The following is a 47,245-nucleotide window of genomic DNA, read 5'->3' as shown; positions in this document are numbered from 1 at the left end:
GGCGAAGACAATGGCAGGATCATTGACCAGCGCCCGAGCAATGGCCACCCGCTGCCTTTGTCCTCCCGATATTTCGTTGGGATGATGCCGGAGCCGCTCACCAAGACCCACCATCTCCAGCATCCGGCGGGCCCGCTCCCGGCGCTCCGCCGCCGACACCCCGGCATACAGCAGGGGCAGCTCGACATTTTCCAACAGCGTCATTCCGGGAAGCAGGTTAAAGCTTTGAAAGACAAAGCCTATTTCAGAATTCCGCAGCTCCGCCAATTCGTCGTCGGACAGGGAACGGACATCTCGATTCCGCAGATAGTAGGAGCCGGAGGTGGGCCGGTCTAGACACCCGATAATATGCATCAAGGTAGACTTGCCGGAGCCCGAGGGTCCCATAATCGCGACATACTCCCCCTGATACACCTCAAAGGAGACGCCCCGGAGGGCATAGACCACCGAGTCCCCCATGGGATACTCCTTGGTCAGGTTTTCTACCCGAAACAAAGGGGTGCGCTCCTTCATCGGCGAACACCGCCCACTACCACGGGGCCGCCCCTACCCATGGAGCCGGGCCTTGCCACCGCCCGATAATTATTGGCCAAGATTTTATCGCCGGCCTTAAGACCGCTGACAATTTCCACAAATATCCCATCGGAAATGCCCGTTTCCACGGGAGTAGGGACATTACCGGAGTCGGTGACCACCGTCACCATCGATTGACCATCCACTTGGGCCACGGCATCCACGGGAACGGCCAGGGCCCCATCGACCCGGTCGACAACGATTCTTCCCTCGGCGCTCATTCCCGGCTTGACCCTGGGATCCACCTCATCCAATTCAATCTTCACTGGAAACAGCACTAGGTCACTGCTGCCCCGGGGCACAATCCCGATTTCCACCACTGACCCCGTGAGGGTCAAGTTGGGGTAGGCATCAACGATGATGGTCACCGGTTGACCTAGCTCCACGTGGCGAATATCCACTTCATCGACATTAACCTCTAGATACATCCGGCTTAGATCCAACAGCCGCAAAGCCTGGGTAGTAGTGGAAACCATTTCACCGACGTCGATATTGACCTCGGCCACTACCCCGGAAAAGGGCGCCTTCAGGGTGGTGGCTTCCAGCTCCGACTTGGCCACCTGATAGGCCAACTCCCTTTCCTTGACAATACTCGGGGGTGAATCGAATTGAGCCAATTCCCATTCCCGCTTAGCCGTTAGATAGGACAGCTCCTGATTAACACTGTTTAGCCGGGCCAAGATTGCTCCCTCGGCCACGGTATCCCCGGAACTGACCGCTACTTCCTGGACCTTGCCAGCCACATCAAAGGTCACCAGTAAGTCCCGTTGGGGGACAATCTGACCGGCGCTGGAGATGGTCTTAATCACCGAGCGCTCCTGCACCGTCATCACGCCCTGACCGGAAAGGGCTTCCGTCACCGCCTCCTGATTGTTCCCAGCGGAGAAGTACCACCGAACACCAGCGAGAATGACTGCAGCAACCACAAGCCAAAGGAAACGCTTGCGCCACTTACCAACTGAGCTCACCAACAGCACCTCCCTCAATTTGAGGAGTCTCTCCGATTAGTACCATGAATCCTAGTCTAGCTGCCTCGTATTCGATCGCTGCCGCTAAGCTGTCCAACCAAGCCAGCTGCAGGGCCCGCTCACTGGACTGTAGGGCCTCCGCCGTGATCAGGCCCCGTTCAGCCTGCCCTTGTCGGGCCTGGTACTCTCCTTGGGCCCTATGCCATTTTAGCTGGGCAATATTGACTTGGTCCTGAAGCCACTGCAGCTCCGATAATTCTTCCATCACTGCAGCTGCAATTTGTTCCTGTTCCAATTGCAGGTTACGCTCAGCCTTTTCCACGGCCAGTTCTGCCTCTTTAATTCCGAGGCTCTTGCGCCCACCATCGGCAAACTCATAGGACACCGACAAATAGGCGCCATAGGTGGGCTCTTCCCAGTGCTCTTCCTTGAAGTCCATAGTCCCCCTGACTCCCACCGCTAACCCCAGATCCTGCCGCAGCGCCTGCAAATTGCGCCGAGCAGCAGCCAGCGACTGCTCCAACCGAGCCACCTGAAGACTGTGGCTCTTGGCGGCGGCAACCGCTTCCCCTTCATCGATGGTAATGGACACACTGGGGATATCCTGGGGTAAGGGCTCCAACCGCCAATCGCCATCCCTTAAGCCTAAGCGCTGGGCCAGCTGTAGTTTGCGCTGCTCCAGCTGCCTCAAAGCCCGGCGGTACTCGGCCTGACTGCTGTCATGTTCAATTCTAGCGGCCAAGACATCGTTATCCGCGGCCAAGCCCTGGTCCCGTTTGTCCACCACTCGCTGTAGGCTCTGGGCCTTGGCCTCTACTTCTTGGGCCAATACCTCAGTGCGGGCGACCTCCACCTGCAGCAGCCGATACTCCCGGTAGGTGGTCAAAGCCGCGTCCAGCTGGGCCTGCTGGAACTTAGCAGCCGCGATATCAACGAGCTCTCGGGCGTTGCGTAAAGCCAAAGCCTGATCCCCTTGACTGGGTTTTGGCCACAGATCTAGATTCGCGGACAGGGAAAGCCCTGCTCCCTCATCCTCCCGAGTCCTTCTGCCGGGATAGGATTTCGAAGTCGCCGACAGAGTGAACCCATGGACCGGCTGCCAGCTTCCCTGCAGGGTTAGATCCCGACCAAACTCCCACTCCCCTGTCTCCGGCAATTTCCCAGAGAACTGTACGGGACGCAAGGATACCGACCCCTGGGGACGAAGTGCCACTTCGCCCTTGGCCTGGGTGAGTTGGGCCTCCTGCCATTCATCCTGGGCGGCAACCACCGCGGGGTCCCACTCCATCGCCCTTTCCATGGCCCCTTGTAGGGTAAGTACCTGGGGTTCTTCTGCACTAGCCAGGCTGCTGCAGACAAGACCCACCAACACCAGGGGGATGAGGATCAAGCCCCGGTAAAATTTAGTTGTTCGAATAGTGTCAAACCCACAGCCCATCAAAGTCCTCCCTCTAATCTTCTGGGGTCACCTCAGCCGGTGGCTGCACCAGGACACTGGCGCTCAAATCTCGATCCAAACTGCGCTCAAAGGCCAAGTAGGCTAGAACGTAGTCCTTCCTGGCAGAGAGCTCAGCGCTGGTAGCTTGCCACAGAGCAATCTGAGCCCGATCCAGTTCGTCCGCGGTCTTCAGTCCCGCCTCCAACTGTTGTTTCGTAATGGCAAAGGTCCTTGTCTCCAGCTCCAGGCTCTGCTGAGCGGAGCGATACCGCCGAGCCGCCTGATTGACGGAGTTATATGCTGAAGTAACCTCATTGGTAATTCGTTCCTTGGCCTGGGCCAACTGCAGCTGGGCCAATTTCACTTTGTTCCTGGCCTCCCTTAGCACCAAGGGAGCCGCCTGTTCCAGCTCCAACTGCTCCAGATCTAAGCTGACTAACTCCACATTCTCCTCGGCCTGCTTTACCGTCACACTTTCGGCGATTGCCCGCTGCAAAAGGTCATCAAGATCCACCGTCAGGGGAACAAAGGGCAAGTTCCCATCGGGCAGAGCCCTGTGCCCACCCAGGAGAAATTGGAAATTGCGCCGGGCTTGGGCTAAGTTATCATTGGCCTGTTGATAATTGGCTTCCGCCGTCGCCAAGGCTGACTCTGCTTCTAAAACGTCTAGTTCACTGGCGTTTTGCGTTGCTCGTTTTTGCCGGGTTAGCTCCAACTGCTTCTTGGCCAGAGCCAACTCCTTCTCCCGGATCTGGAGGGTTAAGTCTGCCTGGGCGAGATCGGCAAATTGGGTTACCGTCTCCACCACCACATCGGCCACCTTCCCCCGATACTCCGTGTCCGCCTGTTTCAAGGTGTATTCTGCCAACCGTGCGTTATAGGCCGAGCCCGTCAGCAGGTTGTCAGCCAGACTGCGCTCATAGGCCACCTTGGCGTTATCCCACTGCACCAAGGCAATTTGATGCCCAATATCCTCCTGCAAAGCCAAGGCCACTGCCTCGGGCAAGGAGATCTGCTGGGCAGCTGACACCTGTTGGGCTCCTGCTAAGCCCGTTGTCGCCAACACCATCAAGCCCACCAAAACCACTAGAAACCTTCTCAAACCACGGCACCTCCAGCTGTGAATGCTCAGCAAATTCCTCTTGCTGTCAGGGTAATTATACAAAGGACCTTTGAAGTTCTCTTGAAAAAACCTTCACTTTTTCTCCGGCTATTCCTCTGCTGGTTGGGGCACAGCCTTCCGGGAACCCTCCCGGGCCCCATCCACCGGCGGCTTACCCGTTACCGCCTTGGTTTGCCAGCGTCCCGTTCGGTAGTACAGGATGTGGGCTGCCAATCCAGCTAAGGGACTGGTCGCCATCGCGATCCAGACACCGGTAACTCCCAGGGTCGGCATCGCCGAGAGGATCCGGGCCAAGGGGACCCGGACAATCCACAGGGAAACCAAGGTCATCAACATCGTCGATACCGTATCCCCGCTTCCCCGCAGCAGTCCTCCCAGGGTAAACATCAAAGACATTGGCACATAACCAAAGGCCATATACCGCAGGTATAGTCCTCCCTGCTCCAAGACCGCGGCATCATCGGTAAACAGCGACATCAAGATGTCAGGACGAACTAAAGCTACGATGGACACGATAACGGTAATCCCTCCGGCCAGGAGCATACCCCACCGAACAGTTTCCCGTACCCGCTGGACTTTCCCTGCACCCAAATTCTGCCCCACCAGGGCAGAAACGGAGAAGGAAACGCTGTGGGCCGGCATGAAAGCGAACTGGTCCAATCGCCCGGCGGCGCCAAATCCCGCCACCACCGTAGCCCCAAAGAGATTGACCGTGGAGGAAACGATCAAGTGGGCCATGGACACCATGATTTGCTGTACACCCGCGGGGATCCCAATCCTGAAGGTGAGGCGAGTCAGCTCCCAATCGAACCTGAAGGTTCCCGGCTGGTAGCTAACAATTCCCGATCGGCGATACAAGTAATGCAAAGACAGCACTGCAGAGACCCCTTGGGCAATCACCGTGGCCCAGGCTACTCCGGCTACCCCTAACCTGGGGAAGGGTCCCACTCCAAAGATAAACATCGGGTCCAAAATAATGTTCAGTACCGTAGCAAAGGCCAAGAATTTCAGGGGAGTTTTGGAATCTCCCAGTCCCCGAAGAATAGCGGAGACGACATTGTACAGGAACATCCCCACCAAACCGGCCAAGTAAATCCCGAGGTAATCGGAGGCCAGCTCAAAGATCTCCGGCGGGGTATTAATCAACCGCAGCAAGGGTCGATGAAAAGCCACACCAATAATGGAGACAACGATGCCCATAACCACCAATAAAAGCAGGGAGTTGTTAATCACCCTGACTACTCGGTCCCCTTGGCCGGCGCCAAAATACTGGGACACCAAAATGGTGGTGGCCATCGTGATCCCCATCACTAAACCAATCAAAGCGAAGATAATGGGAAACCCCACGGAGACAGCCCCCAGGGCCTCGGGACCCAGGAATCTACCTACCCAGATACTGTCAACGGTGTTGTAAAGTGCTTGCAGCATGTTCCCCAAAAACATTGGAACAGCGAAGGTAATAAGGTGCTTGGGAATACTACCAGAGGTAAAATCTGTGATCTGCCTGTTTTCCACTGGACTTCTCCTCCCACTTTCCCGAAAAATTTACAGCCCGGCATCGGTCTGACGCCGAGCTGCATGGCACACTGATTCATCCAACCTGTCAAGCACGTTTGACAAACCTACTCCATCCACCGACGTCTGTCGGCAGTATCAGCATGGCCCAAATTCAGGCAACCGGTATTGGGCCCCTACCCTATTGACTGATCCGGCGATGGAGCAATAGGAAGACGGCGATAGCCAGCCCGGTAGCCCCCAGGGCCAGCAGGGGAAAGTACCACATAGCAGCGAGCTCAATCCGCCGCATCAGGTGAATAAGCACCGCTGCAGCCAGGCTGACAAGGCCCACCTGACCAACCCGCCGCAGGGTAGCTAAAAAGATCCGCCGCTGATCCCCTACTGAATCGACACCGGAGTATTTACGCCTGTGGTCCTGGGCCTTGCCCACCTTGGACCTCAGGCAACCGAAGTACGCCAGCTCCAAAAAGAGCAGCAGCAGGACACCAGCGCCCACGGCCACCAGCTCTGCACCCCGGGCCACCCGCTCCGCAAGGAGCCAGATATACTCTACAAACAGGGCCGAGGCAGCCAAGACAAACCAATTAAACTTGCCGCTGCGCCAACCCACAAGGAGCGATAACAGCACCACCGGCCCCACTGCGATAATGAAGGTGTCTTGATACACCAAGGCGGGAACTGCCACCAAGACACCGGCAATGATCCATACCCATCTCCAGGCCATCTAACCCTCTCCTCCCATCAACTAACCCGTCCCCGGCGAGACTCCGCAGCTGCCGCCAACACCGGTCCCAGGGAAGTGACCTCACCATCCCAGCGTACCACCGTCAATCCCGACCGGCGCAGTTCCCGCAGCTTCCGGGCCTGCTCGTACTCCCACCACCGCTGCACCAGCGGTTCCGGAGGAAATTGGGCCAGTTCTCCCTTTGCCAGCTGACAGGGGGACAGGTAGACCACAATGGGGCGGAATCCCCGCAGGGCCAGAGAGACCAACATCCGCATCGACCGCCGGTCCATCAGGGGAGTAAAGACAAAGAGTGTGGCCTCTGCGGGAAGGGCCTGCATCGGCAGGCTGTCCATTTCTCGAAAGGCATGACTGCCCGAGGGCACAAGCCGCGCCAGGCGATGGAGGATCCTGTAAGTATGGCGTTTGCCATAGGCCGGGCGCAGCCAAGACACCGTTCCCCCATACTCGATAAACCCAACTCGGTCCTTGCGCTCCAAAAAGCAGTTGGCCAGACTGGCCACGCCCCGGGCCGTCCGATCCAGATAGCTGTTGGGACGCCCGCCGATGTCCTGCATGGTATCGACAACAAACACCACGTCCGCGTTTTTCTCTTGCAGCCTGGCATTAACATGAAGACTCTGCCACTTCAAGGAGGCCTTCCAGTTGATGTGTTTGGTGGCATCTCCGGCCACATACCGGCGAATCTCCGCCAGCTCCGTCCCCTCTCCCGGCCGCTGGGACACGTAGTTGCCGGTGTAATGGCCCAGCTGGCGCATTCCCCCTGAGGGCAGCTGCACCTTAACCAGGCGGGGATAGGCGGCAACCACTCGGCCCCCTTCGGTGGGGTGCTTCGTCCACACCATATGCTCCGGATCTAAGCTCTGGAATTCAAAGTGATCCACCAGGTATTCCCCTCGGGCTTCGAGGTGGATCTCGCACTCCAGCTCCCGGGTTTCACCGGAGGCCAGGGACAGCAGCATCACCGTTACCTCCGGCCGACTGCCATCGGGATAGTGCAGGATATGGGTCACCTGCAGGCAAGGCAGCTCCGTTACCGCATGGATGGTCAGTTTCACCGACACCGTTTCCCCTTCAAAGGCGGTGCGGTGGGATACCTGGCTGGAGGCAGCCATCTGAGCGGTAAAGGGGCGAAGGAGGGGCAGCAGCGCCATAATTCCAAAGGGCAAACCCAGGAGGAGAATCCTGGTTTTGCCCAACACAATTCCCAAGAAAATGGCGGCACCGCAGAGCAGGTAATAGGTTTTGTGCTTTCTACTCAGCCAGCGAGACATATTGGCTTCCTCCGGCTTCCGGTGTCGGCACTTTGGTGAGGATGTCTGAGATAATCTGCTCACCGGTGATATGTTCCAGCCAAAACTCCGCCCGAAGCAAGAGGCGATGGGCCAGGGCCGGGATGGCCATCTGCTTGACATCCTCGGAGAGAACAAAGTCCCTTCCCATCAGCGCTGCCCGGGCTCGGGCCAGCCTAAAGAGGGCTAGGCTGCCCCGGGGGGAAGAGCCCAGCTGCACCCGGTTTTCTGCCCTGGTGGCAGCTACGATCTCCACGATATACCGCTGGACATCGGCAGATACATGGACTTCTTCGATGGCCCTTTGCATGGCCAAGAACTCCTCCCGGGTGACCACCTGGGGAAGCTTAGCCTCATCCTGCCTTCGCTCTGCTCGATCCGCTAGGATCTTCTGCTCCACCTGGGCATCGGGATACCCAATCTGCAGTCTCATGATAAACCGGTCCATTTGCGCTTCCGGCAGAGGATAAGTACCTTCAAACTCCACGGGGTTTTGGGTGGCCAAGACCAAGAAGGGTGGTTCCAAGGGAAAAACCCTTCCCTCAATGGTTACCTGCTTTTCCTGCATAGCCTCCACCAGGGCCGATTGGGTCTTGGGGGTACCCCGGTTAATTTCATCGGCCAGCACCAAATTGGCAAAGAGAGGCCCTTCCCGAAACTGCCACTGTGACTGACCGGGGTCGTAGATAAACCCACCGGTTAAGTCTCCGGGGAGCAAATCCGGCAGGAACTGAATCCGGCGAAACTCTAATCCCAATACCTGGGCAAACATACTGGCTGTTAAGGTCTTGGCTACTCCAGGAACGTCCTCCAGCAAAATGTGTCCATTGGCCAGCATCCCCGCGAGGATATTCTGGAGTACCTGCTCCTTACCTAGGACCACACTGCCCACTTGGGAAATGATCTCATCACACTTCTCCTGTACTTGCTTAATGTCCATTGCCATTACAGTTGTTCCTCCAATCGATGTAGGATTGCCGCTACATCTGCCTCTGTGATTTCCTCTTGATCCCCTCCGGTAAACTGGGCCAACAGCTCATCGTCAACGCCCAGGGAGCGCAGCATCCGGACCCGGTATTCCTTCGACCCCTTGATTAAGGTCAGTTTGCGACGAATCTCCTCATACTGGGGAATGTTGGTGGTAATCCCTCGGCGCCGCAGCCGAAGCCGCAACCGTGCCCAGAAGGAGGGGCCCCTCGGGGTTAGGGGCTGGGGTCCCCTTTCCACCCGAAACTGCAATAGCTGCCCTGCCTGACGGTAGATCACATAAAAAAAAGAGGCTGGAATGAGCCGCAGCAAAAAGGGCTGCAGCTGGGGACTCAGCCGGGGATAAAGCACTAACACCAGACCCGCCAAGAGCCCGAGGCCAATGGCAGTCACCAAAAAACTCCAGCGATTAGGTGTTGTAGCCATCTTGCTCCTCCTTTGCCCGGGACTCCTCTTCTGCTTCCGCCTGTTCCAGCGCGGCTTTACACTCCTTTAAAGCTCCAATGGCCTGAGCCTTATCCTCGACAGTCATGGGGTGCCGGCTGAAGCGAGCCAACTGGAAGATGTCAATCAAGGTCTGCAAGGCCCCCTCAGGCAAATCGAAATTGGCTAGAGCCGCATACAAGCTTTCCTCCGCGGTGTAGGAGGCCGGAAGCTGCAGTCCCTGCTCCTGCATCAGATGCAAAAACCCCCGATAGCAGGCGAGGATTGCCTTCCTGGGATCGGGCTCTGCTTCCAGTTGAGCTAAACTGACGGCAATGGTCTGCTGCAGGGCCTGGCGCTGTTCCTCATGGGTAGGGCCTTCCACCGGTTTGGGGGCAGGCCGTGACTTAATAATCCGGAACACAACGGCTGCCAGCATCAGTCCAGCCATAATGCCCAGGATCCACAGCAGGATCGCCGGCACTTGGTGGCTGACCATTTCCCCGGGAACCATCTCCTCCAGGTAACCACCTCGACCGCCGGGCAATCCTCCAGGAAATCCCGGACCCACGCCCGGAGGGCCCTGGGGAGGCACGGACTCCTCAGGGGCATTCTTTCGCAGCCAGGCAATCAGTGCGGCAAACCCGGCAAACATCACCCCCAAGAAGGCCACCACCTGCCAGGGCAGTCTTTTGGGGTCTTCGTACTTCTCATCCTCGTCTTCATAGATAGGTGAAGTCAAGATAATCCATAAAAAGCCCACATAGGCCAATAAAGCCAGTCCGATAAAAATCCATACTAAGATATTACTCCAAGCCAAGCCATCGCCTGCTTCTTCCGGATCCCACTCCGGAAGCTGTAAGGGCCCTTCCGTGGCATAACCCATTAGGAGAAACAGCACTAGGACCACCAGGACCCACAGCCTAGACCGCCGGCTCTTTGCCCTTACCAACCAAACCACTCCCAACTGGCCCTATCCTACGATAGAGCCCACAATGGCTCCTGGGTTAATCCCCCAGGAGACTAAGTAACACCCGACTTACCTTCTCAACTCGTCTTTCCGTCCAGTTGCCCCACAGGATCAAGTCTGCCTCTTGCTTCGTCGGCTCGATGCACTCCCAATGGCCGGGCTGGGCATCCTGGCGATACCAGGCAATCACCTGGTTGAGATCGGCGCCCGCGGCCACATTGCGCTCAATTCGGCGCATAATTCGCTCCTGGGGCTCCATATCGACGTAAATGGTCAGGTCGAAAAAGTCCTGTAGCTCCGGAATGGAGAGCACCAAATGCCCCTCAACGATAATCAAGGGCCGAGGCCGGTAGGTGACCTGCCTGCCTCGGCTGGTAAAACTGACGGTCTTTCCATCCCTTAAGGACGCCAAATCAGCCCTGGCTTTGTCGGCCTGGATGCACTCCGGCCGATTGTTAGTAGTGGCATCGGGGTAAAAATACCTATCTAGGGAAACAACCTCCAGCACATTGGAACCCAACTTGGCCTCCAGCAGCCGACACAAAGTGCTCTTGCCCGATCCGGAGCCGCCGCCGATGGCCACAAATACCGGTTTCATCCTCACTACCCCCTCTGACCTAGATTCTACCCCGTAGTTTCATCGCTTCGGCAATCCGATCTAGGGCCACCATATAGGCCGCGGTTCTCAAGTCCACCTGCTGCCTTTGACTCATTTCATAGACCCGGTGGAAGGCGGCAACCATCATCTCCTCCAATCGAGTGGCCACCTCGGCTTCATTCCAATAGAACTGCATGGTGTTTTGCACCCATTCGAAGTAGGAGACCGTTACCCCGCCGGCATTGGCTAAAATATCGGGGATCACCAACTTCCCTCGCTCAAAAAGAATCCCATCGGCCTCGGGAGTTGTCGGCCCGTTGGCCGCCTCGGCGATAATGGTGGCCTGAATTCCCCCGGCATTTTCCTTGGTGATCACGTTCTCCAAGGCCGCGGGGACTAGGATATCACAGGCAAGATTGAGAAACTCCTGGGCCGGTACCTCCTGGCTGCCGGGAAAACCCTTGACGCTGCCGGTGGCCCGTTTGTGGGCGGCCAGAGCCTTAGGATCTAGCCCTGCGGGATTGTAGGCATTACCGGTGGAATCACTGACTCCGATCACCTTCACGCCCATTTCATGGAGCAGATGGGCTGCCGTCCCACCGACATTGCCAAAGCCTTGAACCACCGCGGTGGCTTGGCTTAGGTCCATCTGGGCCAAAGCCGCGGCTTCCCTGATGGCATAGACACAGCCCTGGCCTGTGGCCGAAGGCCGACCGACGGAACCTCCCAAGATTAAGGGTTTGCCGGTAATAATCCCCGGGGTAGAGTAACCCCGGATACTGCTGAACTCATCCATCATCCAGGCCATCACCTGGGCGTTGGTATAGACATCGGGAGCCGGGATATCAATCTCTGGTCCCACAATGGGAGCAACGGCCCGAATATAACCTCGACTTAACCGCTCCAGCTCCCCGGGCGACAGCTCCTTGGGATGGCAGACCACTCCACCCTTACCGCCGCCATAGGGCAACCCCATCACTTGACACTTAAAGGTCATCCACATGGACAGGGCCTTGACTTCATCTAAGGTAACGTCGGGGTGAAAGCGCACTCCCCCTTTCGCCGGTCCCATCACATCGGTGTGCTGGGCCCGATAACCGATAAAGGTCTTAACTTCCCCGGAATCCATCTTAACGGGAATAGACACCACCATCACCCGGGCCGGCTCCTTCAAAAGCTCGTAAACGCCGGGATCGAGATTTAGCTGATCACAGGCTTGCTTAAGCTGTGCCTGGGCCACCTGCAGGGGATTAACGATATCAGACATTGCCCTTGCTCCTTCCCTCGTTGACTAACCAGTTCAGAAGGTGAATAGCAAACTAATTCGCCAGGAAAGCTTCTCGCCCTCCTGATTTTTTCCTCCGCTCCTTGGGCCCCATGGCCCCGCTATTGTCCCCGTGCTTGTTTTTGATTGGCCAAGAAGACCTCCACTTCTTCTTTACTGGGAAGGGAGGATTGGGCTCCCAACTTGGTCACTGTCAAGGCTCCCGCCGCAGCGGCAAACTCCATCACATTTTCGATGGGCCGGCTGCCGATGGTTGCCGCCAATCCGCCGACAAAGGCGTCGCCGGCCGCGGTGCTGTCTACGCTCTTCACGGGAAAGGCCGGGGTATCGATCCTCCGGTCTCCATCAAGATAAAGCGCCCCTTGACTGCCTAGGGTCACCACCACTTGCCCGACGCCCTTGGCCAAGAGGACTTGGGCCGCCTCGGTGGCGCTGTCGGCATCGGTCACCTCAATTCCAGCCAACAGCTGGGCTTCCGTCTCATTGACCACCAGCAAATCCACGTATTCCCATAGCTCCTTGGGCAGGGGCGCTGCCGGTGCTGGGTTAAGGATCGCCTGCATCCCCCGCTGACGGCCAATCCGGGCCGCGGTCACCACCGCTTCCATGGGAATCTCCAGCTGCAAAACCATTACGTCGGCCTCGGTCTCGGTCAGAGCCGCTGCGACATAGTCGGAATCACACCGGCCGTTGGCTCCCGGGACAACGACAATGGTGTTATCACCGGCGCTGTCCACGGTGATCAAAGCGGTCCCGGTGGGGGTTTGCGGCGCCCTGGCGATTTTACTGGTGTTAACTCCCGCCCCCTTTAAGCTGGCGATGAGCAGATCAGCAAAGGTGTCATCTCCCACCCTGCCGACATGGACCACCGCTGCTCCCAACTTGGCCGCCGCTACTGATTGATTGGCACCCTTCCCTCCGGGGAAAGTATGAAAATCATGACTGGCAATGGTCTCGCCCCGCTGGGGCAACCGCTGGGTCTTTGCCGTCAGATCGACATTCAAACTCCCCACCACTACTACCCGATTTCCCTGCACACTCCCTCTCCTCTCCCAGATCCTACCGGCTAATTTGCGTCCACCGAAGGAAGCCGGGGGACCCGCCAAATTCTCTCATTGTACTCATTGATCGTTCGGTCACTGGAAAACCTTCCTGCTTGGCTGATGTTGATAATCGCCTTGGCCCACCACTCCTCTGGTCGTCGGTACAAGGCATCGATCCGTTGATGAGCCTCACTGTATGAAGCAAAATCCTTGATCACAAAGTAGGGATCGGCCATTTGCCCAGGGTGTCCGTATTTTAGCCCATGGTAGATCTCCTGGAAAATATCGGGATGCTCCACCGGCAAGAAGCCGTTGACCAACTGATCGAGAACTTGGGCCAGCTCCGGATCAGACTCAATAATATCGATGGGATGATAGCCACCATAGCGATAGTAACGATCCACCTCATCGGCGGTCAAACCGAAGATAAACATATTCTCCTCGCCCACGGCTTCGGCAATTTCCACGTTGGCACCGTCTAAGGTACCGATGGTCAAGGCCCCGTTGAGCATAAATTTCATGTTCCCGGTACCAGAAGCCTCCTTACCCGCGGTGGAGATCTGCTCGCTGACATCGGCAGCGGGAATAATCAGCTCCGCCAAGGAAACGCGGTAGTTTTCCAGGAAGACGACCTTTAATTTGTCGTTAATCCGGGAATCATTATTGATGGCTTCCCCAACGCTGTGAATCAACTTGATGATTAGTTTCGCCATCCGATACCCTGGAGCCGCCTTGGCACCAAAGATGAAGGTTCTGGGGATCATATCGAAATCGGGATTGGCCAGCAGGCGATTGTACAAAGCCATAATGTGTAAGACGTTAAGCAGCTGCCGTTTGTACTCGTGCAACCGCTTTACCTGCACGTCAAAGATGGAATTGGGGTCCACTCTAATGCCGTTATGCTTTTCAATATAGGCCGCTAGTTTCAGTTTGTTGTGGCGGCGAATTTCCGCTAAAGCCCTTTGAACCTCGGGATCACGGCTGTACTCTGCAAAGGCCTCCAGCCGCTCAGACTCACGCACCCAGTCGGACCCGATGCGCTCGGTAATCAGATCCGCCAAGGTGGGATTGGCCTTCACCAGGAAGCGGCGGAAGGTGATTCCGTTGGTAATCCCGATGAACTTGTGGGGGTACAGCTGATAAAAGTCCCGGAAAACATTGTTTTTCAGGATCTCGGCGTGAAGCTGAGCCACCCCGTTCACCGAAAAGGATCCCACGATACAAAGATGGGCCATCTTCACTTGATTATCCGCGACAATTGCCAGGGAGGCGATGCGATCCCAATCGCCGGGGTATTTGTCCCACAGCTCCCTACAGAAGCGCTCGTTGATCTCATGGACAATGTCCCACAAGCGGGGAAGCAGCTCCCGAAAGAGGTCCGCGGGCCATTTCTCCAGGGCTTCCTCCATAATGGTGTGGTTGGTGTAGGCAAAGGTGGAGGTAGTAATCTCCCAGGCCTCGTCCCAGCCCAATCCCTCTTCATCGATGAGAATGCGCATCAGCTCGAGGATAGACAGTGCCGGATGGGTGTCATTGATCTGAATCACCGTCTTCTTGGCAAAATCCCTGATGTCATTGCCCCGAGCCTTGAAGTGGCTGACGATGTGTTGGATACTGGCGGAGACAAAGAAGTACTGCTGCTTTAACCGCAGGGCCTTACCCTCCCGGTGATTATCCTCCGGGTACAATACCTTGGAGATGACCTCGGCTAATTCCTTTTCCTCCACGGCACTCAAGTAGCGGCCCTGACCGAAAAGGTTGAAGTCCAGATGCTTCATCGCCCGGGCACCCCAGAAGATCAGGCTGTTGACCAGGGAAGATTGATACCCCATCACCGGTACTTCATAGGGGATCGCCTTCACCTGTTGGTATCCCTTGTGGACAAACACCATTCGCCCATCCCGGAACTCCGGTTCTACGTAACCCCCAAAGCGGACAATCTGCGCCTCCTCCGGCAGCGGGGTCTCCCAGAGGTTGCCGTCCTCCAACCAAGGGTCCACCAGCTCAATCTGGTAGCCGTCGACGATTTTCTGCTTAAAGAGCCCGTATTCGTAACGAATTCCATAGCCGTGGGCGGGAATGCCCACAGTGGCCATGGAATCGGCAAAACACGCGGCCAGCCGGCCCAAGCCGCCATTGCCCAGACCGGCATCGGATTCCAGTTCACAGATTTCCTCTAAGGTGACGCCAAACTCCTGGCAAACCTCCCGGGCCACTGACTCCATCCCTAGGACCAAGAGATTTCTTTCCAAGGACTGTCCCACCAGGAACTCCATGGAGAGATAATACACTTCCCGCTGGGTCTGGCGATGGAGTATCTCCCGGGAGTAGGCCCACCGCTCCATCACCAGATCCCGCACCACCATGGCCAATGCCTTATACAGTTGCGTCTTCGAAATCGTCTTCGGAGTGCGCCCGAACATCCATTGAGACTTCCGTTCCAGCGCCCGCATCAAGTCTTTTTTCGTTAGTTGATTCATCTTGCATCCCTCGCCCTCGACTCCCTTGGTTATGCTCCTCCTTGACCCCAGGCTCCTCCTTCAACCGCAGATACACCACCCCCAGGGGCGGAAGTTTTAGCATAATGCTGTAGGGTTGGTTGTGCCAGGGAAGATCCTCGGAAAACAGCTCTGCGTCATTAACCTGTCCTGAACCACCGTACTGAGCGGCATCACTGTTAAACACTTCAGTATATGTTCCCGGTGCCGGTACGCCCACGCGGTAATCATAGCGAACCACCGGGGTAAAGTTGCAAATGACGATCAGCTGCTCCTGATCGGTACTTCTGCGGATAAAGGAAACCACACTTTGACTGGAATCGTGGGGGTCAATCCACTGAAACCCCTCCCATCCCAGGTCCTCCTCCCACAGGGCCTTGTGGGCCAAGTAAAAATGATTCAGCTCCTTCACATACCGATGGAGCATCCGATGCATGGGATAATCCAATAAATGCCAGTCCAAACTCTCCCGGTACTTCCACTCGATGAACTGTCCAAACTCCCCGCCCATGAAGATCAACTTCTTGCCGGGATGGGCCATCATATAACCAAAGAGGGCCCGCAGGCCGGCAAACTTCTGCCAGTAATCTCCCGGCATCTTATCCAGCAGGGACTTCTTGCCGTGAACCACCTCATCATGGGAGAGGGGAAGGACAAAGTTTTCCGAGAAGGCGTACATCAAGGAGAAGGTGAGAAGGTCATGATGATACTGCCGGTAGATGGGATCCATCTCCATGTATTTGAGGACGTCGTTCATCCAGCCCATATTCCACTTATAGTTGAATCCCAGGCCCCCTAGGTAGGTGGGACGACTGACCAAGGGCCAGTCCGTGGACTCCTCGGCGATCATCAAGCAGTTAGGAAACTTCTCAAAGACTGCGGTATTAAGCTTCCGGAGAAAATCGATTCCTTCTAGGTTTTCTCGTCCACCGTAGCGATTGGGCCGCCACTGGCCCTGATCTCGGCCATAATCTAGATAAAGAATATTGGCTACGGCGTCCACCCGCAAGCCATCGATATGAAACTCCTCCAACCAGAAGTAGGCATTGGAGATGAGAAAGCTTTGCACCTCCGGTCGGCCCAGATCAAAGTTCGATGTTCCCCAGGCGGGGTTGTTCCGCTTTAAGGGCTCCTCGTATTCGTAGGTGGGGGTGCCGTCAAAGAGGCGTAAACCGTGGTCGTCTTTGCAAAAGTGGCTGGGCACCCAGTCCATAATCACTCCGATCCCCCGCTGGTGGGCCCGATCCACCAGATACATGAAATCCTTTGGGGTGCCGTAGCGACTGGTGACGGAAAAATACCCCGTAGCCTGGTACCCCCAGGACCCGTCAAAGGGGTGTTCCGCCAAGGGCAGGATCTCGATATGGGTATATCCCATCTCCACCACATAGTCGATGAGCTGTTCCGCCAGCTCTCGGTAAGTAAGAAACTCCTCCAAGGCCCTTTGACGCCAGGATCCCAGATGGACTTCATAAATCAGCATCGGTTCCCGATAGCCCGCGCTCTTCCTTTGCTGCCATTCATCATCCTGCCACTGGTACCCCTGCAGCTGATACACCACCGAGGCGGTGTTGGGCCTTACCTCGGCATAAAATCCGTAGGGATCCGCCTTCTGGCGAACTCTACTTCCCCGCTGAATCTCATACTTATACAGGGCACCCTCACCCAGTCCCGGTACAAAGAGAACCCAGATCCCTGAGTCCTCGATCCGGGTCATCTCATGGTTGGCGCCGTTCCAATTGTTGAAGTCCCCCACCACCCGGACAGAATCCGCCCGGGGTGCCCACACCGCAAAGCGAACCCCCGAAACGCCCTCCTCTGTCACCAAATGGGCTCCCAACATCCGATAGGCATACCGATGCTCTCCCCGATGAAACAAATAGCGGTCATAGTCGCTGTAGGGCGACGTCTCCCACAGACCCATAGGCTCTCCCCTCCCCTTCAAGCTCTATCCCTTTGGTTCCCCCTTCCCGCCGGTCCCAAGACTTTGCCGAAAGCTTGGCCCATCCACCAGCACCAAAGAGGTCCGAGGCGGAATTACCACCCGATTCGCCTGAATTTCCCCTAAGGAATCGGTACCGGCCCGCTCCTTGTTCACCACTATCACCCAGTCGGAGCCGGGAAGCTCCATCTCCTTGTCCTCGGAATTGGCGTTGAAGATCACAACAATGGTCTCCCAAGGATCCCCGTTGACATGGGGCTGCAGGGTATAGGCCACCATTCTGCTGTCGGGTACGGGCAAAAAGCGCAGGTGCTGCTGCACTCCCTCGGCGGTCTGCATCCGAAAGGCGGGATGGGTCCGGCGCAGTTTGATCAATCCTTGGTAATACTGAAACACCGAGTAGTACTGGTATTTGCGATCCCAGTCAATTTGGTTAATCCTATCGGGGGATCGATAGGAGTTGTAGTCTCCCTGTTTGGTGCGCAAAAAGTCCATTCCCCCGTGGAGCAGGGGAATTCCCTGGGAAGTCAGCACCACTGCCCCACACATTTTGTGCAGGTCAATTAACACCTCGTCGGTGGCCTGGGGTTGTACCGCCTTCAGCTTGTCCCACAGAGTTAGGTTATCGTGGGCTTCGGCATAGTTGATACTCTGCGCGGGTTCTCCCGCCCAGGGCCACCGGGAATGGAGCATCTGGCCGTAATCCACCTGGTCGTGGTGACAGGCTCCCACAATCCCACACTGGACGCTGGATTCCATCCCCACAGCCCCATTAACAAAACCGGGATGATCGGCAAAGAACACGTGACCCCGAAGCCCATCCCGAATATCGTCGTTAAAGGCCCCGGTGCCCGGCAGCTGCCGCATATTAATCTTCAGTCCTTTGAGGTGGTCCGGCAGCGGCGAATGACCCCCGGTCCAGCCCTCACCGTACATCATGATGCTGGTGTCCACGGCGTTAAGCACCATGCGAATCTCGTTGATGGTGGGAATATCCATCAACCCCATCAAATCAAAGCGAAACCCATCGATTTTGTATTCCTCGGCCCAATACTTGACGGAATCCACGATGAGCTTGCGCACCATGGACCGCTCGGAAGCCAACTCATTGCCACATCCCGAGCCGTTGGTGAAGTGTCCATGGGGATCCTGCCGGTAATAGTAACCTGGCACGATTTTGTTCAGGTTGGAGCTGTGGGTGTAGAAGGTGTGGTTGTAAACCACATCCATATTTACCCGAATCCCCGCGGTTTTAAGGGCCTGGATCATAGTCTTAAACTCCAAAATCCTTTGTGCCCCGTTGTAGGGGTCGCTGGAGTAGGAACCTTCAGGAACGTTGTAGTTTAAGGGATCATAGCCCCAATTGTACTCGGGGTCAGCTGAGGCTTCATCTACCGTGGCAAAGTCAAAGCAGGGTAGTAACTGGACATGGGTAATCCCCAGCTCCACCAAGTGGTCTAACCCCGTGGTCACTCCCAAGGAACTGCGGGTGCCTCGCTCCGTCAAGCCCAGGAATTTGCCCCGCTGGACAATTCCCGAAGAGGGGTGAATGGACATATCCCGGACATGAATTTCATAGATAATGGCATCGACGAAGCGTTCCAGAGGGGGCCGCATCAGCTCTTCCCAACCGGGAGGATTGGTGCGCCCCAGGTCCACCACCATCCCCCGCTGACCGTTGACCCCACAGGCCTTGGCATAGGGATCCACGGCTTCGTTGATTTGCCCGTTGACCAATACCCGGTAGTTGTAATACAACCCATGGTTATCCCCCTGGAGCCGAAACACCCAGGTACCATTGACGTCCCGCTCCATGGTATACTCCCGGCCTTCACCGTCATGGCCGTTGTCATAGGTGACCAGCCATACGTTGCTGGCAGTGGGTGCCCAGACCCGAAAGACAGTGTGGTCCCGTTGGTACAATGCGCCTAACTCTCCATCGTAGTGGAATCGGTCGACAAAATCCTGGCTAGAAAAATCTGGGTACGGCATAGAAAAACCTTTCCCTCATGGGCATTAATTTCTTACTGGGCCAAGTCCGCTGCATCACTTAAGCTTTCGTAGAGTTTGACATACTCCCGGGCCGATCGCTCCCAGGAGGAATCCGTCAACATCGCATTGCGGCGAATCCGAGTCCATACCGGCTTGTCCTGGAAAAAGCCCAATGCCCTCCGAATGGTGTAAAGCATATCGTGGGCGTTGTAGTTGGTGAAACTGAAGCCGTTGCCTTCCTTGGTTTCCTCGTTATAGGATTGGACGGTGTCCTTTAATCCCCCGGTTTCCCGAACAATGGGCAGGCACCCGTAACGCATGGCAATCAGCTGGGCCAGCCCACAGGGTTCAAAGAGCGAGGGCATCAAAAACAGATCCGCCCCGGCATAGATCCGATGGGCCAAGGGATTGTCAAAGCAGATATTCGCCGATAGTTTCTCGGGATACTGCTCCGCCTTAATCCGGAACATGTCCTCATAGTATTGGTCACCGGTGCCCAGGACCACCAACTGCACCGACTCCTGGAGGATCTCATCGAGGACGTGGCCCACCAGATCCAGTCCCTTTTGGCTGACCAAACGGGAAATCAAACCGATCATCGGGATTTTTCGGTCCACGGGCAATCCCAACTCCTGCTGCAGCTTCAGCTTATTCTCCACCCTATACCGCAGGGAATTGGGGCCAAAATGCTTGGCAAGATAGGGATCGGTCTCGGGATTGTACTCCTGGTAGTCAATTCCGTTGGTAATGCCCACCAGCCGCTGGCGCCGCTCCCTGAGGAATCCATCGAGCTTTTCCCCAAAGAAGGGATATTGAATTTCCTCGGCGTAGGTGGGGCTCACCGTAGTGACAAAATCGGAATAGGCAACTCCCGCCTTCAGGAAGTTCACATTGTCATAGAACTCCAGGCCATCGGCGGTGAAATAATCCCAACCCACTTCCAGCATATCCGGGAGGATCTCCTTGGGAAAAACCCCTTGGTACCTCAGGTTGTGGATGGTAAACACCGTCTTGACATCCCTATACCAGGGATCTTCGCCGTAATGGGCCTGGAGCAGTAAACTGATGATCGCCGTCTGCCAGTCGTGAAGATGGATCACATCGGGCTTACAATCCACCTGGGGCAGGGCCTGGAGGGCGGCACGGCAGAAGAAGACGTACCGCTCGGCATCATCATCGTATCCGTACATCCCACCCCGGCGAAAGTAATATTCATTGTCAAGCAGGTAGAACTGGACTCCTTGGTATTGTACCTCCTCGACGCCACAATATTGCCGCCGCCATCCCAAACCCACCTCAAAGGTGGTGCGCAGCTTAACCTCCGAAGCAAGCTCCTCGGGGACGTCCCCGTACTTGGGCAGCATCACCGCCACCGAAATCCCCTGCCGCTGCAGTTCCTTGGGCAGGGCTCCGACGACGTCGGCTAAGCCGCCGCTCTTGGAAAAGGGTACTCCCTCGGAGGCAATAAATACAACCTTCACTTGCAGTCCCTCCTACACAAAAAACCAGAGCCGCTAGGGCTAGAGGATGGTCCCCTTGCGAAGCACCAGGGGATAGTCGGGATCTCCCATTAGGTGTTTGCCGGGACTGATGGATACATCCTTATCCAAGATGACATGCTGGAGGTGACACTGCTCGCCAATGACGCTTTTTTGCATCAGAACGCTGTCCTTCACCACCGCTCCCTTGGCCACCTTGACCCCACGAAAGAGGACACTGTTTTCCACATGGCCTTCGATGACACAACCGTTGGCAATCAGGGAGTTGGTCACCTTAGCAGTATCGGTATACCGAGTGGGGGCTTCGTTTTTCACCTTGGTGTAAACCAATCCCGCCCGGAAGAACAATTCCCGACTCACCCCGGGCCGCAGCAGTTCCATCGTCGTCCGATAATAGCTTCTCAGGGAACAGACATTACCCAGGTACCCGGTAAAGGGATATCCGATAATCTTCAGCTGATCCAGGTTGGCGATGACACAATCTCGCACCCAATTCTTGCCGCCCCGGGCTAGGGCCTGATCCAAAACCTCCACCAAGAGCTCCTTGGAGAGGATATACATGTTCATGGAAAGATTGCGACTGCGGGGAATTACCGGATTGACCTGGATGCCCCTCACCCTCTGCTGGTGATCAATGTCCAGTAAAGTGGCACAGTCTTCATAGTCCGTCAGACCCCCAGGCTTATAGATCATGGTGATATCGGCCTGGTTCTCCCGGTGGTATTCCACCGCCTGGCGGTAGTCCATATTGCACAACATCGAGGTGCCCGACAGGATCACGGTGTCTTGCCGGGAGCGAGTAAAGTAGTCCAGATGCCGAGCCATCAACTCGATGTCCCCTCTCCCCGCGCTTTGGTCCAAACCATCGGGTGGGAGGAGAAACAATCCGTCTCGGTGCCGGTCCAAATCCCACTCCTTGCCGGTACCCAGGTGGTCCATCAGGGCCCGATAGCGATCCCTCACGAAGATGCTCACATTGACAACCCCGGCATTAACCAGGTTTGATAGAGTAAAGTCAATCATCCGATACCGTCCCCCAAAGGGCACCGCCCCCAAGGAACGATGTTCCGTCAAGTACTCCATGTTCTCCACGGGCTCAGCGAGATTAATCACTCCCATGACCCTTTGCATCACGACACCTCCCCGTCGTAGATTCCCTTAATCCGGCTGTGAGGAGCAATGGTGAGCTCTTCCCCGATGACCGTTAACTCCTTCTGGGGTGAATCCTCACCGATGTGGCTCCCCTCGCCGATCACCGTGTCATTTCCGACAATAGCCTTGTGCACCACTGCCCCTGCCCCAATCTTTGTATTGGGCATCAGGACCGAGTCATAAACCTTGGCAGAAGCCTCCACGGTGACTCCGGGAAACAGCACGGAGTTATGCACTTCACCATGGATAACACACCCTTCATTGACCAGGGAGTTTTGCACCACCGCGGTATCGGCCAGGTATTGGGGCGGTTGAGTGGGATTCACCGAGTAAATCCGCCAACTGCGATCTCCTAAATCCAGACCGGGATTGTCCCCCAGCATATCCATGTTAGCCTCCCACAGGCTGTCTAGGGTGCCTACGTCCTTCCAGTATCCCTGGAAGGGATAGGCGGAAAGAAACTCGCCATTGGCCAGCATCTTGGGGATTATATTCTTACCAAAATCATTGGCGGAGGCCGGATCCCCTTCATCCTCGATCAGGTACCGCCGCAGCACCTGCCAGTTAAAGACATAGATACCCATGGAAGCCAAATTGCTCTCGGGCTCTGGGGGCTTTTCCACAAACTCAACAATTCGGTAATTCTCATCGATATTCATGATGCCAAATCTACTGGCTTCCTCCCAGGGCACCTCAATGACGGCAATGGTAGCCGCAGCTCCTTGCTCTTTGTGATGGTCCAGCATTTTGGAGTAATCCATTCTGTAAATGTGATCCCCCGACAGGACCAATACGTAGTCGGGGTTATAGGTTTCGATAAAATCAATATTTTGGTAAACGGCATTGGCGGTGCCCTTGTACCATTCTCCGCCATTGGCCCGCACGTAGGGAGGCAGGATCGCCACCCGACCGCTTTTGCGGTCCAAATCCCAGGGACTGCCAATTCCCACATAGGCATTTAGGGCCAGAGGTTGGTATTGGGTGAGAACTCCTACGGTATCGATGCCGGAATTGGCACAGTTGCTTAGGGGAAAATCAATGATCCGATACTTGCCGCCAAAGGGTACCGCGGGCTTGGCAACTTTCTTGGTCAAGACTCCTAGCCGGCTGCCTTGCCCACCGGCTAAAATCATGGCAACACACTCTTTCCTGTGAAGGGCCATTGCCTTTCCTCCTTTCCGTTACCCAATTTTTCCCTGTCCCGATTCTTTTCCCTTTGCCGGTGAAGCATCCTTAACTAAAGCTTCACTGACTTTTTCCAATTTAGTTACGATATCCCCCTTAGACGGAAAAATGGCAAGAAAAAAGCCTGCCATGAAATTCGTCGGAATTTCACAGCAGGCAGTGATTAATTTTCCCTTATTGGATTCTAATACCGCTGTTCCTACTCCGTCTGGGGCACAGCCTTGGACCGGGCCCTTTGCCAGTAGTTGACGGAGCCGATACCAAAGGCCACCAGGACTAGGGCCACCACCGTCAAGGGAGTCAGTCGCTCTCCAGGAATGAAGATGGCCGACAGCACCGCCCCGGCAATGGGGATGACAAACCGATACAATGTCACTTCACCGGCCTTGTTGTACTTCAACAGGGTGTACCAGATGGAGAAGGCTGCCGCAGACAGAAAGGCGGAATACACCAACAGCCCGGTAAACAGCGGCGTGGGCTCAAGGCCCTGCTGCACCACTCCCGGCATCCCCGTTACCAACAGCACCAGGGAACCAAAGAAGAGCTGATAGGCATTAATCAGCACGGGATTGAGGCTCCCGGAAAGTTTCTTAGCCTGGAAGGTACCAATGGCACTGGCCAGGCCTGAGAGGATGAGAAAACCCTCTCCCCGCAGGGACATGTGCCAATCGAATCCGGTGGTGCCGGGGCTCCAGTTAATCAGGATGATGCCGGCAAATCCCGTGGCTAGTCCCAGGACTTTGCCGAAGTTAAGCCGATCGTTTTGGTAGACAAAGTGGGCCAACAGAACCACAAAGAAGTTGCCGATGGAGTTGAGGATAGCCCCCTTGATCCCGGCGGTATGAGCTAAGCCGTTGTAGAAGAAGAAGTATTGAAACCCCGTCTGGGCCAAACCCAACCAAAACAGGGGTAGCAACCATCCCCTGTCCACCCGCAGGGACTGCCCCAGTCCCACCTTGAGGAACAAAAAGAGCATCACAGCTGCCAGGAAAAAGCGCATCCCGGCAATCACTAACCGGCTGGCGGTATCATTGCCGGTAAGCTGTAGTTCTTGGTAGGTAACCTTTAATACCGGAAAGGCACTGCCCCAGAGGATACAGGCCACCACCGCCATGGCGGCAACGAAGTATTTGTTGGTCCACAAAGCTTGCTGTCTTGCTGCCTTCACTAGTACTCAGTCCTATTCTCTAGATTCTTCTGTCACAATCGTTGCGATATTTAGAGCTATACACTACAGAAGGAAAGCCCGCTTTACCAGGCTTTCCTTCCCTTCTAGATCTATGTGTTCTTCCCCTTTCCCTTGGGGAGATTAAGCTGTTGCTGACTCCTCGGTTTCCGCTGCCTCGTCGCTGATCTTGAACTGGGACATCATTGTTTCTAGGTCCTTGACCATCTCCGCCAAGGTCGAGGCGGAGCTGGCGATTTCCTCCATGGCCGCGGATTGCTCCTGACTGGAAGCTGCAATCTCCCGGCTGCCCAGCTCCAGGGTTTCGGCGGCGGAGGCAATTTCATTAATCATCCGCACCGTTTCCCCGACATCATCGGTAATATGGAGGAAGTTATCCTCGGTTTTCTCCAGGATGTTGATTCCCTGGGAGACCTGCTCGTTGTTGGCCATAATCACCTGGACAGCGTGCTGTACCTGCTCTGTTAGCTGCTCCACCACGCTGTTGATATCCTCGGCAGACTTCTTGGTCTCCAGGGACAGGTTGCGAACCTCATCGGAGACCACGGCAAAGCCCCGACCGTGTTCCCCAGCGTTGGCGGCCTCAATGGCAGCATTCAGGGCCAACAGGTTGGTTTGTTCTGCGATCTCCGAAATCAAGCGCACCGTCTTGGCAATCTGCGCGGCAGCCTTCTGTACCCCGCTCATCACCGTGGTACTTTCGGTGGCGGTATCGGCAATGCCGTTCATCGTCCGCGTCGAATCCTGCATCTGCAGGCGTCCCTGATTGGACAGCTCCTGGACAGAGGTAGCCTTGCCCACCATTTTCTGCACGTTATCGTTGACAGACTCCACGGTAGCGGCAAATTCACCCATGGAAGCCGCGACTTCCTCGATACTGGCGGAGTTCTCTTCACTCACCGCGGAAAGCTGCTGACTGGCCGCCGCCACCCGCTGGGTGATGTTCCCCACCTGCCGGAGCATGTGGCGCAGGTTATCGGACATCCGGTTGAAGGAACCTGCAATTTGGCCGATTTCATCCTTGCGCTTCCACTTCAGTTGCTGGGTGAAATCTCCATTGGCCACCTTGTCCAAGTAAGTGGCAAGCTCCTTGATGGGGCGAGAGACGCTGCCCGATAGGTAGAAGGACACCGCCAAGGCCGCCAACACGATAACAATCCCGGAAAAGACGATTAACCGAATTACTCCCTCGCTGCGCTCCGACATCACACTGTAGGGCAAGGTAACCACCAGATACCAGCCCTCGGTGCTGGGAATGGGGGTGAAGATCTCTACCCCGATGCTGTCGTCAGCGGTGCGAACCAGCTGGTATCCGGCTTTACCCTGAGCCATGGACTCGGCGATCTCTGCATAGCCATCGTTTCCTGCCGCGGCCTCATTCCAGAGATTGGTGACAAAGGCATACCCTGGTTCTGGGTGGGTAATTACCTGCCCCGTCTCGTCGACGATCCAACCAAAGCCCTCGGAGTTCACCTGGGCCGTGGTAGCGATATTACCCAAGATCGCCAGATCAACGGTGGCGGCCATCACTCCCACCCGTTCCCCGCTGCTGTTGCGGACCTCATGGGCGATGACAAAGACGGGCTCTTCTGCTTCGGGAATCCTTCCGGCACTGCCGACATAGGATTCTGCTCCATTGACCATGATTGCCTGGTAATAGGGCTCCTGGGTGACATCCTCCATGGTCTTCTGAATGGTAAATCCTACACCCAAGGTATTGGCAAAGACCTGAGTGCTCCAGTAGCGAGGCAATTGCCGACCCTTTTTCTCCATGGTGTCCTTCAACAAGTCTTCATAGAGCTCAGCACTAGCCTTACCTAAGGTAGACATGTCCACCATCATACCGTTGAGAAAGCCGTCAGCTTCCTCTTTTAAGTTGGCCATCTGCTCATCGATGGTACCGCCGATGCGGTCGGCTCTCATCGCTACGATTTCCTGGGACAATTCACCGGTAAAGGTGATCACATTTCTCGCGATTTGGAAAGACATGAAAATCGCAAAGCCGACGAACAACACCGTCATGGAAAGACCAAACAGCAAACTAATTCTTGTTCGCACGGAGTTTAGTGTAAAGTTTGGCTTACGTATCCTGGGGAGCTTCATATGTATATCTGCCCTTTCTAATAGATGATGAGTTCTGTGGTGAAACCACCCTTAGGTATATGAAATATGTAAATCCTACCACTAGGGGTATGGCTCTAAAGATTATTCCTATTTCTTCCTTCGACAACCTTCGGTAGAAGATGAAGAAATCCTGTGAATTAACACACGAGATATTACCCTTTTGTTTCACCGGGCAGCCGGTATCTGCCCGCGGTCTCATCGTTGACCGAAAGGATTACCTATCCCTTTGGGGGAAAACAAAGGATAGAAAGTACACATTGTTGCATCGGAAGGGAGCTAGTTATCGATGACCATTGCCTTGGCCGCCAACTATTCACCCCAACTGATGGAGCTTCTAGCAGAGGACCCTTTGGAGTTTCTCACCTACATCAAGGTGCCCCTCACCTCACCGCCTCAGGGGCAGATCAAAGATGCCCGTCGCTACCGGCCTGGGCTGCTGCACTGTTGGGGAGAGGAGAGTATCATCCTGGGAGCTGCCTCTCCGGATAAAGTAATTAACCGGGAAAACGTCGCGGAAATGGTGGAGCTCACCGATACACCCTATGTCTCCACCCATCTGAACCTAACCTTCACGGACTTTGCCGCCATCGGAGGCTTTGACTGCGAAGATGCCTACCATCTTGTTTATGACCACTTGGCAGGAAACACCTTCCAGGTCAAGTCCTGTCTCAATCGGGATCTGATCCTTGAAAATCTGGACTTTACCCACGGCCGACCGGCCAGCGCCATCCCCACCAATCCCCGGTTTATCTCGGAGTTTTTGGCCGAAGTTGACTGCGGCCTTCTGCTGGATATTGGCCACGCCCAGGTCAGTGCCTGGCATCTGGGATACGAGTTCACCGATTACCTAAAAAGCCTGCCCCTGGACAGGGTTGTGGAGCTGCATGTTCACGCTCCCCGGTGCCTGCCGGGACAGGGCTTAATCGATGAGCATCTACCGCTAAGGCCCAAGGATTACGATCTGATTCGATGGCTCATCGAGCATACTCCGGTGCAGACCATCTCCTTAGAGTACGGCGGTGCCAAGGAGTTTCAAGGGGATCCTGAGAGAAATAGTAAAGCTGCCCTTTACGAGCAGCTTGTCCAGTTACGCACCCTGTTGGATCGAGCCTAAGTTAACAGGCCGAAGGGGCTTAATGGGGCGCATATGTCTTTCCCGTTTGATAAACACCGCCACTTCATCAATGCCAAACTTCTGGAGAGTGGCAATGGCCGTTGGATAGTTGCGCCCCACGTCCTCGGGGCAGTGGGCATCGGAACCGAGAGTAATGAAGGCGCCGCAATCGGCAATGAGGCCTAGGAAGAAGTCGTAGCGTTCCTTGGTGCCGTAGGCTTCGTAGTTGAAGGCCCGAGTGTTCACCTCGATGCCCACCCCTTGATTCGCGGCCGTCTGGATCACATCGGCGATGGCCTCCTCGGCCTGGCGTTGTTCCTCCTGAGACTCTGGCCAGGGCACTGCCTGCCAGCCTAGGTTCAAGTGAGCGATGGAGTCAAAGAGTCCGCTTTCCACCGCCTGCTTAGCCCGAGCATAGTATGTCAACATCACTTCCAAGGGCGGGAAGTCGGGAGTCATAGTACTAAAGTACTTGAAGTTGTATTCCTGGAGAAAATGAATACTGCCCAGGACAAAGTCCAACTCTGACTCAGCGCTGGCCAGGTACTCACCTAGGGTCTTTTCGTATCCCGCGATGTAGTCGGCTTCCAATCCCTTGTAGAGGGGTAACGGCGACCTTTCCCGCACTTGTTCCAGCCAGCTGAGGTATTTGGGCAGCTCGCCAAATTCCATCCAGGAATAGGGAATCGCATCCCTTACCTCCTGGGGCAAGTACTCCCGAGAGACGTGCTCAGCAAAACAGACCTCCGTCAACCCCAGATTCTGAGCCGCGGCTAGATATTCGCTGATGTCTCCCTTGGCATGACGAGAAAAGTGTGTGTGAAGGTGAAAATCCGGTACCACATAATCTCCTCCCCTGTTTCGCATCCGTGACTCCGTAAGGTACCTAATGTATTATGATAACTGGTGCATTAATTCCAGTAGTTAGTCCGTCAACTAATCAGTTTTGTGTAATAGTTTTGTATCAGCCCGATCCACAGTATAACGTATCTTGGCCTAGGATGCTAGAGATCGGCCCTAGAAGGAGAAGGAGAAGATTAATCCAAGCCATTTCCCGTTGTGCCCTGCCCCTGCCTGCAGTATAATAATGAGACTAAAAGCAAGTGGGGCGAAGAACCAATGTATGTCTATTTGGTCTTTTCCAAAACTGGAACATTGCTGTCAAGGGCACTGCGGATGTGTTTAAGAACAAAGTATCCCCATGTGTCCATTAGCTTAGATGAAAATCTCACACAGATGTATTCCTTTGGCCGCATCCAGCCCAACAATCCCCTCTCCGGTGGATTTGTGCAGGAGAGCTTTGACTCCGGTGTCTTTCAGAAATTTAGACACTGCGAATGCGCTGTTTACCGGATGGAAATCAGCGAGAGTCAGTATCAGAGCCTGGTTCAGGAACTGGCTCGTTTTCTCGCCCGTCGGGACCACTACAAGTACAATATCTTGGGCCTCTTTGCCGCGGGGATGGGAGTTCCCCTGAAGCGAAGAAACCGCTACTTCTGCTCTCAGTTTGTCTCAGAACTGCTGATGCGCAGCAGCATCCTAAGCAGTGAAACCCCGCCGGAGCTGCTCAGACCCACGGATCTGATGCGGCTTGTGCCCAAGGAAATTGTCTTTGAGGGGTTGACCGCTGCCTACAGGCCTCAGGACAGCCCATCTATGGATAGGAATCTACCGATGTAATTGACCGCGACGGGAAAATTTCCGTCGCTTTTCCTTTTTCTATGTTTATTTTTGCAGATAATGGGGTATAAAAGCTTTGTAGCTACCAAGTAAAGCCTGGCTTACTTGGCTAACTTTTGTCAGATGAGGTGAAAGTGAAGACAATGAAAAGCTTAAGGGGAACTAGAACTGCGGAGAACTTGATGAAGTCCTTTGCCGGCGAATCCCAAGCCCGCAATCGTTATACTTATTATGCATCCATCGCCGATAAGGAAGGGTACAAGCAGATTCGCAACATCTTCATCGAAACCGCTGAAAACGAGAAGGAGCATGCCAAGCGGTTTTGGAAGTTCTTGTTGGCGGGATTTGAAGGTGAGCTGCCCGCCGCTATCGAGATCGAAGCCGACTACCCAGTAGCACAGGGTTCGACCCTGGACAATCTCAAGGCAGCGGCCGCCGGGGAAAACGACGAGTGGTCCAGGCTGTATCCTGAGTTTGCCGACATCGCCGATGAAGAGGGCTTCCCGGAGATCGCCGAGGCCTGGAGATACATCGCCGATGGTGAGAAGCGCCACGAAATTCGCTTCAACAAATTGGCCGACAACATGATCAATGATCGGGTCTTCAAGAAGGATGAGGTCGTTCTGTGGAAGTGCGGTAACTGCGGTTACGTCCACGAAGGCACTTCCGCTCCCGAAGTGTGCCCGGCCTGTGTCCATCCCCAGGGCCACTTTGAGGTCTTCGTCGAGACCTACTAAGAGACCTATAGCGCCAGGCCATCATGACAGGATCAAAATACGGGACACAGAGGCTATATCGATAGCCCCTGTGTCCCGTATTTGTATCTAGCTGAGGAGCGCCCTCTAGCTTGACAGCTCAATGTTGCAGTCTAGGTACTCAGCCACCTTGGCAATGTACTTCCGGTAGTAATCGCGGACACTGGCAATGGATGCAAATACAATCTGATCGTCGATCCGTTGATACTCATGCACCAAGATGTTGCGCAACCCTGTAGAGGGAGCAATGGCCAAAGGGAAGTCCATATCGATCACTTCGTTTTCGGCCAAGTCGATGAAGGAATTAAAGTAGTCCTTAGCCGGCGCCCCCTGCAACTTCTTGAGGATGATGTTATTGATGTCCGTAGCACATTCGACAATCAACTGAATCTCCCGCTCAATGGCCCTTCTGATGAGCAAGTTCCGCTGGTACTCTTCTTGAGTAAGGCCAGTGGTTAGTTCTGCGAGTCCTTGGTAATAGGTAACCAGCACCTCCAGCTTCTTGCAGATTACCAGATTGTCAGTCATTACCTATTACCACCCTAACCTTCTCCATGATTCTAGCCATTTCTGCTTGAATTAGGGGCCTTAGCTCGTAGAAGTCCTTGATGTAAAAGAGGCTGTACCGCTCAAAGAGCCCCGGTTCTGCTTCATAGAGCACCCGCCCTTTTAGGGCAATCTCCCGACGCAGGATTGGCTCTGCCGTCTGTAGGTCGACTAGATCAATCTCGCTCTTGCGATGCGCGATAATCAAGTCCCTCATCAGGTTGAGTTTTGCTGCGTATCCAGAGGTTCCTCTGTCAAGTAGGCCAGATCAATGTCGCTCTCGGGACGATAATCCTCTGTCCCATAGCTGCCAAAGTACGCCAACAATTTGAGCCGGTACGCATCGACTATGTTTTCTATGCTCTCTCGAAAGGCTTCCACCCATGATCACATCCCCAGGGTAGCTGATCTTGCTCTCAGTATAGCACAGTTCCTGCAGCCGATAACTCCCCCGGCTATCCTTTCCTGCCTTTATCTCGTTGTGATCCCAAAGACCCCATCGATCCAGTCATAGACTTCGTTCTTGGTGTCAACAAAGTCATTGTCGAAGAATTTCGGGTCGTTGTTATGCCCAGCCTCCGGCAGCGTGAGGAACTTCACCTTTTCCTCGCCGAGAACCTCTCTGAGGTTTTCCACTAACTGCACGGAATGTTCGTAGGGAATGGCCTCGTCCCTTTCTCCATGGACAACGAGAATCGGTGGTCCATCGGGGTGAGCGTGGTTTTCGATCTTGGTGCTAAAGGCGCTGCACAAGAAGGTTGGGGTGGCAAAGTTAGCTCCGCAGCAGATTATCGCGGCCTGGACCTGACTGGAAAAGTCAGCATTGCCCAAACTGAGGTCTTCCGTCTCCGGTTTGTGACCGGTGGTCCCCAACAATCCCGCAATCTGACCTCCGGCGGAAGTGCCTAGGACTGCGATCCGCTCGGGATCAAATCCATACACCTCTGCATTAGCCCGAATCCACCGCACCGCAGCCTTGGCTTGATACAAGGCCTCCGGGTAGACAGACTGATCGATAATCTCCTTGCCAATGGTACAGTCAATCAGGGTGTAATTAATGGAGACTACAGCATAGCCCCGCTTGAGGCCGTGGAGAATGGGCTGAAGATCATCCATCTCCTTGGAACCAAAGAAGAAGGCTCCCCCGTGAATGTACATCATAACTGGGAAGGGCCCCTCGCCCTCATCGGGTAGATATATGTCTAGTTTCTGGGAGTCCGGGCCATTGGTGTATCTAATATCCCGGAACTGCCCCTTGATATCATCGGTCTTAGCAAAGCCATAGGGAATCTTACCGTCCTTGAAGGGAGGATCGGGAAGCTCCCGTCCCGGCGAGATATGCCGCACCTTCCCAACGCCCACGCCTAGTCTTTGGGCAAAGAGCCAGTCCCGCATCTCCTTGGTACGGTAAGCCGGCACCCAGGAGGAATGATTCCCATAAACCAAGGGCTCCCCGACAGGGTATTCGGTGTACAACACCGGCCGATAGTACAAATCTTCCCCTTCCCGTTCCAAGGCTCTGACCATATCTCGCGTTCTTTCCACAGGAACTACTGGATCACCGGCATGGTGGAAGGTCCAAATCGGTTTGTCAGCGATGGCCTCCACCTTTCTTGGGTCGCCGCCTCCACAGATGGGTACCAAAGCCGCAAAGGTCTCGGGATATTCCATCCCCAGGGCCCAGGTTCCAAACCCTCCCATGGAAAGCCCCGTCAGATAGATCCGCTGAGAATCAACGCTGTATTCCTTTGCCACCTGCTGCAAAACGGTATAGCCCATCTTAATTTCCGGGGTCAGCTCCACGGAGATATTGCCGGAAACAACTTCCCGACGGGTCCAACTCTTCTTTGGTGGACACTGGGGAGCCAGCACGAAACAGGGATGTTCCTCCTGCACTACATCTGAGGCCCAAATGACCGCACCTTCATTAGCCTCCAGTTGTACCTGGCCATCGACGCCCCGCTCTCCGGCGCCATGGAGGAACATAACCAGCGGGTATTTCTTGGCTGGGTCATAGCCCTTGGGGACATACAGCTGATAGGGCAACTTCTGCCCCGCCCCATCTTCATACACCAAGGCCTGAAAATCATCAACCACCAGGTTAATTCGCCCGGTACTGGTGAACTGTCCGGAAGGCAAAGTCCTGCCATCCGCGGTGGTAATCTCCCTCTTCTGGGTTACGGTATAGCTGAGTTCATAGCGGCGAGTGAGTCCACTTTCCCCATCGAAATAGAAAGTTGGCCCATTGGCATCCAAGGGATCAAGCTCGATGATCAAATAGTTACCCCGCTGAGGTAAAGTCGACATCGCTGCCGTGGAATTTGCATACACCCGGCTAATATTGCGGGGTTTAGTCTCTGTTTCGCCGTTCTCCTTGATCCTTCGCGCTTGGACGCTAAAGTCGGCCGCGGGCAATTGCCCCGATAAGGTAACGCCGTAGTCCAGTGCAACGGCGACTACCTTCTGGCCGTGTCCATCCACCACAGTAATTAGATCAACGGTTATTGACATCCATAGCCACCCCTTCCCTGCTTTCTCTCCTTCACTGCAAGGACTTCGGTTTAGAGGAAAATTTTCCTTTTTTGGCAAGCTGCTCAAGGACCTGAGCATGAACCTCGAAGGCGGAGTGATCATACAGAACAAAGCGGATTTTCTTTACCGCCTGCAGCCGGGGGGCCTGGCTCACCACCCTTTGCAGAGCAACTCTGGCCCCTTCTTCCATGGGATAGCCGAAGATGCCCGTTGAAATTGCCGGAAAGGCAATACTCCGACACCGATATTCCTCCGCCAGCTGCAGGCTGTTGACATAGCAGCTGGCCAGAAGCTCCTCTGCTGGGTGGTCCTGGCCATACACCGGCCCCAAACAATGAATGACATAGCGATTGGGCAGCCGATACCCCTTGGTAATTACCCCTTCTCCAGGACGGATAGGAGCCAGAGGGAGGCATTCCTGAGCCAATTCTGGGCCCGCGGCCTTGTGCAGCGCTCCGGCAACTCCACTACCGGGGCGCAGCCAGGCATTGGCGGCATTGACAACGGCGTCGCAATCCCCTTGCCTTGCGATATCCCCGAGAGTACACTCCACCACAAGGCCGCGGGCCTGATCCGGATCCGCCTCCCGACTCTCCAACAAAACTATCTCGCCAGCGCCAATCAGTACCCGAATCATCGGTGTCAACTTCCCACCCCCAGATTTATATACAGAAAAACCGCCCTGCGGCGGTTTTCCTCATGATATTACCTATTCTTTGAATTTCTCTACCGACCACGCAATTGCGGGTCAAAGACGTCCCGTAGGCCATCACCCAACAGGTTAAAGCCAAGGACTGTGAGAGCAATCGCTAATCCAGGATACAAAGTCATATGGGGAGCAGTCCGAATGGACTCCCGGCCCAAGGCCAACATTCTTCCCCAGCTAATAATGGGCGGTTGCGCGCCCAAACCGAGAAAGCTCAGGGAAGCTTCGACGGTAATGGCCGTACCCATACTCAAGGTTGCAATTACTAGAATCGGTGCAAAGCCGTTGATCAGAATGTGCCGGAACAGGATCCTGACATGGGTAAACCCAAGGGCCCTAGCTGCCTGCACAAACTCCTCTTCCTTGAGACTCAACACCATTCCCCGAGTGACCCGGGACATCTGGGGAATCCGGACAATGGCAATAGCTAACAGAGCATTGACCACCCCCGGTCCCAGGGTGGCGACGATGGCAATAGCCAACAGGGTTGAGGGGAAGGCGAGGATCAGGTCCATCAACCGCATGATCAAGGCGTCAACCATCCCACCGACATACCCAGCTAGGGCTCCCAGGACTACCCCCAGCACCAAAGAGAGCCCAGTGGCAATTCCGGCCACCATCAAAGACACCCGGGAACCGAAAATGATTCGACTGAGGACGTCCCGTCCCATATCATCGGTACCCAGAATGTACTTACCACCAAATCCTTGGGGAGACTCGTAGTTTTCCCAGATATCCATTTCATAGGGATCTAAAGGCGCGATATAATCGGCGAAAAGGGCAACTATAACTAAGATTCCTATTAGTATGAGTCCGGTCACTGCACTCTTATTTCGCAAAAGACGTTTCAAGTACCTAACCCCCTATTCATAACGAATTCTGGGATTAAGCCAGGCATAGCTTAGATCCACGAGCAGGTTCACCAAGGCAAAAATAACCGCCATCATCAGGACTCCGCCTTGAATAATTGGGAAGTCCCGTTGGGAGATAGAGTTAACGATGAGTCTACCTACTCCCGGCCAAGCAAAAACCGTCTCGGTAACTACTGCTCCACCCAACATTCCCCCGAATTGAATTCCAACAACGGTGATTACCGGCAAGAGAGCATTACGCAGCCCATGCCTCAGTACCACCGTACGGGAATGCAATCCCTTAGCCCTGGCGGTGCGAATATAGTCGCGACCCATGACCTCTAACATATTGGATCGGGTCAATCTCGTGATAATCGCCATCATCGATGTTCCCAGTGACAAAGAGGGTACCAGTAAATAGCGCAGTCCGGTAAGCAATTCCCTGGCATCAAAACGAGTCAGCAACGTCCAAATCCCGGGAAACAGCGACCCCTCGCGACCAAACAACGGTAACCAATCGACATTAATGCTCACATAAGACAGCAACACCAGTCCAATCCAGAACCCGGGCATGGAAACCCCTAAGAGTGCGAAGATCATGCTGCCATAGTCGATGATAGTGTTCCGCTTGACGGCTGCTAAAACGCCCAAGGGCACTCCTAACAATACCCCGATTAGGACGGAAAAAAAGGCTAGCTCTAAAGTAGCCCCCAACCGCTCGCCAATGAGTTGGAACACTGGAACCCCTTGTCTAATTGACTCACCAAAGTCTCCCCGCAGTGCATTCTTCAGCCACCGGAGGTATTGTTCGTGTAATGGGCGATCAAACCCATACACTCTGTTTAGACGGGCCACATCTTCCTCGGTGGCCTCCTCTCCCAACAGCATCCGAATCGGATCTCCGGGAGCCAGGTGCACCAAGAGAAATACCAGAATGGAGATGCCAATTAGTAAGGGAATTAGTTGTAGTGCGCGCTTGAGAATATAACTAAGCAATGGCTATGACAACTCCTTCACGACGGGATAGAGAACTAGACGACTTGCGCCGTCTAGTTCTCTATGAATCACTCACTATTTGTTCTTCTCAAAGAGGTGAACATCCTGCCAGGCCGCTGCGGGATATGGATGGACCTCATATCCGCTGATGTATGTGCGGCTAACTCCTACCTCTTCCGAGTAGTTGATGAACCCGTAGGGAACATCGCGGACGACAATCTCCTGAGCTTCACGGTAGATATCGATGGACTCCTGACTGGTGGGATCCAGAGTCCGTCCTAGCTCTAGCAAGTAGTCGAGACGCTTGTTGGAGTAACGAGGATAGTTGTTAGCACCATCGGTGTGGAACTGACGAATCATCGCCCGGTCGGGGTCAAGCTGACCGGCCCAACCCAGGATAAAGATGTCATAATCATCGGTCTCCTGGATGCGAGCTAGATAAGCACCCCACTCTTCGATGATAACTTCTACCTCGATACCGGCTCTACCGGCGTCATGCTGCAGAATCTCAGCAATCCGCATCCGATCCGGGTTTTCATTGGTGTACAGTCTCAACTTGATGTCGCCAGGTCCATAACCGGCCTCAGCCAGCAGTTCCTTAGCCTTATCAATGCTGTAATCGTACCTATATACATCATCGTTGTACCAAGGTAGTGTCGGGGGCACCGGACCTACTCCCGGGCTGCCGATACCGTTAAGTACTCTTTGTACGATACCTTCACGGTGAATCAGGTGGCTAATAGCCTGACGTACTCTGACATCGGCCAAGGGGCCAACCTTGGTATTAAAGCCAAGGTAGTTGTATCCAGTTCCTTCAACCCGCTGAACCACAATATTGCGGTCCTTCTCTAGCCGAGGTAGTTCGCCGGGAACTACGCCGCCTTGATACATATCCACGTCGCCGGCCTCAAGGGCGAGCAACCGAGTAGCGTTCTCAGGAATGGTTCTGAACTCGAGATAAGGAATCTTCGGAGCTCCTTGCCAGTAATCCTTATTAGCCTCGAGGACCATCCGGTCGTCTCTCGTCCAAGAGACAAACTTGTAGGGGCCGGTGCCGACGGGGTTTTGTCTAAAGTCCGCTCTGTCCCCGTGGTGAGCAGGAACGATGGACATCCGTGCTAGGTTGTTGAGTAGGAAAGAGAAAGGTTGCGACAAATGGAACACCAAGGTGTGATCGTCAACTATTTCGATCTCGGAAATGGCAGTGTACTGCCCCCGGTTTGGTGCCCCGTTTGCCGGGTCAAGAACCCACTCATAGGTGTACTTGACGTCCTTAGCGGTGAAGGGCTCGCCATCGTGCCACTTGACACCTTCCTGCAGATAGAAGGTCAGGCTGAGGCCATCCTCGCTGAACTCCCAGTCCTTGGCCAACAAGGGAACCAGTTCCATGTCAGTGGTGAACTTGACCAAAGGCTCCATGATGACGTTGATCCTCTCGTAGGAAGGAACGTCCGTCTCCAGTCTCGGATCCAATCCAACAGCTTCACCGCCGGAAGCGATCCGAAGGGTGTCATTGGCCAGAACTACACTTGTCATTCCCAAAACTAGTGCCAACGTCAACACAAACAACAGTTTTGCCGTTACTTTCATCTTTACCCCTCCAGTTCTGAATTTGGCATACAACAATGATTCAACCCCCAACCCCATTTGGCCTTCTTTGAATTGGGTATGTTTACATTTTTGTTTAACTTTTCTATTTGCCAAGATGTGCAAAAAACCTTTTTTCCTGGTTTTTTCGCCGATTTTTTTACCGAAACTACCTTCTGGAAACGAAAAAGAGAACGACCCAATTTTCCGGCCATTCTCCTTTTTCACCCAGTTGCGGCTATTCCTCTCGGACTCGAGTCAATTCGCCCATCGTCAGTAACAGATACAGCCCCGATAACCCCACCAGACTGTAGATGATTCGACTGAGCATGCTGGGCATCGCTACACTGCCGCCAAAAATCGCCTCCACTAAATTCCAGTTAAAGAGCCCAATCAATCCCCAGTTGAGGGCACCAATGATGGTTAGAATGAGGCTGACTGTTCTTAGTCCTTGCATCGGTTCTGCTGACCCCCTTCTTAAATCTGGTATCTACTTTATAGTCAGCAGACCGGGGGCGAATTATTCGCCTCGAATTAATCGTTGGAAAAACTATCCCTACTGCAGTCTCCCCTTAGACCAGACCACAATAGCCTAGGGCTCTACTTACCCAACGCCCCTTCAATATCCGCCAGCATTAGCTTAGTCGCCGTCAACCCTCCTGAGGCGACATACCAGACCTGAGAGTTGAGGTAGAGGATGCGGTCGTTTTTGTAGGCGCTGGTCATACGAACCAAGGGATTGTCTAGCACCTGTTTTGCCGAGATACTGCCGCCGACGGTGGCGGCACGGTCGATTACCAAGAGGTAATCGGGATCCACAGAGATTAGATATTCAAAGGCGATGTTCTGCCCGTGGGTAGCAACTTCGATTTTGGGGTCTGCCGGAGGAAAACCCATCTCCTGATGCACCACTCCAAAACGAGAGCCCGGTCCATAGGCGCTGAGAGCACCGTCGTTGGCCATAATCAGCAAAGCGTTGCTGCCGGTGGCATCAACTTGCTGGCGCAGGGACTGAAAGGCTTGCTGAAGTTGATTCACCTCTTGGGCTATGAACTCCTCTTTTCCAAAAATGTCGCCTAGGATCCTCAGATTCTTGGTCACGGAGCCCAGGTAGTCATTGGGTTCAACGGCCAAGTAGACGGTGGGCGCAATTCGCTGCAATTCAGCATACTGTGAGGCCTGCCGGGTGGAGATAAAAATCACATCCGGTTGCAGCTCATAGATCCTTTCGAAATTAGGTTCAAAGAGGGTTCCGACATCGACATACTTGCTATCCTTGAACTTGCTTAAGTAAGGCGGCAGGCTGGACTTAGGCAGCCCCGTGACCTCTATCCCCATCTCATCGAGGGAGTCCAAGGTAGCATAATCAAAGACGACTACGGTCTTGGGATTCATGGTGACCACCGCTTCCCCCAGTTCATGCATAACGGTAACGGTGTTGCTTTGCGCATAGGCTGCCGGGTTTGCCAATAGACCAACTAGAGCTATCACCGACAAAACTAGAGCTTTGACCAACCATCCTTGTCCTCGTCCCTGAGATTTAACATTAGCCATCGTAAATCCCCCCACACTGACTTCAACCCCATGGGTTTTGCTTAGTAATACACACAGATCCGGTTGTCGTTAACCAACTCAATCCGGAAATCCAAGTCATAGATCGGGCCCAACACTGCCTGGTCGATGATCTCCTCCGGTGGACCCTCGTTGACAATGGCGCCGCTGTTCATCGCCACGATGTAGTCGGAATGACAGGAAGCAAAATTGATGTCATGGATCACAATCACCACAGTTTTGCCCAGCTCATCGACCAAGGACCGCAAGGTCTTCATAATTTCCACGGAGTGCTTCATGTCAAGGTTGTTCAGCGGTTCATCAAGCAAGATGTAATCGGTGTCCTGGGCAATCACCATCGCGATATAGGCCCGCTGCCTTTGCCCGCCGCTGAGTTCATGAAGATACTTATCCTGCATGTTGCCCAGCTGCATATAGTCAATGGCTTTGTCGACGTACTCCCAATCCTCCGCTACTAGATTGCCTTGGCAATAAGGAAAGCGGCCAAAGCTAACCAGTTCCCTCACCGTCAGACGCAGGTTGAGGTGATTGGATTGTCTGAGGATGGAGATCCTTTTTGCCAGCTCAGTACTCTTCCACTGGCGAATCTCTTTCCCATCGATATACACTTCCCCGCTGTCGGGTTTGATCAGACGACTAACAATGGACAGCAAAGTGCTCTTTCCCGCCCCGTTGGGCCCGATAAAGGAGGTGATCTTCCCTCGGGGAATTTTTAGCGACACATGATCTACCACCGTGACATTTCCGTAGCTCTTGACAACATCCCGGATTTCAATCATAGTTGATGCTCCTTTAGAAGTAGATAGATAAAGTACAAGCCACCAGCGAGGTTGATCAGCACGCTAATGGGAGTGACAAAGTTAAAGACCCTTTCCGCCAACAGCTGACCACCCACCAAGGCGATGACCGCCACCAGCACTGACCCAAGAACGAGATACTTGTGCTCGTAGGTAGACAGGAACTCCCTGGCCAGGTTGGTCACCAACAGCCCCAGGAAGGTGATGGGACCAACGAGTCCCGTGGAGACCGCCATCAAGACCGCAACTACAATCAACATCCGCCGGACAATGCCCTCATACTCAACGCCGAGATTAATGGCCTGGTCCCGTCCCAGAGCCAAGACGTCCAAAACGGCGAAGTAGCGGCGGGAATACAACAGCACCACACCCATGGCCACAAGGGCAATCAGCAGGATATCAGTGTTGACGTTGTTAAAGCTGGCAAACATCCGATTCTGTAGGACCAGAAACTCATTGGGGTCAATCACCATCTGCATAAAGGAAGCCCCACTTTGAAAGAGGGTACCCACGATTAACCCCACCAAAAGGACAAAGTAGATATCCGTGGATTCCCGTTTGAACAACAGGTTATACAGCAGCAGAGCAAAGACCACCATACCGCCCACCGCCAGGAGGAAATTCAGCTGGCGATTGACAACAACTAAACTGGTGGACCCAAAGGCAAAGACAATGGCCGTCTGAATCACAAGATACAAGGAATCAAGCCCCATGACCCCTGGAGTTAGGACCCGATTGTTAGTCACCGTTTGAAATACCGTCGTAGCAAAGGCAATGGCGGCACCGGTGGCAATAATGGCGATGGTATTGGGAATCCGCCGAGACAGGGCATACTCCCAGTTGCGACTGTTGAGACCAATGGTGAGATACAGGATTACGAGAACTAGGGCGACTACAGACAACAATACGATTTTCCGTCGATTACCCATGGCGGCGCCTCCTTACCAACAGCCAGAGGAAGATCAAGCTGCCCACTACTCCCACGGTCAACCCGATAGGGATCTCATAGGGAGCGATCAACACCCGCCCGACAATATCGCAGACCAGGAGAAAGATTGCCCCAAAGAGTGCCGTGGTGCCGATACTGTTGCGCAGGTGATCCCCCTGATAAATCGAGACGATATTAGGTACCACCAAGCCCAGGAAGGGAATTCTACCCACGGTAATGATCACCAACGCGGACAACAGGGCTACAATGCTCACTCCGATGGTAACCACCTGCTGGTAGTTCATCCCCAGGTTATTGGCAAACTCCTCCCCCATCCCGGCAATGGTGAACTTGTTGGCATACAGATAAGCAACTACCACCAGAGGGATGCTGAGATACAACAGCTCATAACGGCCTTTGCTGATCATCGCAACGTTTCCCATCAACCAGGAAGACACGTTTTGGACCAAATCAAAGCGGTATGCAATAAAGGTAGTAACAGCATCGATGATGTTTCCCAGCATGATTCCTAATAGGGGAATAAAGACGGTATTTTTCAGTTTGATTCGCTTCAAAATCCCCATAAACAAGAAAGTGCCGGCCAGGGCGAAGGCAAAGGCCACAAGCATTTTGCCCAGGGAGCTGGCCGCGGGCCAGAGGATCAGGGAAACCAACACCCCGAGTTTTGCCGAGTCCACCGTGGCTGCGGTGGTAGGGGCAACAAAGCGATTGCGACTAATCTGCTGCAGGATCAAACCACTGATGGCCATGCTCATCCCGGCAATAACCACCGTCACCAGGCGGGGGATGCGGCTGAGCAAGAGAATCTGGGTTTTCAGGTCCTGACCCAACAGCAGGTCCTTCAGGCTGAGTTGGGTCACACCGATAAATAAGGAAATTATCGATAGAACTACTAGAATTACAACTAAGTAACGATTTTTCATAATATGTCCCCTCGCGGTTGACACCCCCTGGGCCCAGTTTGTTATAATAGATCTACTGGATTGAGAATGATTCTCAGTCTCGAATCTATCCATAGCATAGCACGACCGTAACCGGGAATCTTACATTATATTTGGGTTTTCTCACTAATTTTGGTGAAAACACATCGAGAAGGTGATGTAATTGAGAAGTGAAGGGCTCAACAAGGTTTTTGAGGAAACGGCGGAGCGATTTTATGCCTGTACATACTTGCCCATTGCAGCCTTCACCAGCGATGGAAAGTTTCTTTATGGGGTGGGGTTGACCGGTGAACTGACCAAAACCCTGGAGGACACAGTCTACGATTTAGCCTGGGCACAACTGCCGACTCAACCCCTGTGTGACCGAAAGAGAGAAGGCTGCCGGAAGAAGCGGGGCTCCCGCTGCGCCTGCCACCACACCACCCTCTCGGTTCCCAAGGTTGGTGAGTTTGCCGCCCGGTACCTCTGCCCCGGCAATCCGGCACTGGGTCTGTTTATTCTTGGCCCCTATACAACGCAACGGTCCCAGGCTACGGCAATGGTGACCTACCGGCCCGCTGACTGTGTTCCCCATCTAATGGTTTTGCTAGGCCGGATTTACAAAGGGGTCAGAGAACAGCTAAGGGATAGCGATTGCTACAGCTTTCATGTGCAGCGGGCTGTGGAATACATCCTCAGCAATTATCAGGGGAACATCACCTTGGAGTTCCTGTCCGACTATCTAGGGATTAATAAGTCCTATCTCAGCACACTGTTCAAGCAGGAGACCGGGCAGACTTTCTCCCAGTTTCTCAATTCCGTTCGGGTAGAACAAAGCAAAAAACACCTACAGGAGAAGGATACCTCCATCTTGGATGTGGCCTTGACCGTTGGTTTTAGCAACCAAAATTACTACGGAACTATCTTTAAAAGGCTCACCGGCATGACCCCCAGCGAGTATCGAATAGCTGGCGAGGTGTAGCCGGTGAGGGAAAACAAATCTGCAAGGGGCACATTCCGTGCCCCATTTATCTTTACAACTGGAATTGAGTCGTGAGTCTGGTTAAACTCTGGGCCATGGCAGAGATGGTGTCCGCGGTGGCCGCCACTTCTTCGATAGTGCCAGACTGTTCATGGGAGGACGTGGCTACTTCGTGACTGCTGAGCCTCAAGGTCTGAGCGATATCAGCTACTTGAGAGATTAGAGTTGTCATTTGGGATACGGCGGCATTGATTTCAACAAACTGTGACCTAGCGGCAGACACTAATTCAGCCTCGTCCTGGACAGTCTGACCGCTGTTATTAACCGCTTCCACCACTTCTGTCATCTGACTCGTTACCTCGAAGATCAGCTGGGCAATCTCCTTAGCCGCGGACTGGGACTCTTCAGCCAAGGCGCGAATCTCCCCGGCCACCACGGCAAAGCCCCTCCCCTGCTCTCCTGCCCGGGCGGCCTCAATGGCGGCATTGAGAGCTAACAGGTTGGTCTGTTCCGCAATCGTGGAAATCACATCCACCGCTTGGCCGATCCCCTTAGCCTTCTCATTTAGGCTATCGATCTTAGCCACGGCGTCCTTAACCACAGCCTGGGCCGTCTCGGCCTTGACAACGGCTTCATCCATTGCCCGATCTCCCAGGGATGCCAGCTCAATGGCCCGCTGTGCGCCCCTCTCCATTGCCTCGGCCCCGGACTCTAAATCCCTCGCCAGCCTGTTGGCTTCTTCGGTGGAGTGAGCTATCTGCTGAGCCATCGAACCCGTTTCATTGGCTGCCGCGGCCAATTCCTCTGTACTGGCTGCCAGTTCTTCGGCGGAATCTGAGAGGGTCTGCAAAATCGACCGCAAGGATTCGGCCATCCGGTGAAAGGCCTGGGCCAACTGAGCAACCTCGTCTTTGCCCGTTGCTGTTATGGTCACCGATAGGTCACCGGAGGCAACTGCATCGGCAGACTCCACCAAATCCCTCAAGGGTTTAGCAACCGTCCTTCCGATGAAGAACCATCCGAAGACAACGAGAATAACGTTGGCCGCTGCGATGGCCAGTTGAGCCTTTAGCTGCAGACTAGCCTTTCCTTGACTACGGGCCTCGTACAGCGACACAATCTCGTCCATAGCCGTCAAAATCTCTAAGCTGTGATCATGTGATCATATATGTATGCCGCCTCATCGGTTAGAGAGGCTGCCCTATCGCTTGCAACCAATCGGTCCACCCGCTGCCGCATCGGCTCCCACATAGTCTGCACTTGTCTCAGCCGCTGCAGGATTGCTGGGTCCTGCTCCTGTCCAAGTCCTAGATCCCGATCACCCTCGATGAGGCCTGAAAGACCGCGCTCAAAAAGATCCCGGGTCTGCCGTAATTGCTCTTGAGCTTGGATTGGGCGATCGCCATGTACAATGCCAAGAGCTTCCTTGGCCATCTTCTGACTGAGCATCCGCTGCCGACCGGCCACGTTAATCGCCGTGGCGTCGGCGCCCTGCCCCTGTCGCTGGACAAGGATGGCCGTGGCCACGGTCAAAAGCAAGAAGATCAACATGATAGCTCCGATTTTTGTTTGGACTCGTTCCACGATTCTTCCCCCTACCAACAAGTTTGTTATTATATACCCTATATACCCGGCTCCAGCGATGGTTAACTTGTGGTTTTAGGGTACAAAAAGAGCCCCGTTAGCCGGGGCCTCAATTATCCTTTATCTCGGTATCTTCCCAGCAAATCTTCATATTCTTGATGCAGGTTCTTCCTCAGGGAATCAAAGGTTGAATCCCGGTCAATAAACTGCCAAGAGAAGGGGCCCTACCAGACCCCTACTCGCTCCTTCTCCCACTCATTGAGCTATATTAATATGAAGGAATCTACTGCTCAGCCAGTTCAGCAGCCCCTGATTCCCGCCTTGCTGCCAAGCTCTCTAGCTTACTCATATTAACGATAACTGCCCCGAGCCCACAGACAATTCCCCACAGGACCAGGATTCGACTCCAATCCCAATACTGCAACAAAGCTCCCGTAACAACTCCCGTCAGGCCAGAGCCAACATAGGAAGCAAAGTCCATGAATCCAGCCACGGTAGACTCCTTACCGACAGACTGAAAGCGAAGGGGAATAGAGACCATTAACAAAGCGTTTATCCCGTAGATCAGTCCGGAACAAATGGCCACCGTTAAGACGGTCAAGGCAAAGTACGGTAATTTGATCAGCCACGCCCCCACCAGAGAGACAATCCCAACGACAATGTACATCCCCACTATGGTCCGGGACTCATTTCCTCCAGCTCTCTGACTTAGTTTCCCGGCTAGCAGCACCCCGAAGAATCCTAAGGGCGGAATCCATAGAGCGTAGGAGGTAGCATCAGCGGCGGGCAGATGATGGGCCTGCATCAGCAAAGTTGGCGCCCAGAGGTTGATCCCCTCTTTGACCATCCCCTGTAAGCTGCTGGCAACAGCCAATAGAAGCAAGGTGAAGTTTCCGAAAAACGCGAAGTTCTCCTTCAGTATTACCCCAATGGATTCCTTCGGCGGCTCTACCTTAGACACAGGATTGATCGGGGCAAACCCCAGATCCTCCGGCCGGTCCTTGGCTAGAATTGCCCAAAGGATCGCCATCACCATTAATAACACCGATGGGATCCAAAGGACCAGCCTCCACTGGTCTGGGTATCTGGCGATGATTCTACTGGCCAAAAACCACGACAGCATAAACCCACCTACCGAGGATGTACCAAGGATACCGGTCATCTGACCCCGTTCGTTCTCCGAGAACCAGTTAGAGGTCATTTTGACTATCGGTCCCCAGCCCATGGACTGAAAACAGCCATTAATTGCCCAAAGGATCACCATCAAGAAAAAAGACGAAACAAAACCAGCAAACAAGTTCATCAAGGCTGTACCAACCAGCCCAATCAAGACTATTCCCTTGCTGGAGAACCGATCCCCCAAGTGGCCGTTAATTAGCTGCCCAAAGGCATACACCCAAAAGAATACCCCACCCACCAGCCCCAATTGAGCAGTACTCCACCCCAAGTCCCTTTCCATTGCCGGCAGGATCATCGCTAGATTCACTCGCCCAAGGTACAAACTAGCATAGGATATCCACATCAAGACCTTGATCCGCCGCTGCCAACTAGCTACGTTCATTGCGCTCTCTCCTAATCCAGCTGAAAGTTACATCATGCTATTCGCTATCGGCAATAAACTCCCCTCTGCGGTAGCACCATCGCGCCTTTCACCGGCTCTTTGAACTCCAGCGTGACTTTGCTCAAGGGATCCGTATCACTGAGTCTAAGAAATAGAGATAAACAAGGGCGTGAACTTGGCTGTCTATCCTAGATGAGCACTGTGGGGCTAGACATTAGATGAAGGGTCAAAACTAAGGAGGGAATCGCATGGGCGCGTTTCCAAGGACAGTTGTCGGCGGGCTTTCAGTTTCCCGATTAATCATCGGGACTAACTGGTTCTTGGGTTGGAGTCATCAAACCCCTGCTAAGGATGCATTTATCAAGGAGAATGTGGCCAATCGAAGGGCAATGGCCGATATTCTCGAGGTTTTTCTCAAGGAAGGTGTAGACACCATCATGGGTCCCTTGACCCAGCACCCCATTGCACTGGAGGCAATCAAGGAGGCTGAGGACAGAACCGGTGTCCATATGATCAAGGTAGACACTCCGATTATCAATATCCAGGATACCGATGAGGCTAGAGATGAAACCCGAAGATTACTGGACGAAGTAGCCGCCACCGGTGCGGAGATTTGCCTACCACACCATTCCTCCGTTGAACAGTTAGTTGACAAGAGCATCAGGAAAATTAGGCGCATCGATGACTACACCAAAATGATCAGGGAAAGAGGCATGATACCTGGACTATCCGCCCATATGCCGGAAATAGTCGTCTATTCCGATGAAAACGACTATGATGTCGAGACCTATATCCAGATTTACAACTCCATGGGGTTCTTAATGCAGCTTGAGGTCGATTGGATTGCCAGGATCATCCACAACGCTAAGAAACCGGTGATGACCATCAAACCCATGGCAGCGGGCCGAATTTCCCCCTTTGCGGCCTTCCCCTTTGTCTGGAACACCATCCGGGACATCGACATGGTCACCGTTGGTACAATGACCCCCCGTGAAGCCGCGGAGGTAATTGAGTACTCTCTGGCAGCCTTGGAGAGACGACCTCCCCAAACCGAGATTCGCGGTACACCCAGTAAGGATAAAGTTACCGACTAACACTAAATTGCTTGGCAGTTCACCTTTGCAGGCAACAGCTACCTAAATAGACAAGCGCACCGCTTCCTTTCCGGCCAATTGGTCGATGGAGAAGACTGGTGCGCTTTCTTGCCAGTATCAGCTATTGCAGGTAAACTCATCTATTTCGTCCATGATCCTACGATAGGTGTCTTGCCACCTATCTTCGGGAACATCCCCGGTAATTCCAATGGTAAGATCTGTTACCTGGGGCAGCTTCCAGCATACCCATTGTCCTCATTTTGGCATCAGCCTATGACCATAGGTGCCAGGTGCTAGCCGGTTAATCTAGATCCCCTTGGCAGGCCAAGCCTTACGAGCCTCACTCAAACTAATTCCTTAATCATGATTAGTTCCAAGGGTTCCCCGGGGAGCACAAACCCGCCGATATCGCGATACCCCAGCTTGCGGTAGAAGTGCTGGCCCTCCTCATCAGCCTGGGTACTGGTCATAACAATCC

At 54.2% G+C, this 47,245-nt stretch carries 44 protein-coding genes; 5 read left to right on the top strand and 39 right to left on the bottom strand.

The window, feature by feature from the left end:
- From GX030_09650 to GX030_09550, 21 genes are all read right to left on the bottom strand, one after another.
- On the bottom strand, window positions 1–513 hold a 513-nt coding region (locus GX030_09650; protein NLV92638.1), incomplete at its 3' end, for an ABC transporter ATP-binding protein.
- Window positions 510–1,541 (bottom strand): efflux RND transporter periplasmic adaptor subunit, encoded by a 1,032-nt coding sequence (locus GX030_09645; protein NLV92637.1) that lies wholly within the window; start codon window positions 1,539–1,541, stop codon window positions 510–512. The genes GX030_09650 and GX030_09645, both read right to left, overlap by 4 nt.
- Entirely contained in the window at window positions 1,525–2,979 is a 1,455-nt protein-coding gene (locus GX030_09640) for a TolC family protein (protein ID NLV92636.1), read from the bottom strand. Before GX030_09640 ends, GX030_09645 begins: the two co-directional genes overlap by 17 nt.
- A gap of 13 nt (window positions 2,980–2,992) precedes the next feature.
- Complete coding sequence (locus GX030_09635; GenBank protein ID NLV92635.1) at window positions 2,993–4,081, bottom strand: TolC family protein; 1,089 nt, start codon at window positions 4,079–4,081, stop codon at window positions 2,993–2,995.
- 108 nt (window positions 4,082–4,189) lie between these two features.
- Window positions 4,190–5,617 (bottom strand): MATE family efflux transporter, encoded by a 1,428-nt coding sequence (locus GX030_09630; protein NLV92634.1) that lies wholly within the window; start codon window positions 5,615–5,617, stop codon window positions 4,190–4,192.
- Between the two features lie 181 nt (window positions 5,618–5,798).
- Window positions 5,799–6,344, bottom strand: coding sequence for a hypothetical protein (locus tag GX030_09625; protein NLV92633.1), 546 nt, complete (start codon window positions 6,342–6,344; stop codon window positions 5,799–5,801).
- Between the two features lie 17 nt (window positions 6,345–6,361).
- Window positions 6,362–7,639 (bottom strand): DUF58 domain-containing protein, encoded by a 1,278-nt coding sequence (locus tag GX030_09620; protein NLV92632.1) that lies wholly within the window; start codon window positions 7,637–7,639, stop codon window positions 6,362–6,364.
- Complete coding sequence (locus GX030_09615; GenBank protein NLV92631.1) at window positions 7,620–8,597, bottom strand: MoxR family ATPase; 978 nt, start codon at window positions 8,595–8,597, stop codon at window positions 7,620–7,622. The genes GX030_09620 and GX030_09615 overlap by 20 nt, the downstream gene beginning before the upstream one ends.
- A 5-nt stretch (window positions 8,598–8,602) precedes the next feature.
- Window positions 8,603–9,070, bottom strand: coding sequence for a hypothetical protein (locus GX030_09610; protein ID NLV92630.1), 468 nt, complete (start codon window positions 9,068–9,070; stop codon window positions 8,603–8,605).
- Entirely contained in the window at window positions 9,054–10,019 is a 966-nt protein-coding gene (locus GX030_09605) for a DUF4129 domain-containing protein (GenBank protein NLV92629.1), read from the bottom strand. The genes GX030_09610 and GX030_09605 overlap by 17 nt, the downstream gene beginning before the upstream one ends.
- Before the next feature lie 55 nt (window positions 10,020–10,074).
- Window positions 10,075–10,635: an AAA family ATPase gene (locus GX030_09600; GenBank protein ID NLV92628.1), complete on the bottom strand. Its 561-nt coding sequence runs from the start codon at window positions 10,633–10,635 to the stop codon at window positions 10,075–10,077.
- Between the two features lie 19 nt (window positions 10,636–10,654).
- Window positions 10,655–11,902 carry a Glu/Leu/Phe/Val dehydrogenase gene (locus tag GX030_09595; protein ID NLV92627.1) on the bottom strand — a complete coding sequence of 416 codons (1,248 nt, stop codon included), beginning with the start codon at window positions 11,900–11,902 and terminating at the stop codon, window positions 10,655–10,657.
- Window positions 11,903–12,021: 119 nt separating this feature from the next.
- Window positions 12,022–12,957 carry a ribokinase gene (gene rbsK / locus GX030_09590; GenBank protein NLV92626.1) on the bottom strand — a complete coding sequence of 312 codons (936 nt, stop codon included), beginning with the start codon at window positions 12,955–12,957 and terminating at the stop codon, window positions 12,022–12,024.
- 29 nt (window positions 12,958–12,986) lie between these two features.
- Window positions 12,987–15,443 (bottom strand): glycogen/starch/alpha-glucan phosphorylase, encoded by a 2,457-nt coding sequence (locus GX030_09585; protein NLV92625.1) that lies wholly within the window; start codon window positions 15,441–15,443, stop codon window positions 12,987–12,989.
- Window positions 15,340–17,385, bottom strand: a complete 2,046-nt coding sequence (gene glgB / locus GX030_09580) for a 1,4-alpha-glucan branching protein GlgB (protein ID NLV92624.1) — start codon at window positions 17,383–17,385, stop codon at window positions 15,340–15,342. Before glgB ends, GX030_09585 begins: the two co-directional genes overlap by 104 nt.
- A gap of 24 nt (window positions 17,386–17,409) precedes the next feature.
- A complete protein-coding gene (pulA, locus tag GX030_09575) occupies window positions 17,410–19,395 on the bottom strand; it encodes a type I pullulanase (protein NLV92623.1) in 1,986 nt (661 codons plus the stop codon).
- Window positions 19,396–19,427: 32 nt separating this feature from the next.
- Window positions 19,428–20,876, bottom strand: coding sequence for a glycogen synthase GlgA (glgA, locus tag GX030_09570; GenBank protein ID NLV92622.1), 1,449 nt, complete (start codon window positions 20,874–20,876; stop codon window positions 19,428–19,430).
- 39 nt (window positions 20,877–20,915) lie between these two features.
- Window positions 20,916–22,025 carry a glucose-1-phosphate adenylyltransferase subunit GlgD gene (gene glgD / locus GX030_09565; protein NLV92621.1) on the bottom strand — a complete coding sequence of 370 codons (1,110 nt, stop codon included), beginning with the start codon at window positions 22,023–22,025 and terminating at the stop codon, window positions 20,916–20,918.
- Complete coding sequence (locus GX030_09560; GenBank protein ID NLV92620.1) at window positions 22,025–23,209, bottom strand: glucose-1-phosphate adenylyltransferase; 1,185 nt, start codon at window positions 23,207–23,209, stop codon at window positions 22,025–22,027. The genes glgD and GX030_09560 overlap by 1 nt, the downstream gene beginning before the upstream one ends.
- Window positions 23,210–23,430: 221 nt before the next feature.
- A complete protein-coding gene (locus tag GX030_09555) occupies window positions 23,431–24,345 on the bottom strand; it encodes a DMT family transporter (GenBank protein ID NLV92619.1) in 915 nt (304 codons plus the stop codon).
- Between the two features lie 195 nt (window positions 24,346–24,540).
- Window positions 24,541–26,457, bottom strand: a complete 1,917-nt coding sequence (locus GX030_09550) for a methyl-accepting chemotaxis protein (protein NLV92618.1) — start codon at window positions 26,455–26,457, stop codon at window positions 24,541–24,543.
- A 370-nt stretch (window positions 26,458–26,827) separates the two neighbouring features.
- Between GX030_09550 and GX030_09545 the strand changes: the two genes are divergently transcribed.
- Complete coding sequence (locus GX030_09545) at window positions 26,828–27,655, top strand: DUF692 family protein (protein ID NLV92617.1); 828 nt, start codon at window positions 26,828–26,830, stop codon at window positions 27,653–27,655.
- Here the strand turns inward: GX030_09545 and GX030_09540 are convergent.
- The gene (locus GX030_09540; GenBank protein NLV92616.1) at window positions 27,629–28,498 is read right to left on the bottom strand and encodes a histidinol-phosphatase HisJ family protein; all 870 of its coding nucleotides are present in this window, start codon (window positions 28,496–28,498) and stop codon (window positions 27,629–27,631) included. The two genes, GX030_09545 and GX030_09540, sit on opposite strands and share 27 nt — an antisense overlap.
- Before the next feature lie 276 nt (window positions 28,499–28,774).
- Here GX030_09540 and GX030_09535 point away from each other — a divergent pair, with 276 nt between their 5' ends.
- Window positions 28,775–29,335 (top strand): hypothetical protein, encoded by a 561-nt coding sequence (locus GX030_09535; GenBank protein ID NLV92615.1) that lies wholly within the window; start codon window positions 28,775–28,777, stop codon window positions 29,333–29,335.
- 143 nt (window positions 29,336–29,478) lie between these two features.
- Entirely contained in the window at window positions 29,479–30,072 is a 594-nt protein-coding gene (locus tag GX030_09530; GenBank protein NLV92614.1) for a rubrerythrin family protein, read from the top strand.
- 105 nt (window positions 30,073–30,177) lie between these two features.
- On the opposite strand, the gene GX030_09525 is transcribed toward GX030_09530, so the two are convergent.
- The 13 genes from GX030_09525 to GX030_09465 all read right to left on the bottom strand — a co-directional run bounded on the left by GX030_09525 (window position 30,178) and on the right by GX030_09465 (window position 41,549).
- Entirely contained in the window at window positions 30,178–30,618 is a 441-nt protein-coding gene (locus GX030_09525) for a DUF86 domain-containing protein (protein NLV92613.1), read from the bottom strand.
- A complete protein-coding gene (locus GX030_09520; GenBank protein NLV92612.1) occupies window positions 30,611–30,853 on the bottom strand; it encodes a hypothetical protein in 243 nt (80 codons plus the stop codon). Before GX030_09520 ends, GX030_09525 begins: the two co-directional genes overlap by 8 nt.
- Complete coding sequence (locus tag GX030_09515; protein NLV92611.1) at window positions 30,853–31,017, bottom strand: nucleotidyltransferase domain-containing protein; 165 nt, start codon at window positions 31,015–31,017, stop codon at window positions 30,853–30,855. Before GX030_09515 ends, GX030_09520 begins: the two co-directional genes overlap by 1 nt.
- A gap of 90 nt (window positions 31,018–31,107) precedes the next feature.
- Window positions 31,108–33,147, bottom strand: coding sequence for a prolyl oligopeptidase family serine peptidase (locus GX030_09510; GenBank protein ID NLV92610.1), 2,040 nt, complete (start codon window positions 33,145–33,147; stop codon window positions 31,108–31,110).
- Between the two features lie 31 nt (window positions 33,148–33,178).
- Window positions 33,179–33,805 carry a macro domain-containing protein gene (locus GX030_09505; GenBank protein ID NLV92609.1) on the bottom strand — a complete coding sequence of 209 codons (627 nt, stop codon included), beginning with the start codon at window positions 33,803–33,805 and terminating at the stop codon, window positions 33,179–33,181.
- 89 nt (window positions 33,806–33,894) lie between these two features.
- The gene (locus GX030_09500; protein ID NLV92608.1) at window positions 33,895–34,725 is read right to left on the bottom strand and encodes an ABC transporter permease; all 831 of its coding nucleotides are present in this window, start codon (window positions 34,723–34,725) and stop codon (window positions 33,895–33,897) included.
- Between the two features lie 12 nt (window positions 34,726–34,737).
- Window positions 34,738–35,721 (bottom strand): ABC transporter permease, encoded by a 984-nt coding sequence (locus GX030_09495; protein ID NLV92607.1) that lies wholly within the window; start codon window positions 35,719–35,721, stop codon window positions 34,738–34,740.
- A gap of 75 nt (window positions 35,722–35,796) precedes the next feature.
- Window positions 35,797–37,311 (bottom strand): hypothetical protein, encoded by a 1,515-nt coding sequence (locus tag GX030_09490; protein NLV92606.1) that lies wholly within the window; start codon window positions 37,309–37,311, stop codon window positions 35,797–35,799.
- 235 nt (window positions 37,312–37,546) lie between these two features.
- Window positions 37,547–37,765 carry a DUF378 domain-containing protein gene (locus GX030_09485; GenBank protein ID NLV92605.1) on the bottom strand — a complete coding sequence of 73 codons (219 nt, stop codon included), beginning with the start codon at window positions 37,763–37,765 and terminating at the stop codon, window positions 37,547–37,549.
- Window positions 37,766–37,908: 143 nt separating this feature from the next.
- On the bottom strand, window positions 37,909–38,862 hold the full coding sequence (locus tag GX030_09480) for a siderophore ABC transporter substrate-binding protein (GenBank protein ID NLV92604.1): 954 nt from the start codon (window positions 38,860–38,862) through the stop codon (window positions 37,909–37,911).
- Between the two features lie 41 nt (window positions 38,863–38,903).
- Window positions 38,904–39,659 (bottom strand): ABC transporter ATP-binding protein, encoded by a 756-nt coding sequence (locus tag GX030_09475; GenBank protein ID NLV92603.1) that lies wholly within the window; start codon window positions 39,657–39,659, stop codon window positions 38,904–38,906.
- Window positions 39,656–40,606, bottom strand: coding sequence for an iron chelate uptake ABC transporter family permease subunit (locus GX030_09470; protein ID NLV92602.1), 951 nt, complete (start codon window positions 40,604–40,606; stop codon window positions 39,656–39,658). The genes GX030_09475 and GX030_09470 overlap by 4 nt, the downstream gene beginning before the upstream one ends.
- Window positions 40,599–41,549 carry an ABC transporter permease gene (locus GX030_09465; protein NLV92601.1) on the bottom strand — a complete coding sequence of 317 codons (951 nt, stop codon included), beginning with the start codon at window positions 41,547–41,549 and terminating at the stop codon, window positions 40,599–40,601. Before GX030_09465 ends, GX030_09470 begins: the two co-directional genes overlap by 8 nt.
- 181 nt (window positions 41,550–41,730) lie before the next feature.
- Between GX030_09465 and GX030_09460 the strand changes: the two genes are divergently transcribed.
- A complete protein-coding gene (locus tag GX030_09460; GenBank protein NLV92600.1) occupies window positions 41,731–42,528 on the top strand; it encodes a helix-turn-helix transcriptional regulator in 798 nt (265 codons plus the stop codon).
- Between the two features lie 52 nt (window positions 42,529–42,580).
- Here GX030_09460 and GX030_09455 read toward each other — a convergent pair whose 3' ends face one another.
- From GX030_09455 to GX030_09445, 3 genes are all read right to left on the bottom strand, one after another.
- Window positions 42,581–43,657 carry a methyl-accepting chemotaxis protein gene (locus GX030_09455; protein ID NLV92599.1) on the bottom strand — a complete coding sequence of 359 codons (1,077 nt, stop codon included), beginning with the start codon at window positions 43,655–43,657 and terminating at the stop codon, window positions 42,581–42,583.
- Window positions 43,658–43,671: 14 nt separating this feature from the next.
- On the bottom strand, window positions 43,672–44,112 hold the full coding sequence (locus tag GX030_09450; GenBank protein ID NLV92598.1) for a hypothetical protein: 441 nt from the start codon (window positions 44,110–44,112) through the stop codon (window positions 43,672–43,674).
- A gap of 283 nt (window positions 44,113–44,395) precedes the next feature.
- Complete coding sequence (locus GX030_09445) at window positions 44,396–45,673, bottom strand: MFS transporter (GenBank protein ID NLV92597.1); 1,278 nt, start codon at window positions 45,671–45,673, stop codon at window positions 44,396–44,398.
- 248 nt (window positions 45,674–45,921) lie between these two features.
- Here GX030_09445 and GX030_09440 point away from each other — a divergent pair, with 248 nt between their 5' ends.
- Window positions 45,922–46,767, top strand: a complete 846-nt coding sequence (locus GX030_09440) for a hypothetical protein (GenBank protein NLV92596.1) — start codon at window positions 45,922–45,924, stop codon at window positions 46,765–46,767.
- Between the two features lie 344 nt (window positions 46,768–47,111).
- Here GX030_09440 and GX030_09435 read toward each other — a convergent pair.
- Window positions 47,112–47,245 (bottom strand): GNAT family N-acetyltransferase (locus GX030_09435; protein ID NLV92595.1); only part of this gene is annotated, 134 nt, incomplete at its 5' end.

This window comes from Bacillota bacterium (assembly GCA_012727955.1).
Lineage (GTDB): Bacteria > Bacillota > Limnochordia > DTU087 > JAAYGB01 > JAAYGB01.
This window is presented reverse-complemented; position numbering and strand designations above follow the sequence as displayed.

What these genes read in the sequence shown, in the direction of transcription:
- GX030_09530 (NLV92614.1), top strand. Translation starts at nt 29,479, where the DNA reads ATGAAAAGCTTAAGGGGAACTAGAACTGCGGAGAACTTGATGAAGTCC.
- GX030_09595 (NLV92627.1), bottom strand. Translation starts at nt 11,902, where the DNA reads ATGTCTGATATCGTTAATCCCCTGCAGGTGGCCCAGGCACAGCTTAAG.
- GX030_09585 (NLV92625.1), bottom strand. Translation starts at nt 15,443, where the DNA reads ATGAATCAACTAACGAAAAAAGACTTGATGCGGGCGCTGGAACGGAAG.
- GX030_09440 (NLV92596.1), top strand. Translation starts at nt 45,922, where the DNA reads ATGGGCGCGTTTCCAAGGACAGTTGTCGGCGGGCTTTCAGTTTCCCGA.
- pulA (NLV92623.1), bottom strand. Translation starts at nt 19,395, where the DNA reads ATGCCGTACCCAGATTTTTCTAGCCAGGATTTTGTCGACCGATTCCAC.
- GX030_09505 (NLV92609.1), bottom strand. Translation starts at nt 33,805, where the DNA reads ATGATTCGGGTACTGATTGGCGCTGGCGAGATAGTTTTGTTGGAGAGT.
- GX030_09610 (NLV92630.1), bottom strand. Translation starts at nt 9,070, where the DNA reads ATGGCTACAACACCTAATCGCTGGAGTTTTTTGGTGACTGCCATTGGC.
- GX030_09555 (NLV92619.1), bottom strand. Translation starts at nt 24,345, where the DNA reads ATGGCGGTGGTGGCCTGTATCCTCTGGGGCAGTGCCTTTCCGGTATTA.
- GX030_09615 (NLV92631.1), bottom strand. Translation starts at nt 8,597, where the DNA reads ATGGACATTAAGCAAGTACAGGAGAAGTGTGATGAGATCATTTCCCAA.
- GX030_09545 (NLV92617.1), top strand. Translation starts at nt 26,828, where the DNA reads ATGACCATTGCCTTGGCCGCCAACTATTCACCCCAACTGATGGAGCTT.
- GX030_09475 (NLV92603.1), bottom strand. Translation starts at nt 39,659, where the DNA reads ATGATTGAAATCCGGGATGTTGTCAAGAGCTACGGAAATGTCACGGTG.
- glgB (NLV92624.1), bottom strand. Translation starts at nt 17,385, where the DNA reads ATGGGTCTGTGGGAGACGTCGCCCTACAGCGACTATGACCGCTATTTG.
- GX030_09455 (NLV92599.1), bottom strand. Translation starts at nt 43,657, where the DNA reads ATGGACGAGATTGTGTCGCTGTACGAGGCCCGTAGTCAAGGAAAGGCT.
- GX030_09485 (NLV92605.1), bottom strand. Translation starts at nt 37,765, where the DNA reads ATGCAAGGACTAAGAACAGTCAGCCTCATTCTAACCATCATTGGTGCC.
- GX030_09520 (NLV92612.1), bottom strand. Translation starts at nt 30,853, where the DNA reads ATGAGGGACTTGATTATCGCGCATCGCAAGAGCGAGATTGATCTAGTC.
- GX030_09625 (NLV92633.1), bottom strand. Translation starts at nt 6,344, where the DNA reads ATGGCCTGGAGATGGGTATGGATCATTGCCGGTGTCTTGGTGGCAGTT.
- GX030_09445 (NLV92597.1), bottom strand. Translation starts at nt 45,673, where the DNA reads ATGAACGTAGCTAGTTGGCAGCGGCGGATCAAGGTCTTGATGTGGATA.
- GX030_09620 (NLV92632.1), bottom strand. Translation starts at nt 7,639, where the DNA reads ATGTCTCGCTGGCTGAGTAGAAAGCACAAAACCTATTACCTGCTCTGC.
- GX030_09560 (NLV92620.1), bottom strand. Translation starts at nt 23,209, where the DNA reads ATGGCCCTTCACAGGAAAGAGTGTGTTGCCATGATTTTAGCCGGTGGG.
- GX030_09490 (NLV92606.1), bottom strand. Translation starts at nt 37,311, where the DNA reads ATGAAAGTAACGGCAAAACTGTTGTTTGTGTTGACGTTGGCACTAGTT.
- glgD (NLV92621.1), bottom strand. Translation starts at nt 22,025, where the DNA reads ATGCAAAGGGTCATGGGAGTGATTAATCTCGCTGAGCCCGTGGAGAAC.
- GX030_09640 (NLV92636.1), bottom strand. Translation starts at nt 2,979, where the DNA reads ATGGGCTGTGGGTTTGACACTATTCGAACAACTAAATTTTACCGGGGC.
- GX030_09470 (NLV92602.1), bottom strand. Translation starts at nt 40,606, where the DNA reads ATGGGTAATCGACGGAAAATCGTATTGTTGTCTGTAGTCGCCCTAGTT.
- GX030_09525 (NLV92613.1), bottom strand. Translation starts at nt 30,618, where the DNA reads ATGACTGACAATCTGGTAATCTGCAAGAAGCTGGAGGTGCTGGTTACC.
- GX030_09535 (NLV92615.1), top strand. Translation starts at nt 28,775, where the DNA reads ATGTATGTCTATTTGGTCTTTTCCAAAACTGGAACATTGCTGTCAAGG.
- GX030_09600 (NLV92628.1), bottom strand. Translation starts at nt 10,635, where the DNA reads ATGAAACCGGTATTTGTGGCCATCGGCGGCGGCTCCGGATCGGGCAAG.
- GX030_09465 (NLV92601.1), bottom strand. Translation starts at nt 41,549, where the DNA reads ATGAAAAATCGTTACTTAGTTGTAATTCTAGTAGTTCTATCGATAATT.
- GX030_09480 (NLV92604.1), bottom strand. Translation starts at nt 38,862, where the DNA reads ATGGCTAATGTTAAATCTCAGGGACGAGGACAAGGATGGTTGGTCAAA.
- GX030_09510 (NLV92610.1), bottom strand. Translation starts at nt 33,147, where the DNA reads ATGTCAATAACCGTTGATCTAATTACTGTGGTGGATGGACACGGCCAG.